Source organism: Bacteroides sp. D1 (genome assembly GCF_000157095.2).
GTDB classification, from domain to species: Bacteria; Bacteroidota; Bacteroidia; order Bacteroidales; family Bacteroidaceae; genus Bacteroides; species Bacteroides xylanisolvens.
The window spans coordinates 649-58,319 of sequence record NZ_JH114344.1; the positions used below are offsets into that span (position 1 = coordinate 649).

General features: G+C 42.6%; 49 protein-coding genes, 1 tRNA gene and 1 pseudogene (1 of these 51 running past the window's edge). 16 read left to right on the forward strand and 35 right to left on the reverse strand.

Features of this window, described 5'->3' with window-relative positions; all coding sequences use genetic code 11:
• From BSAG_RS08460 to BSAG_RS08440, 5 genes are all read left to right on the forward strand, one after another.
• A partial coding sequence (locus BSAG_RS08460) for an MAC/perforin domain-containing protein (RefSeq protein ID WP_008997617.1) occupies nucleotides 1-1,085 on the forward strand: 1,085 nt, incomplete at its 5' end.
• Between the two features lie 94 nt (nucleotides 1,086-1,179).
• Nucleotides 1,180-2,289: a hypothetical protein gene (locus tag BSAG_RS08455; protein WP_004309496.1), complete on the forward strand. Its 1,110-nt coding sequence runs from the start codon at nucleotides 1,180-1,182 to the stop codon at nucleotides 2,287-2,289.
• Between the two features lie 54 nt (nucleotides 2,290-2,343).
• Nucleotides 2,344-2,931: a hypothetical protein gene (locus BSAG_RS08450; RefSeq protein WP_004315400.1), complete on the forward strand. Its 588-nt coding sequence runs from the start codon at nucleotides 2,344-2,346 to the stop codon at nucleotides 2,929-2,931.
• Between the two features lie 27 nt (nucleotides 2,932-2,958).
• Nucleotides 2,959-3,684 (forward strand): DUF5036 family protein, encoded by a 726-nt coding sequence (locus BSAG_RS08445; protein WP_004315401.1) that lies wholly within the window; start codon nucleotides 2,959-2,961, stop codon nucleotides 3,682-3,684.
• An 80-nt stretch (nucleotides 3,685-3,764) separates the two neighbouring features.
• On the forward strand, nucleotides 3,765-4,514 hold the full coding sequence (locus BSAG_RS08440) for a hypothetical protein (protein ID WP_004315402.1): 750 nt from the start codon (nucleotides 3,765-3,767) through the stop codon (nucleotides 4,512-4,514).
• A gap of 44 nt (nucleotides 4,515-4,558) precedes the next feature.
• On the opposite strand, the gene BSAG_RS08435 is transcribed toward BSAG_RS08440, so the two are convergent.
• The 3 genes from BSAG_RS08435 to recO all read right to left on the reverse strand — a co-directional run bounded on the left by BSAG_RS08435 (nucleotide 4,559) and on the right by recO (nucleotide 7,670).
• On the reverse strand, nucleotides 4,559-5,785 hold the full coding sequence (locus BSAG_RS08435) for an acyloxyacyl hydrolase (RefSeq protein ID WP_008770427.1): 1,227 nt from the start codon (nucleotides 5,783-5,785) through the stop codon (nucleotides 4,559-4,561).
• Between the two features lie 22 nt (nucleotides 5,786-5,807).
• A complete protein-coding gene (locus BSAG_RS08430) occupies nucleotides 5,808-6,755 on the reverse strand; it encodes a hypothetical protein (protein ID WP_008018834.1) in 948 nt (315 codons plus the stop codon).
• 186 nt (nucleotides 6,756-6,941) lie between these two features.
• The gene (recO, locus tag BSAG_RS08425) at nucleotides 6,942-7,670 is read right to left on the reverse strand and encodes a DNA repair protein RecO (RefSeq protein ID WP_008770428.1); all 729 of its coding nucleotides are present in this window, start codon (nucleotides 7,668-7,670) and stop codon (nucleotides 6,942-6,944) included.
• Nucleotides 7,671-8,190: 520 nt separating this feature from the next.
• Between recO and BSAG_RS08420 the strand changes: the two genes are divergently transcribed.
• From BSAG_RS08420 to BSAG_RS25310, 4 genes are all read left to right on the forward strand, one after another.
• Nucleotides 8,191-8,262 (forward strand) — tRNA-Glu (locus BSAG_RS08420).
• Nucleotides 8,263-8,304: 42 nt separating this feature from the next.
• A complete protein-coding gene (gene rpsT / locus BSAG_RS08415; RefSeq protein WP_004309474.1) occupies nucleotides 8,305-8,559 on the forward strand; it encodes a 30S ribosomal protein S20 in 255 nt (84 codons plus the stop codon).
• A gap of 198 nt (nucleotides 8,560-8,757) precedes the next feature.
• Entirely contained in the window at nucleotides 8,758-10,716 is a 1,959-nt protein-coding gene (gene gyrB, locus BSAG_RS08410) for a DNA topoisomerase (ATP-hydrolyzing) subunit B (protein WP_004315406.1), read from the forward strand.
• A 212-nt stretch (nucleotides 10,717-10,928) separates the two neighbouring features.
• A complete protein-coding gene (locus tag BSAG_RS25310) occupies nucleotides 10,929-11,138 on the forward strand; it encodes a hypothetical protein (protein WP_008770429.1) in 210 nt (69 codons plus the stop codon).
• On the opposite strand, the gene BSAG_RS08400 is transcribed toward BSAG_RS25310, so the two are convergent.
• Both BSAG_RS08400 and gpmI read right to left on the reverse strand, forming a co-directional pair.
• The gene (locus BSAG_RS08400; protein WP_004315408.1) at nucleotides 11,135-11,716 is read right to left on the reverse strand and encodes a DUF3109 family protein; all 582 of its coding nucleotides are present in this window, start codon (nucleotides 11,714-11,716) and stop codon (nucleotides 11,135-11,137) included. The two genes, BSAG_RS25310 and BSAG_RS08400, sit on opposite strands and share 4 nt — an antisense overlap.
• Nucleotides 11,717-11,782: 66 nt before the next feature.
• Nucleotides 11,783-13,297, reverse strand: a complete 1,515-nt coding sequence (gene gpmI / locus BSAG_RS08395) for a 2,3-bisphosphoglycerate-independent phosphoglycerate mutase (protein WP_004309469.1) — start codon at nucleotides 13,295-13,297, stop codon at nucleotides 11,783-11,785.
• Nucleotides 13,298-13,644: 347 nt separating this feature from the next.
• On the opposite strand from gpmI, the gene BSAG_RS08390 reads away from it, so the two are divergent.
• On the forward strand, nucleotides 13,645-14,574 hold the full coding sequence (locus tag BSAG_RS08390; protein ID WP_008770430.1) for a magnesium transporter CorA family protein: 930 nt from the start codon (nucleotides 13,645-13,647) through the stop codon (nucleotides 14,572-14,574).
• A gap of 136 nt (nucleotides 14,575-14,710) precedes the next feature.
• On the opposite strand, the gene BSAG_RS08385 is transcribed toward BSAG_RS08390, so the two are convergent.
• The 4 genes from BSAG_RS08385 to BSAG_RS0223290 all read right to left on the reverse strand — a co-directional run bounded on the left by BSAG_RS08385 (nucleotide 14,711) and on the right by BSAG_RS0223290 (nucleotide 20,147).
• Nucleotides 14,711-16,252 carry a DUF5723 family protein gene (locus BSAG_RS08385; protein ID WP_008770431.1) on the reverse strand — a complete coding sequence of 514 codons (1,542 nt, stop codon included), beginning with the start codon at nucleotides 16,250-16,252 and terminating at the stop codon, nucleotides 14,711-14,713.
• Between the two features lie 180 nt (nucleotides 16,253-16,432).
• Entirely contained in the window at nucleotides 16,433-17,035 is a 603-nt protein-coding gene (locus BSAG_RS08380; RefSeq protein WP_004315409.1) for a ribonuclease HII, read from the reverse strand.
• Between the two features lie 90 nt (nucleotides 17,036-17,125).
• Nucleotides 17,126-19,330, reverse strand: a complete 2,205-nt coding sequence (locus tag BSAG_RS08375) for a sodium-translocating pyrophosphatase (RefSeq protein WP_004315410.1) — start codon at nucleotides 19,328-19,330, stop codon at nucleotides 17,126-17,128.
• 616 nt (nucleotides 19,331-19,946) lie between these two features.
• Nucleotides 19,947-20,147, reverse strand: a complete 201-nt coding sequence (locus BSAG_RS0223290) for a helix-turn-helix domain-containing protein (protein ID WP_004309462.1) — start codon at nucleotides 20,145-20,147, stop codon at nucleotides 19,947-19,949.
• Between BSAG_RS0223290 and BSAG_RS25705 the strand changes: the two are divergent.
• Nucleotides 20,134-20,511 (forward strand): annotated as a pseudogene (locus BSAG_RS25705) (TonB-dependent receptor); the annotation flags it as partial. The gene BSAG_RS0223290 and the pseudogene BSAG_RS25705 overlap by 14 nt on opposite strands.
• 82 nt (nucleotides 20,512-20,593) lie before the next feature.
• Complete coding sequence (locus BSAG_RS08370; protein ID WP_004315411.1) at nucleotides 20,594-22,783, forward strand: alpha-galactosidase; 2,190 nt, start codon at nucleotides 20,594-20,596, stop codon at nucleotides 22,781-22,783.
• Between the two features lie 108 nt (nucleotides 22,784-22,891).
• Here BSAG_RS08370 and BSAG_RS08365 read toward each other — a convergent pair whose 3' ends face one another.
• The 9 genes from BSAG_RS08365 to rimP form a co-directional block, all read right to left on the reverse strand.
• Nucleotides 22,892-23,218 carry a heavy metal-binding domain-containing protein gene (locus tag BSAG_RS08365; protein WP_004315412.1) on the reverse strand — a complete coding sequence of 109 codons (327 nt, stop codon included), beginning with the start codon at nucleotides 23,216-23,218 and terminating at the stop codon, nucleotides 22,892-22,894.
• Nucleotides 23,219-23,508: 290 nt separating this feature from the next.
• Nucleotides 23,509-24,720 carry an aminotransferase class V-fold PLP-dependent enzyme gene (locus BSAG_RS08360; protein WP_004309460.1) on the reverse strand — a complete coding sequence of 404 codons (1,212 nt, stop codon included), beginning with the start codon at nucleotides 24,718-24,720 and terminating at the stop codon, nucleotides 23,509-23,511.
• A 19-nt stretch (nucleotides 24,721-24,739) separates the two neighbouring features.
• Entirely contained in the window at nucleotides 24,740-26,083 is a 1,344-nt protein-coding gene (gene sufD, locus BSAG_RS08355; protein WP_004309459.1) for a Fe-S cluster assembly protein SufD, read from the reverse strand.
• A 13-nt stretch (nucleotides 26,084-26,096) separates the two neighbouring features.
• A complete protein-coding gene (gene sufC, locus BSAG_RS08350) occupies nucleotides 26,097-26,849 on the reverse strand; it encodes a Fe-S cluster assembly ATPase SufC (protein ID WP_004307398.1) in 753 nt (250 codons plus the stop codon).
• Between the two features lie 115 nt (nucleotides 26,850-26,964).
• Entirely contained in the window at nucleotides 26,965-28,467 is a 1,503-nt protein-coding gene (sufB, locus tag BSAG_RS08345; RefSeq protein WP_004309458.1) for a Fe-S cluster assembly protein SufB, read from the reverse strand.
• Nucleotides 28,445-28,975 (reverse strand): CvpA family protein, encoded by a 531-nt coding sequence (locus tag BSAG_RS08340; protein WP_004315413.1) that lies wholly within the window; start codon nucleotides 28,973-28,975, stop codon nucleotides 28,445-28,447. Before BSAG_RS08340 ends, sufB begins: the two co-directional genes overlap by 23 nt.
• 203 nt (nucleotides 28,976-29,178) lie before the next feature.
• The gene (infB, locus tag BSAG_RS08335; RefSeq protein WP_008770434.1) at nucleotides 29,179-32,268 is read right to left on the reverse strand and encodes a translation initiation factor IF-2; all 3,090 of its coding nucleotides are present in this window, start codon (nucleotides 32,266-32,268) and stop codon (nucleotides 29,179-29,181) included.
• 105 nt (nucleotides 32,269-32,373) lie between these two features.
• Nucleotides 32,374-33,648, reverse strand: a complete 1,275-nt coding sequence (gene nusA / locus BSAG_RS08330; RefSeq protein WP_004309455.1) for a transcription termination factor NusA — start codon at nucleotides 33,646-33,648, stop codon at nucleotides 32,374-32,376.
• A gap of 2 nt (nucleotides 33,649-33,650) precedes the next feature.
• Nucleotides 33,651-34,118 carry a ribosome assembly cofactor RimP gene (gene rimP, locus BSAG_RS08325; RefSeq protein WP_004315414.1) on the reverse strand — a complete coding sequence of 156 codons (468 nt, stop codon included), beginning with the start codon at nucleotides 34,116-34,118 and terminating at the stop codon, nucleotides 33,651-33,653.
• Between the two features lie 172 nt (nucleotides 34,119-34,290).
• On the opposite strand from rimP, the gene BSAG_RS08320 reads away from it, so the two are divergent.
• On the forward strand, nucleotides 34,291-34,686 hold the full coding sequence (locus BSAG_RS08320) for a hypothetical protein (RefSeq protein WP_008024082.1): 396 nt from the start codon (nucleotides 34,291-34,293) through the stop codon (nucleotides 34,684-34,686).
• Between the two features lie 157 nt (nucleotides 34,687-34,843).
• On the opposite strand, the gene BSAG_RS08315 is transcribed toward BSAG_RS08320, so the two are convergent.
• The gene (locus tag BSAG_RS08315) at nucleotides 34,844-35,542 is read right to left on the reverse strand and encodes a SprT family zinc-dependent metalloprotease (protein WP_004315416.1); all 699 of its coding nucleotides are present in this window, start codon (nucleotides 35,540-35,542) and stop codon (nucleotides 34,844-34,846) included.
• A gap of 129 nt (nucleotides 35,543-35,671) precedes the next feature.
• On the opposite strand from BSAG_RS08315, the gene BSAG_RS08310 reads away from it, so the two are divergent.
• Complete coding sequence (locus tag BSAG_RS08310; RefSeq protein ID WP_007756445.1) at nucleotides 35,672-36,454, forward strand: head GIN domain-containing protein; 783 nt, start codon at nucleotides 35,672-35,674, stop codon at nucleotides 36,452-36,454.
• 182 nt (nucleotides 36,455-36,636) lie between these two features.
• On the opposite strand, the gene BSAG_RS08305 is transcribed toward BSAG_RS08310, so the two are convergent.
• From BSAG_RS08305 to BSAG_RS08265, 9 genes are all read right to left on the reverse strand, one after another.
• Nucleotides 36,637-37,116, reverse strand: a complete 480-nt coding sequence (locus BSAG_RS08305; RefSeq protein ID WP_004315419.1) for a hypothetical protein — start codon at nucleotides 37,114-37,116, stop codon at nucleotides 36,637-36,639.
• Complete coding sequence (locus BSAG_RS08300; RefSeq protein WP_004315420.1) at nucleotides 37,106-37,615, reverse strand: RNA polymerase sigma factor; 510 nt, start codon at nucleotides 37,613-37,615, stop codon at nucleotides 37,106-37,108. The genes BSAG_RS08305 and BSAG_RS08300 overlap by 11 nt, the downstream gene beginning before the upstream one ends.
• A 61-nt stretch (nucleotides 37,616-37,676) precedes the next feature.
• Nucleotides 37,677-38,450 (reverse strand): acetylglutamate kinase, encoded by a 774-nt coding sequence (argB, locus tag BSAG_RS08295; RefSeq protein ID WP_008770435.1) that lies wholly within the window; start codon nucleotides 38,448-38,450, stop codon nucleotides 37,677-37,679.
• 56 nt (nucleotides 38,451-38,506) lie between these two features.
• Nucleotides 38,507-40,399: a biosynthetic arginine decarboxylase gene (speA, locus tag BSAG_RS08290; protein ID WP_008019353.1), complete on the reverse strand. Its 1,893-nt coding sequence runs from the start codon at nucleotides 40,397-40,399 to the stop codon at nucleotides 38,507-38,509.
• A 69-nt stretch (nucleotides 40,400-40,468) separates the two neighbouring features.
• Nucleotides 40,469-41,539: a hypothetical protein gene (locus BSAG_RS08285; protein WP_004314503.1), complete on the reverse strand. Its 1,071-nt coding sequence runs from the start codon at nucleotides 41,537-41,539 to the stop codon at nucleotides 40,469-40,471.
• 9 nt (nucleotides 41,540-41,548) lie between these two features.
• Nucleotides 41,549-43,315 carry an HSP90 family protein gene (locus BSAG_RS08280; protein ID WP_004314500.1) on the reverse strand — a complete coding sequence of 589 codons (1,767 nt, stop codon included), beginning with the start codon at nucleotides 43,313-43,315 and terminating at the stop codon, nucleotides 41,549-41,551.
• 9 nt (nucleotides 43,316-43,324) lie between these two features.
• Nucleotides 43,325-45,823, reverse strand: coding sequence for a tetratricopeptide repeat protein (locus BSAG_RS08275; protein ID WP_004314495.1), 2,499 nt, complete (start codon nucleotides 45,821-45,823; stop codon nucleotides 43,325-43,327).
• A 136-nt stretch (nucleotides 45,824-45,959) separates the two neighbouring features.
• On the reverse strand, nucleotides 45,960-46,487 hold the full coding sequence (locus BSAG_RS08270; RefSeq protein ID WP_004314493.1) for a shikimate kinase: 528 nt from the start codon (nucleotides 46,485-46,487) through the stop codon (nucleotides 45,960-45,962).
• 115 nt (nucleotides 46,488-46,602) lie between these two features.
• The gene (locus tag BSAG_RS08265) at nucleotides 46,603-47,205 is read right to left on the reverse strand and encodes a nitroreductase family protein (RefSeq protein WP_008770436.1); all 603 of its coding nucleotides are present in this window, start codon (nucleotides 47,203-47,205) and stop codon (nucleotides 46,603-46,605) included.
• A 138-nt stretch (nucleotides 47,206-47,343) separates the two neighbouring features.
• On the opposite strand from BSAG_RS08265, the gene BSAG_RS08260 reads away from it, so the two are divergent.
• Both BSAG_RS08260 and BSAG_RS08255 read left to right on the forward strand, forming a co-directional pair.
• On the forward strand, nucleotides 47,344-47,979 hold the full coding sequence (locus BSAG_RS08260; RefSeq protein ID WP_004314488.1) for a viroplasmin family protein: 636 nt from the start codon (nucleotides 47,344-47,346) through the stop codon (nucleotides 47,977-47,979).
• 29 nt (nucleotides 47,980-48,008) lie between these two features.
• Entirely contained in the window at nucleotides 48,009-49,781 is a 1,773-nt protein-coding gene (locus BSAG_RS08255; RefSeq protein WP_004314487.1) for an ArnT family glycosyltransferase, read from the forward strand.
• Here BSAG_RS08255 and BSAG_RS08250 read toward each other — a convergent pair.
• From BSAG_RS08250 to BSAG_RS08220, 7 genes are all read right to left on the reverse strand, one after another.
• Complete coding sequence (locus tag BSAG_RS08250; RefSeq protein ID WP_004314485.1) at nucleotides 49,768-51,747, reverse strand: LTA synthase family protein; 1,980 nt, start codon at nucleotides 51,745-51,747, stop codon at nucleotides 49,768-49,770. The genes BSAG_RS08255 and BSAG_RS08250 overlap by 14 nt on opposite strands.
• Nucleotides 51,748-51,793: 46 nt before the next feature.
• On the reverse strand, nucleotides 51,794-52,213 hold the full coding sequence (locus BSAG_RS08245) for a GtrA family protein (protein WP_004314482.1): 420 nt from the start codon (nucleotides 52,211-52,213) through the stop codon (nucleotides 51,794-51,796).
• The gene (locus BSAG_RS08240; RefSeq protein ID WP_004314479.1) at nucleotides 52,197-53,153 is read right to left on the reverse strand and encodes a glycosyltransferase family 2 protein; all 957 of its coding nucleotides are present in this window, start codon (nucleotides 53,151-53,153) and stop codon (nucleotides 52,197-52,199) included. Before BSAG_RS08240 ends, BSAG_RS08245 begins: the two co-directional genes overlap by 17 nt.
• On the reverse strand, nucleotides 53,150-53,953 hold the full coding sequence (locus BSAG_RS08235) for a polysaccharide deacetylase family protein (RefSeq protein ID WP_004314478.1): 804 nt from the start codon (nucleotides 53,951-53,953) through the stop codon (nucleotides 53,150-53,152). The genes BSAG_RS08240 and BSAG_RS08235 overlap by 4 nt, the downstream gene beginning before the upstream one ends.
• Before the next feature lie 29 nt (nucleotides 53,954-53,982).
• Nucleotides 53,983-55,818 carry an ABC transporter ATP-binding protein gene (locus BSAG_RS08230; protein ID WP_008770437.1) on the reverse strand — a complete coding sequence of 612 codons (1,836 nt, stop codon included), beginning with the start codon at nucleotides 55,816-55,818 and terminating at the stop codon, nucleotides 53,983-53,985.
• A 120-nt stretch (nucleotides 55,819-55,938) separates the two neighbouring features.
• A complete protein-coding gene (locus BSAG_RS08225) occupies nucleotides 55,939-57,063 on the reverse strand; it encodes an AAA family ATPase (protein WP_008770438.1) in 1,125 nt (374 codons plus the stop codon).
• Between the two features lie 81 nt (nucleotides 57,064-57,144).
• A protein-coding gene (locus BSAG_RS08220; protein ID WP_004314475.1) for a BT4734/BF3469 family protein crosses the window boundary here: on the reverse strand, nucleotides 57,145-57,671 show its 3' portion. The gene runs 1,558 nt beyond the window's last position; 527 of the gene's 2,085 nt are visible here — the last part of the coding sequence; the start codon falls outside the window, past its right edge; its stop codon occupies nucleotides 57,145-57,147.

A 57,671-nucleotide genomic window follows, 5' to 3' on the forward strand; every position in this document is an offset into this window, starting at 1 on the left:
TATCCTTACAAACAGCACCTAGTGCATTGAGAAGAATTTCGGCAGATTATTTGGACGAATTATTTGTAGATGCCCTTTATAATTCATCCATGGTAGAATTAATTCAAAGTTACGGAGAATTTGTCTTAACAAGCTATTATACAGGTGGGCGGGCATCGGCTTTATACTATGGTCTTGACACACAAAGTACAGATTTCAATAGTAAAGAGCGCGACATGGATAAATCAATAAACGCAACTTATTCATGGAACAAGGACTCTGTTTCAGGAGATTTTTCTGTTGGAACAAAAGATGGCAATTCTTCTACAGAGACTAAATCTTTTTCCGAATTACATGTATCTATCAAAACATTGGGCGGCGCTTATGGTTATAATGTTGCAACACCTCCTTATGACGTTAAAAGTACATCCATTAATTTAACGAGTTGGCTTCAATCATTAAATGATTCAAGAACACATACAATGATTGACATTCAAGATGGTGGGCTCTATCCAATATCGGATTTTATTTTGGAAGAAAACTTTAAGCAAAGATATAACGACACCCACATGGATTTTCAGCACCAAGAACAACTTGAAGAACCGTATATAGAAATAATGAAAGTATACGTCCGCAAAAGTAGCTCGGGAGAGAAATTATATGATATTGTACCTGTGCTAAATACAAGACAAGGAGATAAGCTCATTTTCTCAAATTCAAGTGCAGCAAGTCAATCCGATGCAGAATTAAAAGCGAACAGTGTTGCCACAACCTTTACCGAAAAAAGTAATGCTATAAAAGATGAAAAGAGCAAATATTATAAACTAGCTATCAAAGCTAATCCGAATAAAGTAATAAATCCTATCCTACAAACCACATTATCATTTTCAATAAACGATGTAGATGAGGCTGGAATGTACAAGTTTAAAAATACAAACACCAATATTTGGTATATCTACAATCCGACATCGTTATATTGTTTTGCATACTACGACGATGACTATATTCTTGATGCATACGGAATCTTAGATTGGGTAAACAGCATACCTGTAAAATCTGTTTCAATGACGACTTTATATCAACGATATAGAATATTCGGTTTGTAATGAAGAGCATTAATAGATATTCACCAATAAAAAAGACAATCCTTTTAAGGAAGAGGTAAAATACGTATCATTTATTAATTCAAATTATCCGCTTATGAAAAAATTATTGTTACCTTTGACCATTCTGCTGTTTTTCGGATTAGTCGTATCATCATGTTCTTCAGACGATGTACTTCAAAGAGAAAACAACGAACAGCCAAACATTGTAAAAAGAAACAATGAAAAAGCTCGTGAGGCTGGTATAAGATTATTAGAATCATTTGGAATGACAAAAACTCGTTCATTAAGTACTAGTGACTATCCGGACTATTATGGGGGAAGTTATATTAACGGGAATGGTAAACTTGTTGTTTTTCTTAAAGGAGAAATAGAAAGTACCAAAGCCACTCTTATAAGGTTAATAGGTGAGAATGATGTCATATATACACAAGGCAATTATTCTTATACGGAGCTGAATAATGTTCTAACCAAAATAACTTCATTTATTAGCAGTAATAAAGATTCTCAAATTGCCAAGAATATAAGATACTATTATCTGAATGATTTTGAGAACTGTGTCGTGGTAGAACTTGACAAATCTAATGAAATGGAAATAAAAGAGTTTAAATCAGAAGTAGTGAACTTTTCAGGAATTGTATTTAAACAATGCACAAGAGAATTTCAAAACCACTCATTATCGCCAGGAAGTTCTATAGGCACACCTAAAGGCACTGCGTCAATGGGATATAGAGCTACTAGATTTAACACTGACGGTTTTGTTACTGCAGGACATGCTTATAACACGGGTGACCCGGCATATTATAATAACACACTAATCGGTAGTTGTGACTTTTCAATCCAAGGTGGTTCCGTTGATGCAGCATTCATTAGTATAACTAATTTCTCCATCGTTCCCAATAATGGAAATCTTACTGGAGAAGAATATAATATTTGGGCAGGAGATAATGTAACCAAGTTAGGAGAGACTATAGCTCAATCTGAAGGTTATATTACGAGTACCAATGCAAATGTAAATGCCGATGGAATATACTATACAGATATGGGTGAAGCTACATATTTAAGTGCGTTCGGAGATAGCGGGGGACCAGTATATCTTACAGATAGTAAAAAAGTAATAGGTATACATAAAGGAAGCACAGCTTTCACATCTATATTTGTTAAGGTTGATAATATAGCATCAAAACTAAATGCTCATTTCAACTAATAATTACCAATGGATTGGATAAGTAACTTATCCAATCCATTTCATACTTAACTTATGCTCAAATTAATATCGATTTTGCTAACCAATGGAATTGTTTTATTCATGCTAATCAGTTGTCATAATAAAACAGGCAATTCTAAAAGCACTGTAAACCTTGAATATGAAAATAGTATCGACTCTCTTAATTCATATAAAATGGATATATCACATTTCATTAATTCCATCGAGCCAGGAGAAACGATTGTAGAAGAAAAACAAATGCAGGGGGAAGAATTTATTACAAGAGAAAATGAGAATATAAAAGTACGCTTTTTATTAAAAGACTCCTGCTCAAAAGACGGATTCTTGAAAACAGAAATTATTAATAATACAAACGATACAATTATCTATATTAGCAATACTTTCTTACACTATAGAGAAAGTAATAATTCATGGATTCCTTTAGTTTATTCAGATAATTATGTAAAAAATGATCTTGGATATTTAATACCTTCTCATGAAAGCGTCAAAATAAGGTTCTTTTTACCTTCTCAAGAAAAATATCCTAAAGGGAAATACAAGCTTCAACTATTATTCCGCAATACTTCCAAGAGTATTGACTATTATATCGATAAAATATTTCTAAGCAACAAGTCAAACTAAGTTCCTGATAAATTAAAAATTAAAAAAATGAATACAAAGAAAATAGTTGGGATTTTCTTATTATCCCTTTGTACTATGTGTTTCGTTAATTGTAGTGATGATGACACACCAGATGATCCGGCAGACACCATCACACTCAATATGCTTAATGAGCACAATGGAAAAACCTATTTAGGTGAATCAAATGTTTACATCAATGAAGCCAATAATTTTATCACATCTAAAAATTTCATTTCTGACGTAGGAAATGGCGCAGGAGTTGGAGCAAATATTCTACCCTCGTTAACCAACCTCACACACGAAGTGGCGGTTACACCCGGGCATATTTATCAGATTTTTGATAAAAATACACTGATAAATTTTCCGTCAGGCAATTACGCTATTCAAGTAGAAACAAGTTATTATCAAGCCTATGTTGTATCTAAAATAGTAAATAGTGACATGAATATCGGTGCAATTGTAAAATATATATCTGTTTTCCCTAACAATAATGGACTGCCTGCATATAGGTATAATATTGGAAGCCTTTACCGCATAGGTGAAACGGTTGAATTAGCATTACCCCAAGATATTGAGTTTTTCTTGAAAGAACATAGCGCAGGTATAAAAGGATTAAATGTAACATATGCCAATAACAAATTAAGAATAACCCTAACTAAAGCACCTGACATTGTCAACGGACCTTATGGAACATTTGACCTTTATATCCGTTCAAACAATGTCTTTACGATCGTAGAAGTCCACGTGGAATAAGCAATAAAGACTTTATTAGCCAGTAAAACAAAGGGATTATCACCCATATTAGCATATATTTGCAACAAACATTTAAAAGTATGAGAATTGATAGATTTTTACTATTCGTATTATTACTGGCATCTTCGTATGGTTGCTCTGAAGAACAACCATACGAAGTTGAAAAGGAATCAGTTTCTATATGGGAAGGAGACACAAGGCATGTCATCATAGAAACAGACTTAACAGAGCACAACTATAAGTTAGAATCAGAAAATCAAGAAATTGCAACTGCAACTCTTGACGAAATGGGCGTATGCATCGCTACATACAAAAGTGGGAGCACCATGATACGACTTATCGATACTGATAATAATAAAATAGCATGTGAAATCTACGTATATGTAATATACTTCAACAGCTCGGAAATTATCAATTGGGGAATTCCGCTCGAAGGTCATCCTGGTTCTCCGGGAATAATAATAAAAGCAATAGATCTAAGAATCCCTCCAGAGATAGAAATTGAGTTACGAGAAAAAGAAAAGCCATTCATCGGTGCCACTTATACATTCAATCAAGAAACCAAAAAGTTCACAATGAAAACTGATTCGGGGATATTCAAAGAAGGTACATACGAATGGAACATTACCTCTTTAACCCTAATGTATGACGATAAAACAGAGAAATTCGGCTTCAAATTTGCTACAGGAATGTCACACGGATATATTCTACAGAGTGACAAAACATCAGAATATCAGCAACGATATCCTGATGCCGGTATCACAGAAGTAAAAGTTAATTATGTCTGGAAGGATAATGAAATAATTCAATTAGGAGGGCTTACATTTTAATTAAATTGAAAAAAGGAAGTTATTAACAAGCGAAGATTACTCTTTCATCGCTTATCATGAAATCTATATCCAAGCCCCAACATCAGATTGTTGGGGTCTTTAAATTTGCTCAACTGATACCCCACGTGTAGAAACAAATGACGGGTGACATAAGTCTTGAGAGCCAGAACTTGATAGAACCCTTTTGTATCATCACCGCTGTATATCAGGTTCCGACCGACGCCGACATTGATAGAGAAAACAGGCATCACCAGCTCTGCCCGAAGAGATAAACCTACGGAAAACTGCTCGCGGAAAGGAGGACGATGAAACTTCAAATCGCCCGAGTAATACTCGCCCACTCTATACTCCTTAAGATTGGCACTCTCATCATATTGCGCATCCGCAGAAAGCCCTGCCCGAAAATAGTTATTGAAATTATACATCGGGGCGAAATTGATGCCCGCCACACCAAACGAACCGGGAATCATACTCGACACATCGTCTCCAATCAGTCCTCTTTTGCGGGTGGCTCCGTAGATCACCAGGTCATAGCTGACGTGAGGTTTTATAAAAAGCCGTCCGGGAGTGATGGGACCGAGTCCCTCATCCACGCCCAAAGTACGTACGATGCCGATTCTTCCTCCAATAACATTAAGGCCGCCATTAGGATAATGCGTGTTTCCATTGGAAAAATGGGTGAGATCTACACCTGCCGCCAGTTTCCAGTACTTGTGAACTTGCCAGTTCAGCAAAAAGCCGAGATTGATGTACGCATTGATCTTGGAGCCAATCAGCACGTTTTGCGGATTGGATAGTTCATCATATTTCTTCCAGCCAAAAGAAGCACCGAAGTTCCATTCGTAATCGAACGACAGACGGGGGGACAGTTGCGCGATACGTGACCCTTGAAAAGCGTATACCGACACGGGATTTCCCAATTCAGCGGGACTAAAGAAAGTATGGTAGGAAATGCCAATACCCTGATAGGTATGGGGAAAGAGCCTGCCGAGGTTGGATTCTTTGCTGAATCTGAAAGCGTACTTGAAATGGAAGGAAAGCGATTGGTCGATTTTCTTTTGCTGCGCATTGTCTCCTTGCAGAAAACTATGGGTGGAGACGATATATCCCGGACGGACGTCGAAGCCAAGCTGATGGCGGATCAGGGGATGGCTGACGCTGTCGTTCCGTTGCCCGATGATTGTCCGGGCTTCCAGATTTGCGTTGATTGCCGGATGTACCAGAAGGCAAAGGAGGCACAGCAACTGTATGGCGTTCCTATTTCTAATCATTGATATATTAGTTGTTGATAGGTTAGTTTTTGAGAGAGACATCCCTGTGTGTTATGTGATATTTTACAGGCATTTCGCTATGCAACGTACCGCTTACGGTTCGTTGCTTCTTGGTTTTGGGGTGAGAAACATAGAGGGTATACCGCGTTTCCAACCAATCATACACCATCCATAAGGTATAGGTTCGAGCAGTCCGGGGAGGAATTATGTCTTCTTCCTGCTCCGTATTAGAGCAAGACAACATTTGTTGTGCAGAAATGAGCGGTGCCCGTTTGCCGTTCATAGTTAAATATCCGTCTTTCATGCTTGGTATTTCCACTGTCAGACCGGCTTCGCCCAGTAGTTGAAAAGCTTCGGGCACATCGCTTTTAAATCTCATAAAATGGTAAAAAGACTCGAAAGGGGAAAACGTGTATGTAGAAAAAACATCTGTAAAGTTATGAAAGGAGACGCCTTCTTTTCTCTCTGTCCTGTTTTCCGGATCGTAAGAGTATGCATTCAAAGAATAAGTGATGCTATCCATCACATATCTGTCTGTCGGAGAAATCTCGACGCGTATCTCCTGCCACTCATACTCGTTGCTCGCCCTGAGCTGGAATTGAAAAGGAGCGGAAAGGGCATTCTCGCCCACCGTTATCTTCACTTCTTTGGGATGAACGCGTTCGATGGTGAAATCAATCATCTCTCCGGTGCACACAATCTTTCCCAACCCGTTCAGCGATGGACCTTGGTCGGTTGTTATCAGGCGATTGTCCGCATCATATATTTTATATTGAATGGGAAAACCGAAGGCTATATACATCCAATCCCAATTGGATGCTGCAAATTGAATAGTGGCGACATCCCCGTTCCCATCCAACGTCAGTTCGGAATCGGAAGGACGGAAGTCGTCGACAAATACGTCTCCGTTACAACCATAAAACTCTCCCAGGATGAGAAGACAGACCGTCAGATATAGGAATCTTTTCATATTGTTTTTTCGCTTGTTCATTCTCTTTTGTTCTCTACGGACAAAAGTAACATATATTTTCAGGAACAGCATACAAAACCGCATTAAGAAGTGTTATCATCACCTGATTAATTGTCGTTTTACAGTGGCGGACGCTAAAATGCAGCTAAAACAATATATGGCAAGCAAATGAAGAGAAGTTACTAATTAATCAAACAGTTCTTTCAACACCTCCAATGATTTCAATGCCGGGAAGTCCGGCAGATGCAAGCGGTAATAATCATTCATAATCGTCAGGCAACGGGTACGCTCCGCACGGCTCATGCCAAAGAGATGCATTGTCTCATAGTTCATGCGCATCAGTTGACGGAGACGGGCAGCCTCTTCGGGATTGATATAAGAGGAATGTAGTTGGGGACGAATAGAAGTGAAACAGGCATTCAATAAATCAAAGTAATCGCCGGTATGATAATCCTCCAGATTCGGATAAAGTCCCAGGAAACGGGAAAGACGCATCAAGAACACCAGATGAAAATTGGCAAAGCCGTCTCCACACTCATCCAGCCAAATGATGGAATGTTGCAGATAAGCAAATAACGGACGGTTCTCCGCCTCCTCCCGGATAGCCCTGTAAAGAAACTCCGACAGAAAAAGTGCCATCGAAGACTTATACGGATCGTATGGAATGGAAGAAAAAGGATAAAAAGATTTCGCTTCCTTCACACGATAGAGAGTTGCGTTGGGGCGATAGTCGGCTTCGAGCTCAATAAAAGACAACGGCTGGAAAAGTACGGATTTCACAGCCGCTTTCCGCGAACGGGGCACTGTTACAAGAAAAGAAGCCCTGCCGGACAACTCTGTATACATATCCACAATGATAGATGTATCATTGTATTTCAATGTATGAAGAACTATTCCTTTCGTTTTTTGCAGCATAACCGAATTTATCTCGTTTCCAATCCGAAGCAAAGCTACAAAAAAACACAAAATAATCGGAGACATACGGCGTTAAATATCGCTTCCACTTCCTTATCTTGCGCGTACATGAAACAAACCTTATAAATGATACGCTTATTTTGTAGCAGTATGCCTATAAATTCTTTGTTATCATTCATCGTCTCCGGTATTTGTTCCGTTAGTCGCCTAAAGAATCATTTAGTTACAAAAGAAGTAACCAATAAGCAGCTTTTTTTATTTCTCTATATATAATAAGGTGGTAAGAAAACATGCTTCCTACTGTTTTTCACAGGAGAGATTTTTTTATATAAAAATCACAACCATATATTTCACTGAATATCAGCCAAAAAGAAAGACACCTGTAAAAAAAAACACATATTCATTGAAAATTTTTCTATGAATCATTTGCCAGTTTCAAAAAAGTTCCTACCTTTGCATCCGCAATCGAGAAACAAACACAGATTCGAGAAAGCAAAAAGCAGAAATGCTACAACAGGATGGCCCGTTCGTCTATCGGTTAGGACGCAAGATTTTCATTCTTGAAAGGGGGGTTCGATTCCCCCACGGGCTACAAGTTAAAAGAATAAAGAACTAAAAAAATAGATTAGTCGAGATGGCAAATCATAAATCATCACTGAAAAGAATCAGACAAGAAGAGACAAGAAGACTTCACAACAGATATTATGGCAAGACCATGAGAAATGCTGTTAGAAAGCTTCGTGCAACTACTGATAAAGCAGAAGCAGTTGCAATGTACCCAGGCATTACAAAGATGTTGGATAAGTTGGCTAAAGTGAACATCATTCACAAAAACAAAGCTAACAATCTGAAATCTAAGTTGGCTCTTTACATCAACAAGCTCGCTTAATAACAAGAATTTAACAATTCTATATAGCATCTAGGCTGAACTTTTAAGTTCGGCCTTTCTTGTTTATAACCCACTGAATATCAAACCTATTAACAATACAGAGAAACCGCCCGCATTCTTTATTTTTCACTGATTATTCTTCGTCAAGTCGACAATTTTCACTATATTTGCTCTGTTATTAAAGTTAGAAAGGCAATTATGAGCGAAGAACAAATCACTCCCAATAACGGGTCTTATTCTGCGGATAGTATCCAAGTATTGGAAGGTCTTGAAGCAGTAAGAAAACGCCCTGCGATGTACATTGGTGACATCAGCGTCAAGGGACTTCACCACTTGGTATACGAAATCGTTGACAACTCTATCGACGAAGCATTGGCCGGCTATTGCGACCATATCGAAGTAACAATCAACGAAGACAATTCAATCACAGTACAGGACAACGGACGCGGTATTCCGGTTGACTATCACGAGAAAGAAAAGAAGTCGGCACTGGAAGTAGCCATGACCGTATTGCATGCCGGAGGTAAATTCGACAAGGGTTCTTACAAAGTATCCGGAGGTTTGCACGGTGTAGGTATGTCCTGCGTAAACGCGCTGTCTACCCACATGACTACACAAGTATTCCGTAATGGCAAAATCTATCAGCAGGAATACGAGATCGGTAAACCGCTTTATTCTGTAAAGGAAGTCGGTACAGCCGACATTACGGGAACCCGCCAACAATTCTGGCCGGATGGTACCATCTTTACTGAAACGGTATACGACTACAAGATTCTGGCTTCACGTCTGCGCGAATTGGCTTATCTGAACGCCGGTCTTCGCATCTCTCTGACTGACCGTCGGGTAGTGAACGAAGACGGAAGTTTCAAGAGCGAGCAATTCTATTCAGAAGAAGGTTTGAGAGAGTTCGTGCGTTTTATCGAGTCTTCACGCGAGCACTTGATTAACGATGTGATCTATCTGAACTCCGAAAAACAGGGAATTCCTATTGAAGTGGCTATCATGTACAATACCGGATTCTCCGAAAACGTTCACTCATACGTCAACAATATCAACACCATTGAAGGTGGTACGCACTTGGCAGGTTTCCGCCGTGCGCTGACTCGTACGTTGAAAAAATACGCCGAAGACAGCAAGATGCTGGAAAAGGTGAAAGTTGAAATCTCGGGAGACGACTTCCGTGAAGGTTTGACTGCCGTTATTTCTGTAAAAGTAGCTGAACCACAGTTTGAAGGACAGACTAAAACAAAGTTGGGTAACAACGAAGTGATGGGTGCTGTTGACCAGGCAGTGGGCGAAGTATTAGCATATTATCTGGAAGAACATCCGAAGGAAGCCAAAACAATTGTCGACAAAGTGATTCTTGCCGCTACTGCACGTCACGCTGCAAGAAAAGCCCGTGAAATGGTACAACGCAAGTCGCCGATGTCGGGTGGCGGTCTGCCGGGTAAATTGGCTGACTGTTCGGATAAGGATCCTTCTAAATGTGAATTGTTCCTCGTCGAGGGAGACTCGGCAGGTGGTACTGCCAAGCAGGGACGTAACCGTATGTTCCAGGCGATCCTCCCATTACGCGGTAAGATTCTGAACGTAGAAAAAGCCATGTATCACAAGGCTTTGGAAAGTGATGAAATCCGCAATATCTACACAGCTCTCGGTGTGACTATCGGAACTGACGAAGACAGCAAGGAAGCAAACATACAGAAGCTGCGCTATCACAAGATTATCATCATGACCGATGCCGACGTCGATGGTTCTCACATCGACACACTGATCATGACGTTCTTCTTCCGTTATATGCCGCAGGTTATCCAGAACGGCTATCTGTACATCGCCACTCCCCCGCTCTACCTCTGCAAAAAGGGTAAAGTAGAAGAGTATTGCTGGACAGATGCACAACGCCAAAAGTTTATTGACACTTACGGTGGTGGTTCAGAAAATGCAATTCATACACAACGCTACAAAGGTTTGGGTGAGATGAACGCCCAGCAGTTGTGGGAAACAACTATGGACCCTGAAAACCGTATGTTGAAACAAGTAAATATTGACAATGCCGCAGAAGCTGATTATATCTTCTCTATGTTGATGGGTGAAGATGTAGGGCCACGCCGCGAGTTTATTGAAGAGAATGCAACGTATGCAAATATCGATGCATAATTTAAATAATACGTTTTTATAAACCAACCTCACATCTTACAACGAGGAAACGCCGATGGCGAAGGAACATCCTTCGATCGGCGTTTTTCTTTTATCTGAAGGGGCTTTCATGTTCGAATCGTTCAACCGCCCATCTCTTAATAAAACCTAACAGCAGAAACGTTTTCCATACAAAATCACTATCTTGCATAAAAAGCAAAGAAAACATAACTATGAAAATGAAAACTACTGCCCCCAATCCGTTATTTGCAAAGATCAGGTTGTTTCTTATTGTACTGACTTCCTGCGTGATCGCGACTTGTATCTTCTTGATTATTATCCATCCGGAAGCATGGATTATGCCGGCATGCGGAATCATAATCGCATTGTGCATTTTGCTTTATCAGCTATATTGCATACGCAAGAACCGGAAGAGAATTTAAATATATTGTTGCTTTTTCAGCTCTTCAGCAACAGTAACCAGCTCTTTGTACCATTCTTCACCGAACTTACGGATTAAAGGCTCTTTCAAAAACTGATATACGGGAAGATTCTCTTTTTTCCCCAGCAAAACTGCTGCTTTGCATACATCCCAACGATTATAATTCACCGCTTTATAGGGCCCGTAATCGCCGATCCGGATAGGATAAAGATGACAGGACACCGGTTTATAGAAGTCTGTTTTCCCCTCCCGATAAGCCTTCTCAATAGCACAGTAGCAACAGCCTTTTTCATCGTAGCAGGTAAACACACAGTCTTTATTATTAACAATAGAAGTCACCAGATCACCTTCCTCATCCGTATATACTACTCCTTGCTTTTCAATCACCGCACGTGCTTCCGGAGCCAGTTCATCCCAAATAACCGGCAAAACCTCTTCCAACTCCATCACCTCGTCCAGCTCTACCGGAGCACCGGCATCACCTTCAATGCAACAGGCCCCCTTACAAGCGCCCAAATCGCAAAGGAACTTCTCCTGAAATACATCAAGAGACACTACTACATCACCTATTTGTATCATTTTAAACCTTATGTGAGACAAAAAGGGCGGAGTTCTACTCCGCCCTCCCAATTATAGAAATCTAAATTACTTAATCAAAACGTTTCCGTCCATTTCTGCCGGAACTTCCAGTCCCATAATCTTTAAAATAGTCGGAGCAACATCTGCCAAACGACCATCTTCTACTTTCGCAGCCTTATTCTCTGTCACGTAAACACAAGGAACAGGATTCAAAGAGTGAGCAGTGTTCGGAGTACCGTCTTCGTTCAAAGCATGGTCAGCATTACCATGATCGGCAATGATAATTGCTTCGTAATCTTGTGCTTTAGCGGCTTCGATTACATCTTTCACACAAGCATCTACAGCAACAACCGCTTTCTCGATTGCTTCGTAAATACCGGTATGACCAACCATGTCACCATTAGCGAAGTTCACTACGATGAAATCATATTTGTTCTCGTTGATGGCAGCTACCAGTTTATCTTTTACTTCAAAAGCGCTCATTTCCGGCTTCAAGTCATAAGTAGCAACTTTTGGAGAAGGAACAAGGATACGTTCTTCTTTATCGAATGGAGTTTCACGTCCACCGTTGAAGAAGAATGTTACGTGAGCATACTTTTCTGTTTCAGCGATATGAAGTTGGCTCAAGCCTTTGGAAGCAAGATATTCGCCCAATGTGTTGGACACGTTTTCTTTGTCGAACAAGATATGAACGCCCTTGAAAGATGCATCATACGGAGTCATACAGTAATATTGCAGCCCCGGGATAGTATGCATGCCAACTTCCGGCATATCTTGTTGAGTCAGTACGACAGTCAACTCTTTGGCACGGTCGTTACGGTAGTTGAAGAAGATCACTACATCACCCTCTTTGATTGTTCCGTCGCAGTTAGCGTTTACAATCGGTTTGATGAATTCGTCTGTCACGCCTTCGTCGTAAGATTCCTGCATTGCCTGAACCATATCAGTAGCTTTCTTGCCTACACCGTTTACGAGCAGGTCGTATGCTTCTTTTACACGTTCCCAACGCTTGTCACGGTCCATTGCATAATAACGGCCGATGATAGAAGCAATCTTTCCTGCTGATTTCTCGCAGTGTGCAGAAAGTTCTTCGATAAAGCCTTTACCACTCTTCGGGTCAGTATCACGGCCATCCATGAAGCAGTGGATAAATGCATTGTTGATGTTGTATTCTTTTGCGATATCGCAAAGTTTGAAGAGATGAACGAGTGAGCTGTGTACACCACCGTTAGAAGTCAGCCCCATAAAGTGAATATTCTTTCCATTTTCTTTTGCATAAGAGAAAGCAGAAACAATTTCAGGATTTTTCATGATGCTATTGTCCGCACATGCACGATTGATTTTCACCAAGTCCTGATAAACCACGCGTCCGGCACCGATATTCAAGTGACCTACTTCCGAGTTACCCATCTGTCCGTCGGGCAAACCCACGTTTTCACCGCTTGCCTGAAGTTGAGAGTGAGGATAAGTACTCATCAGATAATCCCAATAAGGAGTGGGAGTGTTGAAGATTACGTCGTCTTTCTTTTGGTCGCCTAATCCCCAACCATCGAGGATCATTAAAAGGGCTTTCTTACTCATAATATTTTAATATTTAAATTATCACACTGATTTTCGGGTGCAAAGGTACAAAAAAGATGGTTACGTAAACGTTTAATCTATGTTAAGTTACAGGGCAGAAGTGTATCAGGCTATGGGTCTTTTTCTTACTTTGTAAAACAACTTTCAACATGTTTATCGAAAAACAGGATACAAAAGGCGGAACTTACTTCATTTTTCCGTACCTTTGCCTCGCTTTTAAATTAAAATCATAGAAATATGGACGATTCAAACCCGCGAACGTGCACAACTAGTATTAATTAAAGCGAACAGAGCCATTGAAGACTGATGCCTCTGCTCGTGTCAAACAAACGAAAGGAGGCAATAAGATGAGAACGTATCTTTATTGTGAGGCTGGCTTTGTGGAAAAAGCACAATGGCTTCCCAACAGCTGGGTAAATGTAGTATGCCCAAACAATGATGACTTTGAATTTCTAACTCAAACTCTCAACGTACCCGAATCATTTCTGAACGATATAGCCGACACGGACGAACGTCCGCGTACGGATACGGAAGGCAACTGGTTGTTGACGATTCTTCGTATCCCGGTAGTGAACAAACAGAATGGCAGTCTGCCTTTCGACACCGTACCGATTGGAATTATCACTAATAACGAGATTATTGTGTCCGTCTGTTATCACAACACAGATTTGTTACCGGATTTCATAGAGCATACCCGTCGAAAAGGGATCGTTGTACGCAACAAGCTGGATCTGATTTTCCGGTTAATCTATTCTTCTGCCGTGTGGTTCCTGAAATATCTAAAGCAGATAAACATAGACATCAGTGCCGCAGAAAAGGAATTGGAACGGAGTATCCGTAACGAGGATTTGCTTCGCTTGATGAGACTGCAAAAAACACTTGTCTACTTCAATACTTCCATCCGTGGAAATGAAGTGATGATCGGTAAGTTAAGGACTATTTTTCAGGATACGGATTATCTGGACACTGAATTAGTGGAAGATGTAATTATCGAGCTGAAACAGGCGCTCAATACGGTGAATATTTACAGTGATATCCTCACAGGGACAATGGATGCTTTTGCCTCTATTATCTCCAATAATGTGAATACGATCATGAAACGTATGACAAGCCTCTCCATCGTCCTGATGCTTCCGACATTGATTGCCAGTTTCTATGGCATGAATGTGGATATTCACCTGGAAGAAGTGCCCTTTGCTTTCTCTTTGATTGTGCTCTTTTCCATCGGATTGTCAACGCTTGCGTTTGTAATATTCCGGAAGATTAAGTGGTTCTAAAAGGAGGAACATAAAAAAACAGCTTACCATCTATAACCCTTTATAAGGATTCTTTATGACGGTAAGCTGTAATTATACGTTTTTTATTCTATAGAGAATTAATTAAAAGAGAATGTTTAGAGAGAAATTAAAATATTTATCCTTCTTTATTTGCTTTTCTTCCACCTAACGGAATAGATACCCCAACGAATCCATTAACAGAGTTAGAGTTCTTTCCTAAGAACATATAGTCAGTTCCGACAAACAGAGGACCTAACTTCAGACCCAAACCGAAAGATTTACCGGCTGACTGGATAACTGAATAACTAAGTGCTACATTGAACCAACTTTTCGGACGGTAGTTTGCAGAGAATGTTAATTCAGTAAGTGCATCGGGTTGCACAAAACGAGTTGTAGACAATGCGCCAACAGCCAGTTTGTTATTGAAAAATCCGTATTCTGCACCTATTACTAATGTAGAAGCCAGACGAGACTTGCGAGACTTGCTTGCTTCTTCCGTTCTAAGTTGCAACATTTCATAGTCAAGTACGTCACCGCCACTAACACGTTCCATATATCCATTGGCATCCGTCTGCAAATTCTTTATGTTATTTTCAATAGCAGTAATACTTCTAGGAATATCACTAGGATCAATACCTGATGTATAGTCACTTCCCTTCATATCAATACCTGATGCTTTAGCATTAGCTATTTGAGTGCTACTTTTCGACCATGATATAAATCCCAAGTCCAAAATAGAAGCAGATACAGTCAGATTATCCATAATCTTATAAGATGCTCCCAAGTCAATACCAAAACCGTAACCTGCGATTCCCATATCTTTACTCTCAAATTCGAAATCACTAATATAGTCTTGTCCATCTTCCTTTTTCAAATTCAACCCCTTGAAAGAACTTTCCAAATGAGCATCTACTGCCAGATTAGCATGGTAGCTCTCAATTTCACTTCTTAACTTCGTTATATCGTCAACACCCAAACCTGATAAATATGCAGGATCCTGTAATTGACTAATACGAGCATCACTAGGCAAACTAGCGTTCATTGCCACATTATTAAGTTTCAAATCCATATTACCAATACCCAGCAAAGCTTTCACTCTAGCACCCACCGTCAAACGACTATTGATTTGACGTGAAAGTCCTAAGCCAACTTCAGCGTAAGCATTTATATTCAGTTGTTGATTGCTAATATCATAGTTACTATTTCTCCAATTATCTTCTATTCCATCCATCTCATTCAAGAAGGTAAACATAGATTTTGTCAAGTTAGCACCGATATCTGTACGCAGACCGATATTGAATGACCAGAAGTTTTTACCTTTATACCATCCTGCAGAAAGAATTTCCGTACTGAAATTCACATTCAGCTTATTATTATCTTTCAGACGATTCATAAAATCTGGTTTAGTATAGAAATCGTCACCATCATCAATGATATCAATGATATCTTGATAACCTAATGAAGTAGAACCAACAGTTGCATTAACTGCACCAATTACCGGAAGGTTGAAATAACCTTTCGTCGGTGTTAAAGCCGGATTTAGTTGTTGACGATAATGAGTACCTTCCATGAAATAAGAAGTACGTAAAAACTGTGCATTTGCAGAAAGAGTGCAAACCAACATCATAAAAAATACCCCAATAATTTTAGAAGACCACAATAGTTTGTTCGTTGCCATGATTTTAAACTTTTTAATTCTTATTATTGTTTGCAAAGATATAGCATTTCAATAACAAATAAAAGCACTAGGCAACACTTTTTTAGCCTAAACAGAACAATCTTAGGGTTATCCGTAACAAAATCGTGCTTATTCTGCAAAAAAATGTAGAAAATATGTGCAAAATGAAACAAAGTGACTTTAGAAGTTCAAAGTTAGCTGTCCATCTCCTAATAGATTGAACGTCATTCGATGGTAAGGAGTGGTTCCACGTTCGGCAATGGCGGCGCGATGTTTTTTAGTTGGGTAGCCTTTATTGTGATCCCAGTCATAATAAGGAAACTCTTCGTGGAGACGGTTCATATAATCATCTCTGTATGTCTTGGCTAAAATAGAAGCCGCAGCTATTGAAAGATATTTCCCGTCGCCTTTCACTACCGTGGTATGGGGGATGCCGGGATATTTAGTGAAACGGTTTCCGTCGATTAGTAAATGCTGTGGGCGGGTAGTCAGTTGATCCACTGCACGATGCATAGCTAGAAAAGAAGCCCGCAGGATATTTATTTCATCAATTTCTTCCGGTAACACGACGCCAACTGCCCAGGCTATCGCTTCCTTCTCTATTACCTCACGCAGTGCATAACGTTGCTTTTCCGACAGTTGCTTGGAATCATTCAACAGTTCATTCTTAAAACCTTTCGGAAGAATAACCGCAGCAGCGTATACTGCTCCCGCCAAACATCCACGACCGGCCTCATCACATCCGGCTTCAATCAGATTCTCGTTCAAATAAGGTAATAACATATTTATCGCTTCTATTTTGACACAAAGGTAATTCAAATTAAAAAAGGAGACTTGTTTTGCCTCCTTTTTCTTACTTCTTTCCTGCTTTTTTTAGAATAAACTCCAGGCAACAGTAAGTCCTGCCATTACAATGGCTACCATGCTCATTAGCTTTATTAAGATATTCAAGCTCGGCCCGGATGTATCTTTAAACGGATCGCCCACAGTATCTCCTACTACGGTTGCTTTATGAACTTCACCGCCTTTTCCTCCAAAGTTTCCTTCTTCTACATATTTCTTTGCATTATCCCATGCACCGCCGGCATTAGCCATGAAGATAGCCAGTACGAAACCACTACTCAAGCCACCAATCAGCAAACCGAGCACACCGGGAACACCGAAAATAAGACCTGTAAGGATAGGGGCAATAATAGCGATTAAGGAAGGCACAACCATTTCACGTTGCGCACCTTTTGTTGATATTGCAACACAACGTTCGTAATCCGGCTCCGCTTCTCCTGTCAAAATACCCTTTATTTCACGGAATTGGCGACGTACTTCATCTACCATGTGCCCTGCTGCACGTCCTACGGCATTCATTGTCAATCCACAGAACAGGAAAGCCATCATGGAACCGAGGAACATACCCGAAAGAACTTTCGGATTCATCAGATGTACTTCATAATAATCCATGAAGTCGATAAAAGTAGCATTCGCCACACTGATGGAACTACCATCCGCAAAGGTCAAATCTACATTACCAAGCCGTGTAAGGCCGATTCGGATTTCTTCAATATAAGAGGCCAGCAAAGCCAAGCCTGTCAATGCAGCGGAACCGATTGCAAAACCTTTTCCGGTGGCAGCAGTCGTATTCCCCAATGAATCGAGCGCATCGGTACGTTTGCGGACTTCGGCACCCAAGCCAGACATTTCTGCGTTACCTCCTGCATTATCCGCAATCGGTCCGTAAGCATCCGTTGCCAGAGTGATACCTAAAGTAGAAAGCATGCCGACAGCCGCAATACCGATTCCATACAGTCCCATACCGACATTGGCAAAATCGCCGGCGGAAGCCAACAGATAGGAAGCAATGATACCAATTACGACTGCAATTACCGGAATAGCCGTAGAAAGCATACCTAAACCGATACCGGAGATAATTACGGTGGCAGGTCCGGTCTTACCGCTTTCACTTAGTTTCTGGGTAGGGCGATAGGATTGGGAAGTATAATATTCCGTAGAACGTCCGATGATAATACCTACCAATAGTCCGACTACTACGGCACAAGAAATCCAAATCCAGTTATCAAGTTGCAGAAGCCACAGAATAAGGAATGTAGCAGCAACAATTAATACGGAACTAAGATTCGTGCCGAAAGCCAACGAACCGAGCAGGTCCTTCATTGTCGCATTCTCCTTGGTACGGACAGCGAATATACCTATAATAGAAAGGATAATACCAACAGCCGCAATCAGCATCGGGGCGATCACTGCCTTGAATTGCATCACTGTATCTGCCGAATGGATAAAAGCAGCAGCACCCAGTGCGGCTGTTGCCAGAATCGAGCCACAGTAAGATTCGTATAAATCGGCTCCCATACCGGCCACGTCGCCTACATTATCGCCCACATTATCGGCAATAGTGGCAGGATTACGAGGGTCATCTTCCGGGATTCCGGCTTCTACTTTGCCTACCAAGTCGGCTCCGACATCGGCTGCCTTTGTATAGATACCACCGCCTACACGGGCAAAGAGCGCCTGGGTAGAAGCTCCCATACCAAATGTCAGCATGGTGGTAGTGATTACACAGAGTTTATGAGTAGGTGTCAGTGCATCAGCAGGAATCACTGCATTCAGCAACAGATACCAAAAAGAAATATCGAGCAGCCCCAGGCCAACGACCACCAGTCCCATCACGGCACCACTTCGGAAAGCAATTCTTAATCCTGCATTCAGAGAAGTACGGGCAGCATTAGCGGTACGAGCGGACGCGTATGTTGCCGTCTTCATCCCCAAAAATCCGGAAAGCCCGGAGAAGAATCCACCTGTAAGGAAAGCAATGGGAACCCAGGCATTCTGTACATGAAAGCCGTATGCCATAATTGAAAACAAAATAACCAGCCCCAAGAATACCCAACCTACTATTTTGTATTGTTGCTTTAGATAAGACATAGCTCCTTTGCGCACAGCAGCAGCTATTTTTATCATTTGGGGTGTACCTTCACCCTCTTTCATCATTTGCTTATGAAAGTAATAAGCAAAGCAGAGGGCTAACACGGAAGCGACTGGAACGAGCCAGAAAAGAATGTTGTCCATAGGGTCAATTTTTAAAGGATTACGGAGGCTAAAAGTATGGAAATCAATCGAAATAAGCAAGTAAAAAAGAAAGAATTTACAGAGTTGAATCATTCTATTTTTTATACGTCTCTTTGGACAAATGAGCAGATGGTAGTTCTTTTTAGACATAAGAACAAAAGAACATAAAAGCTGCGCTTTGAAAATTATTTCTGTTGCTTATTGAACTGCTATTTTATTTTTTTGTTCTTATGTTCTTCTGTCTGAATTAAATTCCCATTTAACCAGAAATTGCCTAGTTTGGGATCAATTGCCACTAATGATTTTATTAGTTATTTTTAAGCAAGCGTTTACCTATTAATAGTTATTTCATTGCCTAACAAATTTTCGTTTGACTATAGTCAAGCGATAGTTCAACATATGTCAAGCGTTCGTTCAACTATAGTCAAACGAAAACTCCTTAGGCAATTGAAAAAATAATATAAGCAAGAGAAAGAAATAAAAGCTGCATACTGACGAGTTATTGCCAGCAATAGTATTGGGAGTTATTTCCGTATAGAAATGAACTAATTTCAGTTCAAATTCAAACAAAGAGATAACGAACAATAGTCAATAACAACTAACTATATGCCATTCTCTACTTATTCTGCTGGGCAAACTCCGTAGAAGTAACTTTAAACTGTTTCTGAAATACTTTGGCGAAGTAAGAAGGTGACTGAAATTCTACCCTGTCACAAATTTCATTGGTGCGCAGTTCTCCCTCCTGCAACAATTCCGCAGCATGTTTTAGCCGGATGATACGGATAAAATCGAGTGAGGAAAGGTCGGTCAATGCCAACGGAATGATCGTAAAAGAGATCCCGCAGATACTTGTCGAACTCGACCCAAGCTACAACATCACGAAAGACTTACGCCTCTAGCTTAGTTTCCGCTATTTCGGCAAGACGTACGCCAATCTTCAGGAAGCGCTCTACTTCAACGGGCGCTGGGAAACGTTCGGAGGAATCAACTGAAACGTAAACAAGCACCTGTCTCTGGGGGCAACAGTCATCAACTTCCTGAATCAGAAAGGAGCCAGCGGAACCATCAACGGTTCGGAACTGATTACGAAAGAAGAAGCTGTCCAATACGCCGGAAATTATATGAGTGGAAATTATTTACGCCCATTCACCGTAGAATTTAGCGCAAGCATCAAATTCTAGTTCATACCAAACGAATTATAACTATCTTTGTGGCATTATATGCCCACAAACTAACTAATACCTAATTAATTATTAAAAAACCATGAAGAAACTTTTCGTATTACTTACGGCATTGTTTACCCTGGCACAAGTGAATGCCCAGGAAAAGAACGTTATCCGCATCGCAACGGACAACACAGACTTAATTCTCCAAGTAGCTCCCAACGGACGACTTTATCAGGCTTATCTGGGCGATAAGTTACTGAACGAGAAAGACATCAACAACTTTTCTCCATACGTGAAAGGAGGCAGTGACGGCAGCGTATCCACCCGTGGATGGGAAGTATATCCGGGCTCCGGCGCCGAGGATTATTTTGAACCGGCTGTAGCAATCACGCACAATGATGGAAACCCGAGCACGATTCTCCGTTATGTATCTTCCGAACAAAAAGCAGTGGCAGGCGGCACGGAAACGACTATCCAACTGAAAGACGATCAGTACCCGGTGGAAGTCACGCTGCATTACATCGCTTATCCGAAAGAAAACGTCATCAAGACGTGGAGTGAAATCAAACATGCTGAAAAGAAACCTGTCACCATCTGGCGTTATGCTTCGACGATGCTTTATTTCTCCGGAAACGAGTATTATCTGACTGAATTCAGCAGCGACTGGGCTAAAGAAGCACAAATGAGCACACAACCTCTATTGTTCGGCAAAAAGGTGATCGACACCAAACTGGGAAGCCGTGCCGCCATGCATACCCACCCGTTCTTCGAACTTGGTTTTGAACAACCGGCACAGGAAACACAAGGACGTGCCATGCTAGGGACGATCGGATGGACAGGTAACTTCCAGTTTACCTTTGAAGTGGACAACGTAGGCAACCTCCGTGTCATCCCCGCCATCAACCCGTATGCATCTGATTATGAACTAAAACCGAACGAAGTATTTACGACTCCCGAATTCATCTTTACTTTCAGCAACAACGGTACGGGCGAAGCCAGCCGCAACCTCCACGCATGGGCACGCAACCACCAACTGAAAGACGGACAAGGCGACCGCATGACTTTATTGAATAACTGGGAAAATACGTACTTCAAATTCGATGAGAAACTGCTTGCCGAACTGATGAAAGAAGCCAAACATCTCGGTGTAGACATGTTCTTGTTGGATGATGGCTGGTTCGGCAACAAGCATCCTCGCAACAGCGACAATGCCGGACTGGGTGACTGGGAAGTGATGAAATCCAAACTCCCGGGCGGTATTCCCGCACTCGTGAAATCGGCCAAAGAAGCCGGAGTGAAATTCGGTATCTGGATCGAACCGGAGATGATAAACCCCAAAAGTGAATTGTTCGAGAAGCATCCTGACTGGGCTATCACACTGCCCAATCGCGAAACATACTATTATCGTAACCAACTGGTGCTCGATCTTAGCAATCCGAAAGTACAGGATTTTGTGTTTGGCGTAGTGGATAACATCCTGACAGCGAACCCGGAAGTGGCTTTCTTTAAATGGGACTGCAACTCTCCCATCACAAATATTTATTCTCCCTATTTGAAGAATAAACAAGGACAACTTTATATCGACCATGTACGTGGTATATATAATGTATTGGAACGTATCAAAGACAAATATCCGAACGTACCGATGATGCTTTGCTCCGGCGGTGGCGCCCGTTGCGACTACGAAGCATTGAAATACTTTACAGAATTCTGGTGCAGTGACAATACAGACCCGATAGAGCGCCTGTTTATCCAATGGGGATTCTCACAAATCTTCCCTGCAAAAGCAATGGATGCACACGTAACCAGCTGGAACAAGAAGACAAGCGTGAAATTCCGTACCGATGTAGCAAGTATGTGTAAACTGGGCTTCGATCTCGGACTGAAAGAGCTGAATGCGGACGAACAGACTTTTTGCCAAAATGCAGTTGCCAACTGGACGCGTCTGAAGAAAGTGATTCTGGATGGTGACCAGTACAGACTGGTTTCTCCATACGATGGTAATCACATGTCTGTCATGTACGCCGCACCGGATAAGAACAAAGCAGTGCTTTATACCTACGATATCCACCCACGTTTCGGTGAGAAGCTGCTCCCGGTTAAACTTCAGGGATTGGATGCGAAGAAAATGTATAAGGTGAAAGAAATCAACCTGATGCCGAATTCTAAATCGAATCTTGCTGCCAATGAGAAGACTTATTCAGGAGATTATCTGATGAAAGTAGGAATCAATGCTTTCACTACCAATCAGGCTTTCAGCCGTGTGATTGAACTGACTGCCGAATAATATTCACCACAGAAGTACGGAGGACACAGCGTTTTATACCATTGATACTAAACAAAGTATATGCGCTGCGTCTTCCGTGTTCTCTGTAGTAAAAAAAACAATAATCAATTAATCCTCTTCAATCTTTACGGCTGTGCCGTTAGCAGTCACCATCAGCATACTGCCACTACCTCCAACTGTCTCATAATCCAAATCAACACCTATCACGGCATTAGCTCCCATTTGAGCTGCTTGTGCCTCCATTTCCTTCAATGCTGTATCTTTTGCCATACGCAGCACTTCTTCATAAGAACCGGAACGACCACCCACAATATCCCGAATACTTGCAAACAAGTCGCGGAATACATTGGCACCTATGATTGTCTCTCCGGAAACTATTCCATAATATTTCACTATTCGTTTTCCCTCAATGATGGGAGTGGTTGTCATCAGCATAGTTTTTTCTTTATTAGTTATCTGTAAGTTATACGTATTTAGTTAGACGCAAGTCCCCCTAAAAAAGTTGCAGCTACACCGTAATTTCTTACGATATAGCTGCGATTAATGTTAAAGAGAGAGAATTTATATAATATGAGCATGGTCTCACGACCCTCCTAATATTCAATGAACATTTTGTTTCTTTACTATTAGACGCACAAAAGCTCAAATCACTGCACTTGAAGGCATCTTTTTTTAGTTAAAGAATAAAAAAAGCCGCCATCCCACAGGAATAGCGGCTTATATTGTTAGAACATCTTGCTGACGCGTTCAATTCCCGCCACCAATGTATCTATTTCCGATTTCGTATTGTACATGGCAAACGAAGCCCGTACAGTTCCTTCTATACCAAGACGTTGCATGAGAGGTTGTGCACAATGATGTCCCGTCCTCACGGCAATACCCAAACGATCCAACAACGTTCCGAGGTCGAAATGATGAATATCTCCTACCAGGAAGGAGATGACTGCTCCCCGTTCGGCTGCTTCACCGAATATACGCATCTGGGGAATCTCTTTCAGCCGTTGCAAAGCGTAAGTTGTCAGTTCATGCTCATGGGCGGCTATCTGCTCAAGTCCATGTCCATTCACGTAATCAAGAGCTTTTGCCAGTCCGGTAGTTCCGATATAGTCGGGCGTACCGGCTTCAAACTTGAAAGGAAGTTCGTTGAAAGTGGTCTTCTCAAAAGAGACATGCTGAATCATCTCTCCTCCTCCCTGATAAGGCGGAAGGCGATCCAACCACTCTTCTTTTCCATAAAGCACTCCGACACCTGTCGGACCGTATATTTTATGGGCAGAGAACACCAGAAAATCAGCATCCAACTCCTGTACGTCCACTTTCATGTGAGGGATAGACTGTGCAGCGTCTATCAGGCAAGGTACGCCGTGCGCATGAGCCGTTGCAATCATTTCTTTCACCGGATTCACCGTACCCAGCACATTCGAAACATGAACCACGCTGACTATTTTCGTTCGTTCGGAAAATAGTTTTTCGTATTCATCCAGCAAGAGTTCGCCTTTGTCATTCATTGGAATCACTTTGATGGCAATTCCCTTTCGGGCAGCCAACAGTTGCCAGGGAACGATGTTACTGTGATGTTCCATTACGGAAAGAATCACTTCATCCCCCTCTTCCATAAATTCGTCGCCAAAACTGGAAACAAGCAGGTTGATGCTTTCCGTCGTTCCGCGGGTGAAGACAACTTCGTTCGTGCTACGGGCGTTGATAAACTGACGCACCGTTTCACGGGAAGCCTCATGCAATTCCGTAGCTTGTTGCGAAAGATAATGCACACCGCGATGCACATTGGCATTAACGGAATAATATTCATCCACCAACGCATCAACCACCAGACGGGGTTTCTGCGTTGTCGCACCGTTGTCGAAATAAACCAAAGGTTTACCGTAAACCGTACGGCTCAATATCGGAAAATCCTCACGTATCTTTTGAATATCCACGTTTATTAATTATTAGTGGTTACTTACAAATGGCACAGCCCTGACATCTATTCAGCTCGCCACGGAAACGTTTCTCTACCAATAGATGCAGGCGATCTTTCAGTGCCTCCAAACGAATGGTATCAATCACTTCATTGACAAATGCGAACATCAATAACAAACGGGCTTCTTTCTCTGCAATACCTCGTGAACGCATATAGAATAATGCACCCTCATCCAACTGGCCTACCGTTGCTCCATGCGAACATTTCACATCATCCGCGTAAATCTCCAATTGAGGTTGTGTGTACATTCTCGCATCACGCGTAGCACAAAGATTCCGGTTAGTCTGCTGGGAGTTCGTATGTTGCGCATCGGGACGCACCAGTACCAGTCCGGCAAACGCGCCTACCGACTGATCGTCGAGTACGTACTTGAACAGCTCATTGCTGGTGCAGTTCGGTACGGCATGGTCAATGCTTGTATGATTGTCTACGTGCTGGTTCTTATCGGCAATTGCCATGCCACAGAGGTTTATCTCGGCTCCTTCTCCTGCCAACAATACTTCAGTGGTGTTGCGGGTAGTACCATTATGCAAGGTCATTCCATTCAACAATACATTGCTGTTTGCCTCCTGCTTTACATACAGGTTACTGATACGAACGGTGCTTGTATGTGTTTCTTCCAGTTCATACATATCGAATACCGTGTTCTCACCTGCAAATACTTCAATCACTTGTGTTGCCAAGAAGTTCACGTTATCCATTGCATGGTCACAAATCAGCAGACGGGCTTGCGCGCCATCCTCCAGGATGATTAGTACGCGGCGGTTCACCATGAAGTTGACATCTGCACGCAGGATATTTACCAGCTGGATCGGTTTTTCTACTACTACATTCTTCGGCACATAAAATACAACACCATCTTGTGCAAAAGCTGTATTGAAAGCAGTCACCCCATCTTTGGAAGTATCTGCCAACTGACCGTAATACTTCTTCACCAATTCCGGATGCTGTCCGGCCACTTCTTTCAAGCTGCCGAAAATCACACCTTCCGGCAGATTGACTTTAGGAAGTGCTCTATTATAAAATGCGTCATTTACCACAAAATACAGGGCGGTACTCATATTCGGCACATCGCACTTAAACACTTCATACGGATTGACCGGAATAGCCAGACGATTCAAGTTTAAACCATAATCCGGTTCAAAATACTTGCTCACATCCGTATATTTGTACTTCTCCATCTTACGAGTCGGAAATCCGAGGCGTTCAAAATCGGCAAATGCAGCTGCACGAGGCGCATTCAGCACTTCGGCGCTATGCTTGCAGATCATTGCTTCCGTCTGTGAGAAGAGGTCTATATATTGTTGTTCAACTATCATAACTTATTATTTGTTATTCTCCTACTTCTTTCTTGATCCAATCATATCCTTTTTCTTCCAGTTCCAGTGCAAGTTCCGGTCCGGCAGTTTTTACGATACGACCTTTATAAAGGACATGTACAATATCAGGTTTGATATAATCAAGCAAACGTTGGTAGTGGGTAATAACGATCGTGCTTGTTTCAGGAGTTTTCAGTTTGTTCACTCCTTCCGCAACAATACGGAGCGCATCAATATCCAAACCGGAGTCCGTTTCATCAAGGATACTCAACCGCGGTTCCAACATGGCCATCTGGAAAATCTCATTCCGTTTCTTTTCACCACCCGAAAAACCTTCATTCACCGAGCGGTTAGCCAACTTATTATCCAACTCTACTACCGCACGTTTCTCACGCATCAGTTTCAGAAACTCACTGGCTGTCAGCGCAGGCAGACCTTTATATTTGCGTTGCTCATTCACAGCAGCACGCATAAAGTTGACCATGCTCACACCCGGAATCTCTACCGGATACTGGAAACTAAGAAAGATTCCTTCATGGCTACGATCTTCAGGACTCAACTCCAACAGGTTCTTTCCATAAAACGTGACCGAACCTTTTGTTACCTCAAAAGCCGGATTTCCCACCAATACGGAAGAAAGCGTACTTTTACCGGAACCATTCGGCCCCATAATAGCGTGCACCTCACCGGGATTCACCGTCAGGTTAATACCCTTCAATATCTCTTTGCCATTAATGCTGGCATGCAGGTCTTTTATTTCTAACATGATTATATGTACTATTTTTCCATTTACTATTTACTATTAAAAACCCATACTACCGACAATTTACCTCCTACAAGCGCGCAGCCAAATAGTAAATCGTAAATTGCCAACTAGTAAATCACCCCACACTTCCTTCCAACGAGATAGTAAGCAACTTCTGTGCTTCTACCGCAAATTCCATCGGAAGTTTATTCAATACTTCTTTTGCATATCCGTTCACAATAAGCCCGATAGCGTCTTCTGTCGGAATACCGCGCTGGTTGCAATAGAATATTTGGTCTTCACTGATCTTGCTCGTTGTGGCTTCATGTTCCACCACTGCCGTTTCATTGTGAATATCCATATAAGGGAAAGTATGCGCACCGCATTTATCTCCCAGCAACAGAGAGTCACACTGGCTATAATTACGGGCATTATCCGCTTTCTCGGCCACACGTACCAACCCACGATAGGAGTTCTCACTATGTCCGGCGGAGATACCTTTACTTACAATCGTACTGCGGGTGTTCTTGCCCAGATGAATCATTTTCGTTCCGGTATCAGCCTGCTGATAGTTGTTCGTTACAGCTACGGAATAGAATTCAGCGGTCGAGTTATCGCCCGTCAGAATACAGGAAGGGTATTTCCAAGTGATGGCCGAACCGGTTTCCACTTGTGTCCAGGATAATTTACTATCCACTCCCTTGCAGTTACCGCGTTTAGTCACAAAGTTGTATACACCGCCCTTGCCTTCTGCATCGCCCGGATACCAGTTCTGAACAGTGCTGTATTTTACCTCTGCGCGGTCGTGCACAATTATCTCAACGATAGCCGCATGCAACTGATTTTCATCCCGCATCGGCGCTGTACATCCTTCCAGATAAGAAACGTATGAATCGTCGTCCGCCACAATCAGCGTACGTTCAAACTGCCCCGTGTTACGGGCATTGATACGGAAATAGGTGGAAAGTTCCATCGGACAACGTACCCCTTTCGGAATATACACAAAAGAGCCGTCAGAAAAGACAGCGGAGTTCAACGCCGCAAAGAAATTATCCCGGTAACCTACCACCGAGCCCATATATTTCTTCACCAAATCAGGATGTTCCCGCACGGCTTCACTGAACGAGCAGAAGATAATTCCTTTCTCCATCAGCGTTTCCTTGAAGGTAGTCTTTACGGAAACGGAGTCCATAACGGCATCCACCGCCATTCCGCTAAGAGCCATCTGTTCCTCCAAAGGGATACCCAGTTTATTAAACGTCTTTATCAATTCAGGATCGACTTCCTCCATGCTCTTCGGTCCTTCTTTCTTCTTCGTCGGATCGGCATAATAAGAAATCGCCTGATAGTCAATTTCAGGGATACGGAGATGTGCCCAAGTCGGCATCTCCAGCGTCAGCCAGTGGCGGTACGCTTTCAGGCGAAACTCCAGCAACCACTCCGGTTCGTCTTTTTTCGATGAAATCAGACGAATGACATCTTCATTAAGTCCACGCTCAATGATGTCTGTATGCACCTCTGTGGTGAAGCCGTATTTATATTTCTCCTCCGCAAATTTCCGGACAAACTCATTATCAGTCTTCTTTTCGAGTTCGTCTTTCTGATTGGGTTTCATTTTATTGGGTTCTTCTTGTTGCATCTTTATTCTCTAATATATATTGTTGCGTCATATTCTTCGCAGCAGGGAAAAAGATCCCCGCAAACGTTTCCATCGGATAATATAACAAAGATTCTTCCTTTTTTGTTGCACTAATTAACTTATTATCGCTGTCCACAAACTCTATCGCACCGATCACTACACTCGTTAACAACAGAAACTTAAGTGCTCCCAGCCCACTCCCTAACCAGCGGTTCAGCCAGTTCAGCGAAATTGCCTGCATTGCTTTTGTCAATAACGAAGCTATCAGTACAAAAATCAACGGCACGGCAATCCAAATCATGATAAAAGCCAACACCTGCGCAACTGTCATCGAATCCGTCACTGTCGGGCAAAGTTTCTCCGCCAAAGAGGCATATAAAGTTTTCGCCGCCAACAGCCCGACTATTAACCCCAAAATAGAAGCCAACTGGCGGATAAAGCCTTTTACAAAGCCTACCACCGCTCCGGCGCCTATTACAATAAGGATAATGATATCAATCGTTGCCACGTTGTGATTTATGATTTGTGATTTATGATTTATGTTTCTATGATTATGATCTGTGATTTATATTTCTGTCAGGTGATAAAACAATAAAGTGGTAAGGTGGTGTCCCATATAAAATAGTACCACATTACCACCCATCTATTGTTGCAACCATTACTTCGCGAATGGCCTTATACCCTTATAATTCATAAATCATAACTCATAAATCATAAAGTCTGTTTCACTTCTATTTCTTCGAATGTCTCGATCATATCGCCTACCTTCATGTCGTTGCAGTTCACCAGACTGATACCACACTCGAAGTTTGTACCTACTTCCTTCACATCGTCCTTGAAGCGCTTCAACGCGTTGATGTTTCCGGTAAAGATGACGATACCATCGCGGATCAAACGAGCCTTGTCGCTTCGTTTCACCTTTCCGGTCTTCACCATTGCACCGGCTACCAAACCCACCTTCGTAATGTTGAATACTTCGCGGATTTCGATAGTTGCCGTGATTTGTTCCTTCAGTTCCGGAGCCAACATACCTTCCATAGCAGCCTTCACCTCTTCGATTGCATCGTAGATGACAGAGTACTTACGGATGTCGACACCTTCCTGTTCAGCCATCTTAGCGGCAGCACCCGAAGGACGTACCTGGAATCCGACGATAATCGCATCCGAAGCGGCAGCCAGAGAAACATCCGACTCGGAAATTGCTCCCACACCCTTATGGATGACATTTACCTGGATTTGTTCCGTAGACAACTTGATTAATGAGTCGCTCAATGCCTCAACAGAACCGTCCACGTCACCCTTAACGATGATGTTCAATTCCTGGAAGTTACCCAAAGCAATACGACGGCCCAACTCATCCAACGTAAGGATCTTCTGCGTACGCAAGCCCTGTTCACGAGCCAACTGTTCACGTTTGTTGGTGATTTCACGAGCTTCCTGATCGCTTTCAACAACATGGAATGTATCACCTGCGGCAGGTGCACCGTTCAATCCCAATACCAAAGCCGGTTCGGAAGGTCCTGCTTCTTTGATGCGTTGGTTACGTTCGTTGAACATAGCCTTCACACGTCCGTAGCTGGTTCCTGCCAGTACGATGTCTCCCACTTTCAGAGTACCGTTAGATACCAATACAGTAGCTACATATCCACGTCCCTTATCCAGTGAAGATTCGATGATGGAACCCGTAGCATTACGGTCCGGATTTGCTTTCAGGTCGAGCATTTCTGCTTCGAGCAATACTTTTTCCAGCAAATCTTCCACACCCATACCTTTCTTGGCAGAGATATCTTGTGACTGATACTTACCACCCCATTCTTCAACAAGGTAATTCATTGCAGCCAGTTCTTCTTTAATTTTATCCGGATTCGCAGTCGGTTTATCTACCTTATTAATTGCAAATACAATAGGTACACCGGCAGCCATCGCGTGATTGATTGCTTCCTTTGTCTGCGGCATCACGTTATCATCGGCAGCCACAATAATGATAGCAATATCCGTTACTTTCGCACCACGTGCACGCATAGCGGTAAACGCTTCGTGACCCGGAGTATCGAGGAACGTGATACGGCGACCGTCTTCCAGTTGCACGTTATATGCACCGATATGTTGTGTAATACCTCCGGCTTCACCGGCAATTACGTTCGCCTTACGGATATAGTCGAGCAAAGAGGTCTTACCATGGTCAACGTGTCCCATCACTGTAACAATCGGAGCACGTGGTTGCAAATCTTCCGGAGCATCTTCTTCTTCAACGATAGCTTGTGCCACTTCCGCACTTACATATTCTGTCTTGAATCCGAACTCTTCTGCCACCAAATTGATTGTTTCCGCATCCAGACGTTGGTTGATGGAAACCATGATACCAATACTCATACAAGTAGCGATAACCTGATTGACAGATACATCCATCATCGTTGCCAGTTCGTTAGCCGTAACGAACTCGGTCAACTTCAATACCTTGCTGTCTGCCATTTCCTGATCTTCCAGTTCCTGCATACGGTTGGAAGCCATTTCACGTTTTTCTTTACGGTATTTGGACGTCTTGTTCTTACCTTTGGTTGTCAGACGTGCAAGAGTTTCTTTTACCTGTTTTGCTACGTCTTCCTCGCTCACTTCCTGTTTGATAACCGGCTTCTTGAAGCGATCCTTATTATTGTTGTTATTTCTTCTGTTATTATTTCCTTGTCCGCCCTGACCGTTGTTATTACCATTGCCGCCTTTACCTTGTATATTAGGTCTCGGTGCAGCAAAGTTGGAAGTCGCAACGTTATTAACGTCTACCTTTTCTTTATTGATACGGTTACGTTTTTTCTTAGCAGCATCCGCGCTTTCTTTCGGACCGTTCTTCACCACTTTAGAATCATCCTTACGGATTTCTTTGATGATGGCTTCCTTCATCAGTTTCTTCTGATCCTGACGGATTTTCTCTTTCTCTTCACGTTCGCGACGCTTCTCCTCCTTCGATTTCTTCTTCGGACGAGTAGACTGGTTCAATGCAGCCAAGTCGATCTGACCGATCACATTGATCTTCGCGCCTAATTCCGGTTGACGGATTTTGAAAACACCATCATCCTCCGGAGCTTTTTCTGCTACCGGGGTTACTTCAGCCTGTGCAGTTTCCACCTTTTTTTCTTCTTTATGTTCTTCCGCCTTCACAGGTGCAGTTTCTACTACCTTCGGCTCTTCTTTTTTCACTTCTTCTACTACTTTTTCAACTTCTACCGGCTTCGTCTCCACTACAGGTTCCGGCACTACTACGGGCTCAACTACCACTGGAGTAGGCTCTACTACAGAAACAGGAGGTATCACCACCTCTTCTTTCTTCACCTCGGGTTCTCTCTTCTCGGGCTCCTTTTTCACTTCGGGTTTAACGACGGGCCGTTCTACAACAGGTACTTCTTGTTTCTGTTCCGGCTCTTTCTCCACCTTTTCAGGTTTACGACCATTCAGTTTATCCAAATCAATTTTTCCGACAGGTTTAAACTTCGGACGTGCATCCTCAGGTACGACTGTCTTAATCACATCTTCCGACTTCTGTTTCTCCGGCTGCTTTTCGAAGCCTTCAATCGAAACAGACGCCTTATTACGTTCCTTATTCTGACGTTCCTGTATGAAACGCTCCGATTCAAGTCTAAGGTTCTTATCTGTACTAAACTCTTTTACGAGTATAGCGTATTGCTCCTCGCTAATTTTGGTATTAGGATTAGCCTCTACGGTATGCCCTTTCTTTTGCAGGAACTCAACTACCGTCGCGATTCCTACGTTCAAATCTCTTGTAACTTTGTTTAACCTTATCGTCATATTTTAAAATTAATGAATAAATGGAGCTTTAAGAAGTTGAGAGTGGAGAATTGAGAGTTGAGAGTGGAATGAGTATGGATTTCTTTCACTCCCAACTCTCAATTCTCAATTCTCAATTTCTTCACCTTCTTCAAACTCCGATTTCAAAATGCGTATTACCTCGTCCACTGTCTCTTCTTCCAAGTCCGTCTTTTCAATCAACATCTCACGAGGAGCATTCAACACAGCCTTCGCTGTATCAATGCCGATAGCCTTGATGGCGTCGATCACCCATCCGTCGATTTCGTCTCTGAATTCGTCGAGATAGATATCTTCATCCGCTACACTCTCATCCAACTCACGGAACACGTCGATAGTGTACTCAGTTAACATACTGGCCAGTTTGATGTTCAAACCGCCTTTACCGATAGCCAGCGAAACTTCTTCCGGTTTGAGGAAAACCTCCGCTTTCTTCTCTTCCTCATTCAGACGGATAGAAGAAATCTTAGCCGGGCTTAAAGCGCGCTGTATAAACAATGAGATGTTCGATGTGTAATTAATTACGTCGATGTTCTCATTGCGAAGTTCACGAACAATGCCATGAATACGACTTCCCTTTACACCTACACAGGCTCCTACAGGGTCGATTCTGTCATCGTAAGATTCTACCGCGATCTTGGCACGTTCGCCAGGGATACGGGCAATCTTCTTGATGGTAATCAAACCATCATTAATTTCGGGTACTTCCATCTCAAACAAACGTTGCAGGAAAACGGGAGAAGTACGTGACAAGATAATCTTAGGATTATTATTCTTGTTATCCACGCGGGCAACTACTGCACGGGCCGTTTCACCTTTGCGATAGAAATCGCTCGGGATTTGTTCGGTCTTAGGCAACAGCAACTCGTTTCCTTCATCATCTAAGAGCAACATTTCTTTCTTCCAGATCTGATACACTTCTGCATTGATGATCGTACCTACCTTATCTATATATTTATTATAAATACTGTCTTTCTCAAGTTCCAGAATCTTGGAAGCCAATGTCTGGCGGAGATTCAGGATAGCACGACGTCCGAATTTGGCAAAGATCACTTCGTCAGTCACCTCTTCACCTTCTTCGTAGGAAGCATCGATCTTCTGTGCTTCGCTCAACGAAATCTGCATATTCGGGTTAGTCAAATCTTCATCGGCCACAACTTCACGGTTACGCCAGATCTCGAAGTCACCCTTATCCGGGTTCACGATCACGTCGTAATTCTCATCGGTGCCAAACATTTTCGCGATTACGCTACGGAACGACTCTTCGAGTACGCTAACCATCGTCGTTCTATCGATATTCTTCAGTTCCTTAAATTCCGAAAATGTATCAATCAAGCTGATTGTTTCTTCTTTTTTGGCCATAACTATTTAAAGCTAATTAAGTATTTAGTATATTTTATTTGCTCATAAGTAAAGGTTTCGTCCTCTTCTTGCAATTTCGGACGTTTTGATCCTTCTAGTTTTACTTTCTTTTGTACGGCTACCGTAAACTTCTCTTCATCGGCATCTTTCAGTATGCCGGCCAGTTTACGTCCGTCTTTAGTCAATACCTCCACTTCCTGTCCGATGTGGATATAATACTGTTGCAGTACTTTAAAGGGCTGTCCGATACCGGCCGACCCTACTTCCAGTTCATAATCTTCCTCTTCACGGTTCAGTTTTGACTCTATGTAGCGGCTAAGCTCCACACAATCTTCGATCCAAACACCTTCTGCATGGTCAATTTCGACCACAATTTTGTCATCCGGGCTCACAGTTACTTCTACTAAAAAGTAGTCTTTTCCTTCCAGCCACTCATCTACAATCTGACAAACAGTTTTCTTTTCTATCATTTATTAACTATATAAGAACAAAAAAAGGAGCTTAATTGCCCCTCCACCTTTCATCCGTTTCCGGTTGCAAAGATATAAATAATCTATTCGACTACAAAAGATTAAAGAAAAAAAGTATGAATTAACAGTGCTATATTCGTATCTTTACGCCACAATTCAAAAAATAACGACTATGGCACATCGTCTCAACACAAATAAACAGTTTATGGTAGGTAACGGAATTCTTGCTTTTGCCGTCATTTTTGTCGTGGTTATTTTCGTATACATGAGTATGCGGCTACAACGGGAAAAGCAGGAAGAACGTCATTTCATCGAAAGCTACACGATCAGTCTGGTAAAAGGTTTTGCCGGAGATTCTATCTCTTTGTTTGTCAACGACAGCCTCATTTCGAATAAAACCATATCGGAAGAGCCTTACACGGTAGAAGTAGGACGTTTTGCAGAACAAAGCGCTTTATTGATCGTAGATAATAACACAGAATTAGTCTCTACATTTGATCTTAGCGAAAAAGGAGGGGCTTATCAGTTTGAAAAAGAATCGGACGGGATTAAACAATTAGCCAAATAATAAAGACATATCCCCCTATTACGTATCATAACGAACCATTATCAGGAATGTATAAGATTTAGAAGACAGCCAGAAATAGGAGCTTACAAGGCTTTACCAAGATAGAATAAATTAAGTTCGTGACAATGCGAGAATATTATCTTGGCTGTAAAGCATTTTATATTTCCGTACGGTACTTTCTCAATTCTCCCCGCAAGATCAATGCTTTTCCTTCTGTAAATTGATTAAGTAACGCCCAGAATCGTTCGCTATGATTCATCTCGCGGGTATGACATAATTCGTGCAACAACACGTAGTCTATCAAATGAGAAGGCAGCAAAACCAGGTAATAGGATAAATTAATAGCTTTTCGAGCCGAACAACTCCCCCATCTGCCCTGACTGGAGTTTATTTTCACACTCGAATAGGGCAATCCGCATTGCTTGGACAAGAAGGCTAAACGTGAAGGCAGAATACTTTTGGCATTTCGTCTCAATGATTCTTCAATAACCTTATGCAACCAGCTTTGCAGTTTTTCATCTGTAAAATCGGCATGAGGCGGACAAACGATCTCCATTACACCCAACCGGGAATTAGCCAGAAACTGATCTTTCTCGCCCGACACCAAGGATAGTTTAAAATGCTCCGCATCAATCTTATAATTCAAATCAATCAACGGACGAGCGATTTTTTGCCGGGAGGCCAGAAGTTTTCCACGCAAATTCTCGATGGCCTGTTTCACTTCTTTCAGGGTGGTACCGGGAGGAACTGAAACATAAACAGCATCACTCTTGGTACGAAACACAAGACTTCTCGCACGTGAATTGACGCGTATCACCAAGCGCCCTAACTCATCATCTTCTATAATCTTATCCATTATAATCCTCCTATCAACAGCCACAAAAGTAATAAAAAAGAAGATGCTAACGAAAAACTTTATGGAAGATGCAACTTTAGATCAAGTTCTTCCGTCTAACCATTATATCAATCATAGAAAAACGTAATTATGAAAACAAGTTTATTGCTCGTATTAGTCACGGGAATGTTTCTAGTACTTACTGCCGGCTCTTGCTTGCAGGGAAAACACATCGTAGGCAGCAAGAATTACATCTCCAAAGAAGTGAAAGCCGACCACTTCAATGAAATCAAACTAGTGGGAAGTGCCAACATCAGTTATTGGCAAGACACATGCAGCCATGTCGAAATTCATGGTTCCGACAACATCATACCACTTATTGAAACGTATGTGGAGGGTAGTACATTCATTATAAAGTTCAAGAAGAATGTCACTATCTGGAAAGGAAAACTGGAAATAAAAGTTTTTGCTCCGGAACTGAATAAGCTGTCGGTCAACGGTTCAGGAAATATAAGATTAATCAATGGGATACAAACCTCTAAAGATATTGAATTCCACATCAACGGTTCGGGCAACATTCAGGGAGAAGGATTCAATTGCCAAAAAATGGCCGTTTCAATTAATGGCTCGGGAGATGTAAGACTACAACAAATAGAGAGTCAGGAATGTCAGGCAAGTATTTCCGGTTCGGGCAATATCAATCTGAACGGCAAAGCCATTCAAGCGAGCTATTCTATTGCCGGATCAGGAAATATTCAGGCCGCCGATTTGCAAGCAGAAAACACAGATGCAAGCATTAGCGGCTCCGGCAACATCAGTTGCTATGCCAGCCAGAAGCTGGTTGCCCGCGTCAAAGGAAGCGGTGATATTGCCTATAAAGGAGATCCTCAAGAAGTGGATGCTCCAAGAAAAAATATACGGCAGATCAAATAAAGACAGTTTAAATAAAGACAGTTTAAAAACATAAAAGGGCTACTGCATCGCGCGGTAGCCCATTTATTTAGTTAGTTTCATTATAAAAATTTGAGAGAATTGAAAACTTCACAGTTTCGCCTTCGTTGTTGTTTTAATTAAGCACACTAACTATATTATATGTTTAAAGCAAATGAAAATGTCTATTCGTTTATAACTTGCACCTTATGGTTGATCTTCGCCAGGCTATCCGCCAAAACCTGTTCCGCTTTCACATCATTTGAGATAGCGACCGACGGTGCAGTTACTTGTTTACCAATGGTATCCGTAGCCAATACACTTCCATCATCTCCGGAGAAAGAATGTTGTGCCACATTCCCCAAAGAAAGGATGATTGCAATTACGGCAGCAGCCTTGAACAGAGGAATAAAACGACCGGTCAGTGTCAAACGTTTCGCTTTTACTACCGTAGGCTCCACCTCTGCCAGAATACGTGCATCAAAGTCTTCGCCCAGTCCTACTTCCTGCTGAACCTGCTGATAAACAAACAGATTCTTATAGCGAAGCAAATGAGCCGGAACTTCTTCCTTTGCGAAGAAGTCGCGCAATGTTGCTTCCTCCTCAACGGAAGTTTCGCATTGCCAGTATCGCTCGAGGAGCTGTTCTATATCCTTATAATCCATATTCGTCAATTTCTAAATACCTTTGTTTTACTTTTTGTCTGGCTCTGAAGAGATTCACTTTGACTTGTTCCTCTGTCAGATTCAGCAAGGTTGCAATTTTTTTATAGCTTTCACCTTCAATGTCCCTCAGTTGCATGATAAGCCGCTGTTTTTCGGGAAGTTCGTTTACCAGTCTATTAATGATATTCATTCTTTCATCATGAATCATCTGGTCGTACGGACTGTTTGCATCAGGTTCTTCCTCCATTTCGGGGGTGAGTTCCACATTTTGAGCTTCTTTCTTTTGACTCCGGTCTATCGCCAGGTTCTTTGCCACTGTCAGGCAATAGGCTTCGACCGATTCAAATTGAGACCACTCATCACGCTTGTTCCACACTCTTATCATGGTATCCTGAACGACATCCTCGGCTTCGGCCCTATCCAGGGTGATTCTGAGAGCCAATCGAAAGAGTTTATCCTTCAACGGCAAAATATCGTTTCGGAAGCTGATTTCTTGCATCTCTATAATAATGACGGGCTAGGATATGAAAAGTTACAGTCGCCCACTACTTTTTTTTGAATTATTTTTTTATTCTCGTTCCTCCAGAGTCGTTAATCGCTGACGCTAAAGTAATTACCACTTCAGAAACTCCTGCATTTATTGCTTCAAAAGAATTTTCCAACTTAGGAATCATACCTCCTTGAATAACGCCATCGGCTACATATTGTCCAAATTCGGCACGGGTGATTTGAGGAATCACACTGTCGTCATCATTCTCATCACGCAACACACCTTTCTTCTCGAAACAATACACCAATGTCACATCAAACAGAGCCGACAACGCTTTCGCTGTCTCCCCGGCAATGGTATCTGCATTCGTATTCAACATATTGCCGTGACCGTCGTGTGTCAATGGAGCCATCACGGGAACAACGCCTTTATGTATCAAATCCGACAATAAAGTGGCATCCACCTGTTCCACATCTCCCACAAACCCGTAGTCTACGTCTTTCACCGGACGTTTCACCGAACGGATTACATTCATATCCGCTCCGGTCAATCCGAGTGCATTGACTCCGCGTGCTTGCAGACCTGCCACAATGTTTTTATTCACCAATCCGCCGTACACCATCGTTACGACTTTCAACGTTTCGGCATCGGTAATCCGACGACCATTTACCATTTTGCTTTCAATACCCAGTTGCGCGGCAATCTTTGTTGCCGAACGACCGCCACCATGAACCAACACTTTATGTCCGTCAATAGCGGCAAAGTCATTTAACAACTGACGAAGGGTGGCTTCCTCTTCTACGATTTTGCCACCCACCTTAATAACTGTTAGTTTTTCTCTCATTTCTTGATTTCTAATAAGTTCACCGAATGGAGAATCCGGCTCCGGCACTTTGCCGATTATTCCAAATAAGTATATCCGTAAAGCCCCGAACGATAGTTGGAAAGGAATTCTTTTCCTTCTTCCAAGGAGATTTTTCCTTCTTTCACTGATTTCGTCACCCAAGTTTCGAGCGTACGTACCAGCTTCTTCGGATTGTACTGCACATAGTCCAATACCTCCGCTACCGTTTCTCCGTCGATAATCTGTTCGATATTATATCCTTTCTCGTTCACCGAAACATGCACGGCATTCGTATCACCGAACAAATTATGCATATCTCCCAAAATCTCCTGATAAGCTCCCACCAGGAACACAGCCACATAATAAGGTTCTGTTTTCTTCAGTGCATGTACAGGCAGATAATGAGCCACGTTACGGGTAGAGATAAAGTTGGCAATTTTACCGTCCGAGTCGCAGGTAATATCTTGTAAGGTAGCCGAACGCTCCGGTTTTTCATCCAATCGCTGAATAGGCATGATCGGGAATATCTGGTCAATTGCCCAAGAGTCAGGAAGTGACTGAAACAGCGAGAAGTTACAGAAATATTTATCGGCAAGCAGTTTGGACAATCCACGGAATTCATCGGGCGCATGCTTCAAACCGGCTGCAATCTGATTAATCTCACGTGTAATAGACCAATACAGACGCTCGATTTGTGCACGGGTTTTCAGATCCACGATTCCATGACTGAACAAGTCCAGCGCTTCCTCCCTGATCTGCTGCGCATCGTGCCATGCTTCCAACATCTTGTTCTGGTTCAGCGAATCCCAGATTCCATATAACTCCTGCACCAATTCGTGTGCATCCGGAGCAATTTCCTCCTCGTCATCCCATTCGGGTAAAGTAGCGGTTTCAAGAACTTCAAAGATGAGAACAGAATGGTGTGCCGTCAATGCACGCCCACTTTCCGTTATGATATTCGGGTGCGGGATACCATTCTTATCGCTCACGTCTACCAGCGTAGAGATAGAGTCGTTTACATATTCCTGAATGGAATAGTTTACGCTACCTTCACTATTGGACGAACGGGTTCCGTCATAATCCACTCCCAGTCCACCGCCAATATCAACAAACTCCACATTGAAACCCATTGAATGGAGCTGCACGTAGAATTGTGAAGCCTCACGCAAAGCCGTTTTGATACGACGGATCTTCGTCACCTGACTGCCGATATGGAAATGAATCAGTTTCAGACAATCTTTCAAACCTTTGCTCTCCAGAAAATCGAGCGCTTCGAGAAGTTCGCTGGAAGTCAAGCCGAACTTGCTGGCATCTCCTCCCGACTCTTCCCACTTTCCGCTTCCGGAAGAAGCGAGTTTGATACGTATACCAATGTTAGGCTGCACATTCAGCTGCTTTGCCATTTTTGCTATCAGCTTCAGTTCGTTCATCTTCTCCACAACGAGATAGATACGTTTACCCATCTTTTGGGCAAGCAGAGCCAGTTCAATATAACTTTCGTCTTTATATCCGTTGCAAACAATCAATGAGTCGGAGTCCGTATTGACCGCAATCACCGCATGGAGTTCCGGTTTAGAGCCGGCTTCCAGTCCGAGATTGAACTTCTTTCCGTGGCTGATAATTTCTTCCACCACAGGGCGCATCTGGTTGACCTTAATCGGATAAATAATAAAGTTCTGGGCTTTATAACCATACTCCTCGGCTGCCTGTTTAAAGCAGGATGACATCTTTTCAATACGGTTGTCCAAAATATCCGGGAAACGCACCAGCATGGGAGATGCCACATCACGCAATTGTAGCTCATCGACCAGTTCTTTCAAATCAACGGATACTCCATCTTTACGAGGTGTAACAACGACATGACCTTTGTCATTAATACCAAAGTACGAGGTACCCCAACCTGTGATGTTGTAGAGTTCCTCAGAATCTTCAATACGCCACTTTCTCATTTTCTGTTATTCAGTGTTTTTAGTAAATAATTGGACGGCAAAAATACGGATTAATCTACATGTTGGCAATTAATTGGACATTAATTGTTTCAAACGGTCCATATAACCACTATTTTCGTTGCGGGCGTCATAGCGAAGTGCCAGCTCTTCCGCCTGCTGATAGAAATAATTGCGAAGCTCGCTGACCTGATAAATTCCATCCGGACGATAAAGAGGGAATTCCTCCGGCAACGACAAAGAGACTTCCGGACGGGTCTCATACTTCAAGGCCTCTACCATATCGCAAGAGAAGCGATATTTCTTCAACGTATTCGTACGCAAACTCCAACCGATGCACCGCTCGGCATACTCCCAGCCTCTTTCCGGCTTCGTCATTATATTATAAGCAATAAACAATCCCAAGTAGAGCAAAAGATATTCATCCTTTTCTCTTCCCTGCAATGCTTCTTCGGCACGTGCACACATATCAGCGGCCACCTCCGGTTTGCCAGCTTTCTGTGCATAATAAGAGAGCTTCAAGTAAGCCCGCAAATTGGCTTCATAACAGGTGACCTGCTTATTAATCAATGGCTGCGCCCGGCTGTAAGCCTCATCAAACTGCCCTGTTTCCAAATAATAATCCAGCATAAAATTCAGTTCGCAAGCCTCACACGACTGACCGTCTATCTTTTCATTCAGCATCTTGTCAATGTATTCTTTTGCCTTGTCATACTGTCGCATCCAAACACATTCCACAGACCAGCGGTGATAATAACTCCGCAAAGAATATCCATTCCGGAGAATACGGGTTTTATAATCCTCACCGATCGCTTTCACCTGTTCCATCGGAATTTCCGGCAGATCGAACGTACAAGCCCAGATCCATTTATATTTCCACAACAAGTCATCTTCTTTGATTACATCCTTGTGATTCTCGTAATCATCCAGGATTTTAGAGAACACGGTAATCTCTTCCGCATCTGCCGAAAGAAGATTCAGTTCATAGATAAGATCCAGTCTCAACTCCGTAGCCCATTCCACATCTTCGTTCTCATCAGCGATGCGGATAGCTTCTTTCAATAGATTAGCTTTTTCACGGGGATGCAGGCTGTCATTCTGTGTCTGCAACAGCAGTTTTTGTATTTCAAGTGTGTATCTCATATTCTTTTTTTAATTCAGGAAATTTATAAAATCATTCATTTTCGAAGTCATCAGTTCGCTAAGCGAACGGTTGAAAAGCTCCATTTCTTCACTGTTCACCGGATATTTACCTTGCAAAAGCGACTGTACATACAATATATGCACCACATGCTGAAACAGTTTATTGTCTCCCTGTATTTGCAATAAAGTCTGCACCATTTCGTTATCCGCATTGAAAGTGAGTGTCGGTGGAATCTGCTTGGCAGTATTCACAGCCCCCAATACAGCCGCCAACGGATTATTGGCACTTTTAGCTACATTCTCCTTTTCCTCCGCCACAAAGATTACCGGAATATCCACCGGAGTAAAATGTTTCAGACGGCAGACACAGCCAAACCGCTTCAACAGCTCGTTTGCTTTCATTTCAAAAGCCTGAAACTCTTTATTCGCCTCCACTTCGCCAAACTGTTCCAGCAACCGTGAAGGAGATATTTCATCCAACGTAAGTTCCGGATTCAGACGGACATACTTTTTCAACAAAGTTTCATCAAAAGTGTAAGCAGCATTCACCACCAACCATCCTTGCGCTCCGGCTATACGGCGCACCTGACGGAAATCTTCCAAATTCTTGGTATAGCATATCACATTGCTTGCCGAACGAATACTTCCAAAACCACGCAGCCCCTTATTTGTTTCAAAAGGAAGATAATCCATAAACAAACGGAGCAATTCATTGTCTTCCGAAGCAATCGCCTTGATATGGAAGTGATGAACATCCAAGATCCGGTTGAACATGGCTCGGTCATTCTGCACCAATCCCCGCAGATAATCCTTGATAGCTACCCCGATCTCTTTCCGTGCATCCTTCAACTGGTCATTGCTCACCAAAGACTCGCGGGAAGCAGTAGACAGCAATCCGTCCGCATTCACCAGACAACGGATAAAGAAAGCCCACGGCGGCAGCAGGTTACAATCGTCCTCACTCAACAGCATACGTTTAAGGTAGACCTTATGAGAATTGCGTACTGAAAATTGTGTTCGGAAAGGCAAAACATAAAGCACCCCTTCTACCTTACCACTTTCAGTATAAATCCGGAAAGCATCAAGAGCAGACGACTGGAATACTTTTGCCCCATAATCCAGCAACTCCTTGCGAGTCGCCTTCGGGTCAAGCCATACAGGCGAAGGCGTATTTACCAACTCCTCTTCCCCCTGATAATGCAGATAGATAGGATATGGCAACACTTCCCCATAACTGACCAGTATCTTCTTAAACGTTTCATATTCAAAAAGATGCATCCAGTCTCCTTTCGGATGCAACACCACCTGCGACCCGATAGGCCGTTCTTCGTCCGATAAAGTCAGCTGATACGTCCCATCTACTTTGCCACACCAGCAAACAGGCTGTCCGCCCATTGCCGAACGACTCTCCACGGTGATTTCATTAGTCACCACAAAACAAGATAACAATCCGATACCGAACCTTCCGATAAAATCGTCCGCATCGGGAGTATCCCGTTTTGAACTCTCTCCGATAACCGTCAGAAAACGATAAACTTCCTCTTCTTTCAGTCCGACTCCATTATCCCTGAACACCACCGTTTTGTCTTCATTCAGAAAGACATCGATACGTCCTTTATAATTCTCGTCGATATTGCGTAGTGCCGTGATGGCATCTACGCAATTCTGCAACAGTTCGCGAACAAAAGTATTCGGGTTACTATAAATGTGCTCTGATAACAGGGCAATCATACCTTTAAGATTGACCTGAAACAGATTATTCCCTTCTTTTTCCATGTTCCTCTTTTACTTTCTCCTCCTTCCGGTAATTTTAAGAGCTTTCTCATTGCCATTCTCTGCGGCCTTTTCGAACCATTCCATTGCAATTTCATCGTTTTCTTCCACGCCTTTGCCCGTCAGATAGGCATTTCCAAGTTCAAATTGCGCTTTGTCGCTATTTTTTTCAGCAGCTTTCAGCAGCCATTGCACCGCAGCTTCCGGATCAGGAGTACAACCTTCGCCATACATCATCATCTTACCGAGATAATAAGTCGCAGCAATATTTTCATTCCCTGCCGCATCCGTAAACCAGCGGTAAGCTTCGGCATAGTTCTGTTTCACACCTACTCCGTTGTAATAGCAAAGTCCGGTACGATACATACTCATCGTATTTCCATTATCCGCAGCCAGCGTATAATATTTAAAAGCTTCCGTTTCATTATCTTCCACTCCGATACCCATTTCATAACAGATACCCAATCCTTCGCTATACCACTCGTATTCGGCAGCTTTCTTGAAATAGGCAAAAGCCTTTTCCGATTCGTTCAGACTGTCATAATCATACAGGTAATACTCACCCATACGCAACATTGCCATTGGAATTTCGTTGGCCACAGCCTTCTCATACCATTCCATAGCCTTTTTATTGTCTTCCAGACAGGGACCGCAACCAAAGAAATAATAGTCTCCCATCTTAAACTGGGCATAACCATAGTCCTGTTCAGCAGCTTTCATCATATATTCCACAGCCTTTTGCGGATTTTCTTCCACGCCATTGCCATTTTCATAAGCCAGGCCCAGCTCTGTCAGACAACGGGACTCTTCCTTCTCCGCTCCTTTGCCGAACCATTCGAGTGCCTTATCCCAGTCTTCTGCCGTTCCGATTCCTTCTTTATAACAGCGTCCCAGAGCAAAGATCGCATCATTATCATCCGCTTCTGCCGCCTTTGTATACCAAGCGAACGCCTCTTCCGGTTTTGCTTCACCAAGAACACCTTTTTCCATATAAAGACCAGAACGGAACATCGCATAAGGATAACCCTGTCCGGCAGCCCTACTAATCAGTTCAAATGCCTTTTCATAGTTCTTCTCCACCCCATCGCCATTCTCATACAAGAACGCCAGTTCTACAAGAGCAAAGCAGGAACCCAGTTCGGCTGCTTTTTCATAACATTCTCTCGACTTATCGGCATCTTTTACACCGCTGTATCCATTAGCCAGGTAAAGCGCCATCCGACAATATCCGTCGGCATTGTTCAGCGAAGCTGCCTTTTCATAATACTCTAACGCCTTCACATAATCCGGTTGTTCAGACAAGAAGCCACGCTCATACATCCAGCCTAGACGATAAGCTGCATTTCCCGAACCCAGTTCAATAGCCTTCTCCAACAATTCTTTCGCACGATTCATGTCCTCTTCCACCAATTCACCGTTGAAATAGATATTAGCCAGTCCTTCTATACCTTGTATATAGTTATCTTCCACGCAACGGTTCAGACACATCAGTCCGCGTTCCACGTTCTTATATTCATCATTATACAGGTAGATCAGCGCCAGTTCATACGCACTGTAAGATTCACAATAAAGCATCCCCTTTTCCAGCCATTCAATAGCTTTCGGCATATCCAGCCATTCTTCTTCCTGATAATTATATCCCAGGAAGTTAGCGGCAGACCACACACCTGCATGCCAGGCTTTTTCCCAAAGTTCAAAGCCCAGTTCTTTCGGTTTATTCAGTTCCGGATAACGGAAATAAAGGGTAGCCAGATTTTTAAGACTATAAAGATTGGGAACTATCTCCAGAGACTTTTCGTAGTAAGCAGCTTCCTCTGCCACACTGCCTTCCGCCCTGTCGAGCGCGTCTCCCAGTGCTGCATATACATGAGCACGCAAACGTTCTCCTTCAGGCAGTTCGGCAAGCAGGTCATTCCGTATCTGCAACGCCTTCGCTTTATCTCCTGTAAATTCTTCGACAAAAGCACGATAATGTTTTCCCCATAAAATAGCTTCGGGAGAAGTGAGAGCGGCAAAACGTCGTTCGCCCTCTTCTTTATTTTGCTCGCAATAGAATCCCATGTATCGCCAATAGGCAACAGTTGCTTCCGCTTCAGCCCAACCCATATCGGCAGCCTTTTCGTAATACGGAAACAAATAACTCATATCCCGCTTTCCATAACGGGCTTCAGAATATTGCGCACCCTTCTGTGCCCATCCCGCACCGCTAAACACAGCTACACGGTCGCATACCTGCATTACCTTCTCCCACCAGAATTCATATTCTTCTGCGTTGAGATCGACCTCTACGTTACAGTCAAAAGCACTGAATATCAGTTCAAAAAAATCTTCTATCAGTTTCTCGTCTTCTTTTGTGTCCAAAGCATATTCACATACAGCCAATGCTTCCCACCAGTTTTCCGCATTTAATAATGAGGCCGGTGTATACTGTGGAAACCATACCCTTGCAGGCTGTCCGGACGCTTTTATTCTAGCGGATAACTCTCCAAATTTCTCTTTTAAAGTTTTCATGATATAGACTTTACCTTAATTTTGTGTTATTAGTCAATAAAAAAAATCTCATAACGAGTGCAAGGTACTAATATTGACTGAATGAACAATAAAGAGTATCAAAAAAATAAAGTCTGATATACAATTTAGGCACAGATTATAATCCAAGAAGTTGTTGCAAACGTTGCACTGATGTTTCAATCTGCCAACGGTCTTCCAGTTCGTCTGCATTAAAGATATATTGTGCCTGGTGATAAAAAGGCGCGCGTTTCTCAAGTGCCTGAACAATGAACGCTTTCAGTTCGTCATCCTCTTTCCCCTGAAGAATAGGGCGTTGTTGTTTAGCCACACGCAAGCGTCTGAACAGCACATCCGGATGCACATCGAGAAAAACCGTCTTTCCGGTCCGGTTCATAAAGTCCATATTATCAAAAAAACAAGGCGCTCCACCTCCCGTCGAGATAACCACATTCTCAAACTCGGCTACTTCATGAAGCATATTCCGCTCCAGTTCCCTGAATCCTGTTTCGCCTCGTTCAGTGAATAATTCTCCAACGGTTTTGTGAAAACGCTCTTCGATATACCAGTCCAGATCAACGAACGGTATATCCATCTGCCGGGCAAATGCTTTACCCAGCGTCGTTTTTCCGGCACCCATATAGCCGGTAAGGAAGATACGAACCATAAATGACTAATTTTGCTCACAAAATTAATCATTTAATGAAGAATGAAGAATGAAGAATGAAGAATTTTAGCCATTATGCCATCCAATTCTTCATTATTCATTCTTCATTCCCGATTTATTTAAAGATTCTCACCCGTTCTTCAAGCGGCTGAAATTCTTTTTCACCCGGTTTGCCAATAGGAAGTCCGAACGGCATTTCCGCAATCAGATGCCAATGTTCCGGCAAGTTCCATGCACGGCGCACTTCTTCATCAATCAGCGGGTTATAGTGTTGCAGCGACGCTCCGAAACCTACATCCTCAAGCATCACCCAGATAGCCAGCTGGTGCATGGCAGAAGTCTGCAATGACCATCCCGGGAAGTTCTCCTGATAAGACGGGAAAGCCTCCTGAAGTCCTTTCACTACCTTTTGATCCTCAAAGAACAGTACAGTTCCGTAGCCACAGGCAAAGGAATGATCTATCTTCTCTTCTGTCTTTGCAAAAGCTTCAGCCGGCACAATCTTCTTCAATGCATCTTTCACGATCTGCCACAATTTCTTATGAGATTCTCCCAACAGGAGCACCACACGTGTAGTCTGTGAATTGAATGCTGACGGTACGTGACGCACGGTCATATTAACGATACATTCGATCTCCTGATCGGATATAGGTGACTGATTAGTAATTGAATAGTAAGTCCGACGTTGTTTCAAAGCTTCACTAAAAGATCTTTCCATCATAGTTCCTTTCTTATTTTATATTCTTAAACTCTCTTTTTTTTATAACAAGTAGCTCCCCTAACTTGTTCAGTTAGAGAATATATTTGTACCTTCGCAGCGTCAATTCATTGACTATCTAAATTTATCGTCAGAAAAATGGCAAAACAAAAATTTTATGTTGTATGGGAAGGCGTCACACCCGGGATTTACACTTCCTGGACAGACTGCCAGCTTCAAATCAAAGGATACGAAGCTGCCAAATACAAATCATTCGATACGCGCGAAGAAGCGGAACGCGCGCTGACAATGTCTCCATACGCTTATATCGGCAAAAATGCAAAGTCTAAATCAGGAGGTTCCAAACCTTCATCAGATACTTTACCCTCTTGCGTGATCGACAACAGCCTGGCAGTCGACGCAGCCTGTAGCGGTAATCCGGGACCGATGGAGTATCGTGGAGTACACATTGCCAGCCGGCAGGAAATTTTTCATTTCGGCCCGATGAAAGGCACGAATAATATCGGCGAGTTTCTAGCCATCGTACACGGGTTGGCGTTGTTGAAGAACAAAGGTTTCGACATGCCTATTTACAGTGATAGTGCCAATGCGATCAGCTGGGTACGACAGAAGAAGTGCAAAACCAAGCTCCCCCGCACTCCGGAAACGGAAGAACTGTTTTTATTGATCGAACGGGCAGAAAAATGGTTGCAGGGAAATACGTATACCACTCGCATCCTGAAATGGGAAACGAAAGAATGGGGAGAAATTCCGGCCGACTTCGGCAGAAAATAAAAGAACATAAATTTCAATCATAAGAAAAGATGAAAACATTGACTTCAAACAAAGCTTTCTGGCTGTTATTAGTCATTTGCGTAGTTACTATCCTGCCTTTCCTCGGCTTGTCGGAATACCACACGAAAGGTGAGCCTCGCGAAGCTATTGTTTCCTATTCCATGCTGGATAGCGGAAACTGGATCTTACCCAGAAACAACGGAGGAGAAATGGCTTACAAACCGCCTTTCTTCCATTGGAGCATCGCTGCTGTATCAGCAGTAGTGAACGGAGGGCAAGTCACAGAAATGACCTCCCGCCTGCCGTCCGCCATCGCCTTGATTGCCATGACTCTCTGCGGCTTTCTGTTCTTTGCCAAAAGAAAAGGAGTGCAACTGGCGTTATTGGCTGCCTTTATTACCCTGACTAATTTCGAATTACACCGGGCCGGAGCCAACTGCCGGGTGGACATGGTATTGACAGCGCTCACCGTTGGCGCTCTATATTGTCTCTACAGATGGTATGAGAAGGGGCTCAAAGGTATTCCCTGGCTGGCCATTCTCCTGATGAGTTGCGGAACACTGACTAAAGGACCGGTAGGTACTATCATTCCATGCTTAGTTGTAGGCATATTCTTGTTGCTCCGAGGTGTCAACTTCTTCAAGGCATTCCTGCTGCTTTCCGCCTGGGCTATCCTTTCTCTCATCCTGCCTATTTGCTGGTATGTAGCTGCTTACCAACAAGGTGGAGAAGAATTCCTCGCATTAGTGATGGAAGAAAACCTCGGCCGTATGACGAATACCATGAGTTATGATTCATGCGTGAATCCCTGGCACTACAATTTCGTGACCTTGTTTGCCGGATATGTTCCCTGGACACTGTTAGCCGTACTTTCTCTGTTCAGCCTGACTTACCGTAAGTTCAATATCCAGCCAGCCGCCTGGTGGAAACGTTTCACTGCTTGGATAAAGAATATGGATCCGGTAGATTTATTCTCTTTCACCAGTATTGTCATAATCTTCGTCTTCTACTGCATCCCGCAGAGCAAACGCAGTGTTTATCTGATGCCTATCTATCCTTTCATTGCTTATTTCCTTGCCAAATATCTATTTTATCTGGTCAAGAAGCAATCCAAAGTCATCAAAGTATATGGAAGTATTCTTGCGGCAATCAGCCTGTTGCTGTTCACTTGCTTCATTGTGTTAAAATGTGGGCTCATCCCTGAAACAATCTTCCACGGCCGTCACGCACAGGACAACATTAATTTCATGCGCGCCATACAGAATATTAGCGGAGCAGGAGCCTTGTTGCTGGTTGCCGTTCCTACCATCCTCGGTATCTACTGGTGGTTCTATCAACGGAAACATGCATTGAGCAACCGCTTCCTGTATGCCCTCGTCGTGCTTACCATGGGATTATACCTTGCATTGGACGGTGCTTATCAGCCGGCAGCATTAAATTCAAAATCCGTCAAATTCGTCGCTGCAGAGATCGAAAAGATTGCGCCGGAAAGCGAAGGGACTATGTACGAATTCATTGAAGAAAGTCTGCATGCAGCAGGTGACCCTGTACATTACTTCGAGATTAATTTCTACCTGAATAACCGTCTCGACAACTTCTACCAAAAACGTCCTGCCAAAGGTTTCTTGTTGATCGGCACCAATGACGCAGAGAAATATCTTCCTGAATTTGAGAAAGAGGGGTATCAGTTCGAACAGGTTTACGAATCTCCTAAACGAGTGCTCCGGCAAATAGCCAAAGTATACAAGTTCATTAAAAACGAACAGCCTGAAAAAACCGAAACTACTCCTATTGTTGAGTAAAAGGGACAGAATTTACCGTTTTTCCATGCTTCACAAGGAACTCTGCCGATTGGAGCATGGAAAAACTATATTCTTTTAAAGGCAAAAAGCGATCATCCATCGGAACGGCTTTCAATTTGCCATTGTCTATATGATAAGTAAATTCCTGCTGCGTCTCGTAATTATAAAGATACAATAACGTATCATTGCGTCCCACAATCATATTGTCGGCAGTATAAAACATACAGGGACGTTCTTCTTTCAGCAAATCCACTCCAAAATTATTCTGTAGATAATCAATATTCAACAGCCCCAATATCGTAGGCTGTATATCTACCTGACCTCCAAAAGTGTTTTTCTCTTCCGGATGAATACGGCTGGAGTAAATCATCAGCGGGATATGGTTATAAGATTCCGGCAGCTCACATTCGGCGTCTCCCACCAATTTGCCATGATCTCCTTCCAATACGAATATCGTATTATCAAACCAGGGTTGTTTACGCGCCTCTTCAAAGAACTGACGCAAAGCCCAATCCGCATACTCAACGATCTGCATCTCCGGTTCACTTGTTTTCGGATGGAAGAAAGGAGGTATCACATACGGCGGATGATTACTGATGGACAGTAAAGTAGCAAAAAACGGTTGTCCGGTGGCAGCCCGCTGATTCAATACCGGAATTGCATAGTCATACAAGAAATCATCCTGCACTCCAAAGCTATTCACAACCTTATCAGCCGGATAGTCTTCTTGTGAAAACACTTCATCATAGCCGTTCGTCCGGAAGAAAGCGTTCATATTATCATACTGCCCTTCATGCGTCATAAAGAAAAGGTTGTAATAGCCGTTTTCTTTCAGTACGGTAGGCAGTCCCGAATAGCGGGGAATGACAGAGCCTTTCATCAGGTTCCGTTTCATCATAGCCGGAAAAGAATACAAGGTGGCATACAAACCATGATTCGTATGGATTCCTGCCGAATAGAAATTACGGAAGCTAATAGAACGGGTATACAGACTATCCAGGAAAGGAGTCAGCGTTTCTGATTGCCCGAAATGCTTCATCAGTTTACTGGACATGGATTCCATCATAATCAAGACGACATTAGGACGGCGTTGTTGCACGCTATCCGCTTTTGCAGCATGCCTGTAGACAGCCAACGGGGAAACATTCGCATCTCCCTGACGGTTGAGCAGAGCTTGCGCCTTAGTTATGGCTTCCTGCTCATCCATCAGATGCAAGTATTTATTTTCAGGACGCATATCATCCATCACACTCGTCAACAGATTAAAAGTCGGACTTACTCCCAATTGATTCAGAAAAGCATCCTGACAGAAATATGCCGCACTCACTTTGATCGGATTATAACCTGTACGCCCCCGAATTCCAAAGATGCAGAGGCCGATCAGACAAGCTCCGACCAGAACCACAACTCCTCTCTTCCAAAATGGGAACGAAGCGGAAATAGTAAGGCTACGACGATGGAAATAACGCGACAGACAGACAAGCCATACTATGAACCCGGCCAAGAAGAGCAGGAATAATCCGATGGACAAGTAATAGGCACTTTCTCCCAATATCATTCCGGCGGTAGTTCCTGCATAACCGAACCATTCGAATATAGAAGAATTGATATGCTTAAAGAAATAGGCAAAGTAGGGTATGTCCGACGCACTGATTAAATAGACCAGCCCATAAAACACACTGAAAAAGATTGTGAAGAAACGGAACAATGCTTTCCCATAATAGTTGCAGACTCCACACACCACCGCAATTGTCAGCGGCAACAAAAGTATGTAACAACCGATCACATTATCAAACCAGACACCATGCACAAAAGCAAGCATTGAAAGGCTCTTATCCGACAAGGCTTCAGAAGTCAATTGATGATAGGATGAGATAAAAAGTACCAGGCGAAACAGTCCTGCGATCAGCAAAGCCGAAATATGTATCGTAAGTATATATACAATAAGATTTAGAAAACGTTTCATAATAGCCTTTTCTTTTTATGAATTAAATGAAAGAGATTTAATAAAATTATTTTCTCCCTTTGTAGATATAAACGAAATGAAGAATTAGGAAATTGATAGGTACTACAATTATCATCACCAGTATCGGCGCCAGAAGTTCGCCTGCCCCTATCCAAAGGAAGAGATTCAATAAACCAATCTCAAGCAGATAATTAATCAGATGACTAAAGCCAAACCCAACCGCATTGCGAGACGAGGGCTTGGAACGAAAAGTAAAAAAGGTAGTCAGGAAATAATTGCAAATAAATCCGACGGCATAACCTGCCGTAAAAGAGATATTGGCGTTTGCAACCAGTAAAACCAGACAATACACTCCGTAATGAATAGCCGAGGATACAGTGCCGACAACTCCGAAACGAACGAATTGCCAGAACTTATCCCGCCAGTCCGGATGCCTGTCAAATATAGCTTTACTTATCTTGGTCATCGTATAGTACTTCTTCCACATTATAGAGCGGACGACGTTTTACTTCTTTATAGATTTTCCCAATATACAACCCGACAGCTCCTATTGACATTAGAACAATTCCACCGACAAACCAGACAGACAACATCAAAGATGCCCAGCCATGCTCTGCCGTACCCGAAATTAAAGAATACAATACATAAATTCCTATCAGTATACTGATAAAAACAAATATAATTCCCAGATAAACAATACCGTAAATAGGCTTCACCGAGAAAGAGGTTATTCCGTCCAAGGCCAGGCTGAACATCTTTCTTACTGTATATTTGGAGGTTCCGGCTGTCCGTTCCCGGATTACGTCATCTACCGTAGTAGAAGGAAAACCCAGCAATGGGATAATACCACGCAAATAGACATTACGTTCTTGATAATGAGACAGCTGTTCCAGTACTCTCCTACTCAAAAAACGGAAATCCGCATGATTGTAGATTGTCTCTACTCCCATCCGGTGCTGTAATTTATAAAAAGCGGTTGCGGAAAGACGTTTCAGCATCGGATCTGCCTGGCGGGATACTTTCACCCCGTATACGACATCATATCCTTGTGTATAAGCATCGATCATCTCCTCAATCGCATTCAGGTCATCCTGCAAATCGGCATCAATGGTAATAACGGCATCACTCCAGTCTTTAGCGGTCATCATACCGGCCATGATGGCATACTGATGTCCTACGTTGCGAGCCAGGTTCATTCCTTTTATATATGGATTCGTCCGGTGCAATTGTTTAATAATGCTCCATGTACGATCTTTACTGCCATCATTCACAAAGAGCACAAAACTGTCGGCGCTGATCTTTTTTTTCGCCACCAAGTCATCAAACAAAGCTGTCAAACGGGTGGTTGACTCTTCCAACACTTCCTCCTCATTATAACAGGGGGATACAATAGCCAATTTAATCATTTTTCGTCCGGTTTATTTAGTTCAGCCAGTTTTATCTGCGCAAACTCCGAGTAAGTCATAAAAGGATAGCCTTTTTCTTTCAGGTTGCGGATAAGCATATCCAAACGTTCCTCCATTCCTTTGCCGGAATGGTTGCGGATGATAAAAGGCATTTTAAATTCAGGGTGTTCACCCAACGGATAGAACTCCCACGGGTGGAAATAGGTCACAAAATATCCGTCATGTTTCAACACCCGGTTTACCAGGCTTTGATAAAGCCACATCGGCAGATTATGACAAGACAACCAAAATAGTGGGAAACGAATCCATGGAGTTACAGAAGCCGGGATCTGAAGTAGTTTACCTGTCATAAAGCAGGTACGCGGCTCTGATAAATGCATATATCTTCCGGGGATAAATGCGGGATTCAGTGAGGAGTTGTACACATACCCCATTCGTTCAAGTTCTGTATCTGATACGGGAAACATACGCGGTTGGCGATAGCCTTCTATCGTTCTGCCGGTAAGACGTTCCAAGATTTCTTTTGAACGGCTGACATCGGAAGCCTGCGGCTGCCAATGGTCACATCCATGCGCAGCCACTTCATGTCCTTCGTCCATAATGCGCCGCATCACCTCCGGCGCATTTTCTGCAAAATTGCTTGTACAGAAGAAGGTAGCTTTCACCCCGTTTTTTTTCAGGCAGTCCAGTATCCGGTTCGTACCATAGACTGATACTTTCATCGCTTCATCCAGCGGAAAGTCTACGCCATGTTCACGAGGTACATCAAATTCTTCTGTATCAAAACTTAATAATATCATTGCATTATCAAAAAATTACAATTGCTGCATTACAGTTGTTGCATATCATGCAGGCGTTTGTAATAGCCGTTTAATTCTATAAGTTCCTCATGCTTACCACGTTCTACAATTTCTCCTTCATATAACACGCAGATTTCATCTGCATTCTTAATAGTAGAAAGACGGTGGGCAATAGCAATCGTTGTACGTGTTTTCATCAAACGTTCCAACGCTTCCTGCACGAGACGTTCTGATTCGGTATCCAATGCAGAAGTAGCCTCATCGAGAATCAGAATCGGAGGGTTCTTCAGGATGGCACGGGCGATACTGATACGCTGGCGCTGACCACCGGACAATTTACCACCACGGTCACCGATATTCATGTTATATCCTTCCGGTTTCTCCATGATGAAATCATGTGCATTGGCAATCTTTGCTGCCTCTACCACTTGTTCCATTGTCGCATTCTCCACACCAAAAGCAATGTTATTGAAGAATGTATCATTAAACAAAATAGCTTCCTGGTTTACATTACCAATCAGACTACGCAAATCAGCAATACGCACGTCGCGGATGCTCGTTCCGTCAATGGTAATATCACCTTCCTGTACATCATGGTAACGTGGCAACAAATCGACTAAGGTAGATTTACCGGAACCAGACTGTCCAACCAGTGCAATCGTTTTTCCTTTGGGAACTGTCAAATTTACATGTTTCAGTACCTCTCTTTTACCATCATAGCTGAAAGAAATATCTTTAAATTCAATCTTGTCATTCAAACCTTTCAACGGTTTCGGATTCGGAATCTCTTTAATCTTATTCTCTGCTTTCAGGATTTTATCAACACGTTCCATAGAAGCCAAACCTTTCGGAATGTTGTATCCTGCTTTAGCAAAGTCTTTCAACGGATTGATTACACTATACAAGATAACCATATAGAAGATAAATGTAGGAGCATCAATCGTGGCATTCTTGCCTAAAATCAATGTACCACCAAACCACAGTACGGCTACAATCAGAATGGTTCCCAAAAACTCACTCATCGGATGTGCCATAGCCTGACGTATAGCAACCTTGTTTGTTGCATCCCGAAGTTCGTTACTACATTTGGTGAAGCGGTTAATCATTTTATCTTCCGCAATAAAAGCCTTGATGATGCGCAAACCTCCCAGTGTTTCTTCCAATTGCGACATCGTATCACTCCACTTTGCCTGTGCTTCCAGTGACTGGCGTTTCAGTTTTCTTCCGACCACTCCCATCAACCAGCCCATTCCCGGCAATACAATAATAGTAAAAAGAGTCAACTGCCAACTAACAGCAACCAATGTCACGAAATATATAATAATCAGGATTGGACTCTTCATCAACATATCCAACGAACTAGTAATGGAGTTTTCCACCTCTCCCACGTCACCACTCATACGGGCTATGATATCCCCCTTTCTTTCTTCAGAGAAAAAAGACATTGGCAGACGCATAACCTTAGCATATACCATAATACGAATATCACGTACCACTCCTGTACGCAATGGAATCATCACAGCTGAAGAAGCAAAGTAACAACCGGTTTTAAACAATGTCATCACCATCAGGAACAATCCCAAGAAAATAAGAGCCACAGTGGGACCATTATCCACTATCATTTGAGATATGTAATAATAGAAGTTATTCTTGGCAACATCTGCTAAATCACCACTACCCCATTCCATAAAATGGTATACTTTATCCGCTCCTTCTGTTTTAAACAGAATACTCAAAATAGGAATCAAAAAAGTAAATGAGAACACGTTGAATACAGCAGACAAAATATTCAGCAAAATAGCCCAGCCGATATACTTCTTATAAGGCGACACGAAACGTCGCATTAGTTGTAGAAATTCCTTCATTATTTACCATTAAAAAAGTTAAGACCGCAAAGATACAATAAAACTGATTAACAGGCAGTAGTTTCAGCTAATTATTAACGCGATTTATCGAAAAGCACGTTTCAACAAACAAAAAACGACTCAATAATTCTCTTTCAACCAAATACCCAAGAAACGATCATATATTTGATACACTCCCTTTTCCTGGGTCACAAAATCCTTTTCTAATAATCCTTTCAATGCTGCCTGCACAGAACTGGCTGAAGCCAGTCTGTATTTCTTTATGAAAGCACCGGAAGTGATAGCTTTCGCTTTTCCCTCTTTAGTGATAGCAATCAGTAACTCCTTTTGCTTTTCCGGCAAACGAAAAAGGATTTCCGAATAAGTATATCTGAATGAATCAATAATCTGCCGAATAGCCTCTGACACCATTTCCACTTTACAGACTCCGTGCTCCGGGGTCATATCATAAAGTGTATTCAATACTTTTTGTATATACCATGTGACTCCTTCAAACTGTTGATAAACTGTGGTAACAGCACTTTCTTCCATTTCTTTGCCTGCACGTTTGAAATGCATACATGCAAAACGAATGTATTCTTCTAAAGGAATACTTTCCAAATGCATCATTGACACACTTTGATAAAAAGGTCTGGAAGGCGTCAAAAACATATTCCCCATCACATGCCGCTGGCTCCCGGCAAAAATGAAACGCGCATTATTACAATGCTGCACATAAGTCCGGAGAGTAGCCTCTACATTTTTCTCTGCATATCCGGTAATCTGCTGAAATTCATCAATGGCAATCAAACAAGGCTTATCCGCTTGCTCTAAATACCGGAAGATTTCATCGAGCGTAGTAGCCGGAGCTTGTATATCTCCTAATCCCAAATTCAAAGAAGGCATACCATTCACATCAAAAGAGATACTGGCCTGCAAAGATTTCACACATTCCCAAAAACCATGCAAAGCTTTCTTCCCTATAGGTTTCAGTACTTCCAAAATCTCTTTACTAAGTGCAAATACCAAGTCGCGCAATGACCGGCTGTCATATATATCAATGAAGAAGGTGTAATAGTCCTGCTTAATTTCAGGAAACTGAAAGCAATGACGGATCAGGCCCGTCTTTCCCATTCGTCGGGTAGAGACAAGAGCCAGGTTATTCCCATTCATCACTTCGCGTACCAACTGTTCGCTTTCCTGCTGACGGTCACAAAAATAATCAGCAGACACATATCCACTTGTTATAAAAGGATTTCTTATCATAGTCTTCGTATATCTCACGTTATTACGCAAAGATAATTATTATAAAATAATAAAATGCACATCTCGTGCATTATTTCATCATCACCCTTGCCCAACAGCCACCACATGATAATAAACTCCGCGTGTTTTCCTGAATGACTTTACTCCCAGCTTCTGCAAAATACGCCCGAAATAATTAACCTGCCCGGAAGAAATCTTCATTTTACTTGCCTTTTGTATCCGCTGAAGTATATCTGCAGCAAGTAACCATTCTCCCTCTTCTTCCTCTTCCGCTACCCGGTAATACACCTGGAACAACTGCTCGATTGCCGGCGACTGCTCAAACTCCCGGTTCGCCTCCGTCATAATAGCCTCTTCCTTCTCATCAAACCAGTAGCGTTCATTACTACGCAGCAGTGCCATTGCCTGCGCATACAATTGCTCATAATCAATAGGACGGACCACATCAATCACTCCTGTCACCTCAACACCGATAAAACGGCGACTACCGGAAGTATCCGTCAGCAAATCTTTATGGTTGCTCGTTCCTATAAAAGAGGCATACCGACGAAGTTCCTCCACAGCCGAAGCATTCGGTCGTCGTGTGTTGACAACGGGCTTTTGCAGAA

Coding starts and splice junctions, on each gene's coding strand:
- speA (WP_008019353.1), bottom strand. CDS start 40,399: ATGAGAAAGTGGCGTATTGAAGATTCTGAGGAACTCTACAACATCACA.
- BSAG_RS08365 (WP_004315412.1), bottom strand. CDS start 23,218: ATGCTGATGACAACCACTCCCATCATTGAGGGAAAACGAATAGTGAAA.
- BSAG_RS08250 (WP_004314485.1), bottom strand. CDS start 51,747: ATGAAACGTTTTCTAAATCTTATTGTATATATACTTACGATACATATT.
- BSAG_RS08400 (WP_004315408.1), bottom strand. CDS start 11,716: ATGATACAAATAGGTGATGTAGTAGTGTCTCTTGATGTATTTCAGGAG.
- BSAG_RS08265 (WP_008770436.1), bottom strand. CDS start 47,205: ATGGAAAGATCTTTTAGTGAAGCTTTGAAACAACGTCGGACTTACTAT.
- BSAG_RS08370 (WP_004315411.1), top strand. CDS start 20,594: ATGAAGAAACTTTTCGTATTACTTACGGCATTGTTTACCCTGGCACAA.
- rimP (WP_004315414.1), bottom strand. CDS start 34,118: ATGATAGAAAAGAAAACTGTTTGTCAGATTGTAGATGAGTGGCTGGAA.
- BSAG_RS08305 (WP_004315419.1), bottom strand. CDS start 37,116: ATGGATTATAAGGATATAGAACAGCTCCTCGAGCGATACTGGCAATGC.
- BSAG_RS08225 (WP_008770438.1), bottom strand. CDS start 57,063: ATGATAAGAAATCCTTTTATAACAAGTGGATATGTGTCTGCTGATTAT.
- BSAG_RS08260 (WP_004314488.1), top strand. CDS start 47,344: ATGGCAAAACAAAAATTTTATGTTGTATGGGAAGGCGTCACACCCGGG.
- BSAG_RS08280 (WP_004314500.1), bottom strand. CDS start 43,315: ATGGAAAAAGAAGGGAATAATCTGTTTCAGGTCAATCTTAAAGGTATG.
- BSAG_RS08450 (WP_004315400.1), top strand. CDS start 2,344: ATGCTCAAATTAATATCGATTTTGCTAACCAATGGAATTGTTTTATTC.
- BSAG_RS08445 (WP_004315401.1), top strand. CDS start 2,959: ATGAATACAAAGAAAATAGTTGGGATTTTCTTATTATCCCTTTGTACT.
- BSAG_RS08235 (WP_004314478.1), bottom strand. CDS start 53,953: ATGATATTATTAAGTTTTGATACAGAAGAATTTGATGTACCTCGTGAA.
- BSAG_RS08320 (WP_008024082.1), top strand. CDS start 34,291: ATGGCACATCGTCTCAACACAAATAAACAGTTTATGGTAGGTAACGGA.
- BSAG_RS08270 (WP_004314493.1), bottom strand. CDS start 46,487: ATGGTTCGTATCTTCCTTACCGGCTATATGGGTGCCGGAAAAACGACG.
- BSAG_RS08435 (WP_008770427.1), bottom strand. CDS start 5,785: ATGATTAGAAATAGGAACGCCATACAGTTGCTGTGCCTCCTTTGCCTT.
- BSAG_RS08380 (WP_004315409.1), bottom strand. CDS start 17,035: ATGTTATTACCTTATTTGAACGAGAATCTGATTGAAGCCGGATGTGAT.
- BSAG_RS08275 (WP_004314495.1), bottom strand. CDS start 45,823: ATGAAAACTTTAAAAGAGAAATTTGGAGAGTTATCCGCTAGAATAAAA.
- BSAG_RS08310 (WP_007756445.1), top strand. CDS start 35,672: ATGAAAACAAGTTTATTGCTCGTATTAGTCACGGGAATGTTTCTAGTA.
- BSAG_RS08430 (WP_008018834.1), bottom strand. CDS start 6,755: ATGAAAAGATTCCTATATCTGACGGTCTGTCTTCTCATCCTGGGAGAG.
- argB (WP_008770435.1), bottom strand. CDS start 38,450: ATGAGAGAAAAACTAACAGTTATTAAGGTGGGTGGCAAAATCGTAGAA.
- sufD (WP_004309459.1), bottom strand. CDS start 26,083: ATGATAGTTGAACAACAATATATAGACCTCTTCTCACAGACGGAAGCA.
- BSAG_RS25310 (WP_008770429.1), top strand. CDS start 10,929: ATGAAAATGAAAACTACTGCCCCCAATCCGTTATTTGCAAAGATCAGG.
- sufC (WP_004307398.1), bottom strand. CDS start 26,849: ATGTTAGAAATAAAAGACCTGCATGCCAGCATTAATGGCAAAGAGATA.
- rpsT (WP_004309474.1), top strand. CDS start 8,305: ATGGCAAATCATAAATCATCACTGAAAAGAATCAGACAAGAAGAGACA.
- BSAG_RS08230 (WP_008770437.1), bottom strand. CDS start 55,818: ATGAAGGAATTTCTACAACTAATGCGACGTTTCGTGTCGCCTTATAAG.
- BSAG_RS08300 (WP_004315420.1), bottom strand. CDS start 37,615: ATGCAAGAAATCAGCTTCCGAAACGATATTTTGCCGTTGAAGGATAAA.
- sufB (WP_004309458.1), bottom strand. CDS start 28,467: ATGCAACAAGAAGAACCCAATAAAATGAAACCCAATCAGAAAGACGAA.
- BSAG_RS08240 (WP_004314479.1), bottom strand. CDS start 53,153: ATGATTAAATTGGCTATTGTATCCCCCTGTTATAATGAGGAGGAAGTG.
- BSAG_RS08285 (WP_004314503.1), bottom strand. CDS start 41,539: ATGAGATACACACTTGAAATACAAAAACTGCTGTTGCAGACACAGAAT.
- BSAG_RS08385 (WP_008770431.1), bottom strand. CDS start 16,252: ATGGCAACGAACAAACTATTGTGGTCTTCTAAAATTATTGGGGTATTT.
- BSAG_RS08375 (WP_004315410.1), bottom strand. CDS start 19,330: ATGGACAACATTCTTTTCTGGCTCGTTCCAGTCGCTTCCGTGTTAGCC.
- gpmI (WP_004309469.1), bottom strand. CDS start 13,297: ATGAGTAAGAAAGCCCTTTTAATGATCCTCGATGGTTGGGGATTAGGC.
- BSAG_RS08245 (WP_004314482.1), bottom strand. CDS start 52,213: ATGACCAAGATAAGTAAAGCTATATTTGACAGGCATCCGGACTGGCGG.
- BSAG_RS08390 (WP_008770430.1), top strand. CDS start 13,645: ATGAGAACGTATCTTTATTGTGAGGCTGGCTTTGTGGAAAAAGCACAA.
- gyrB (WP_004315406.1), top strand. CDS start 8,758: ATGAGCGAAGAACAAATCACTCCCAATAACGGGTCTTATTCTGCGGAT.
- BSAG_RS08440 (WP_004315402.1), top strand. CDS start 3,765: ATGAGAATTGATAGATTTTTACTATTCGTATTATTACTGGCATCTTCG.
- BSAG_RS08255 (WP_004314487.1), top strand. CDS start 48,009: ATGAAAACATTGACTTCAAACAAAGCTTTCTGGCTGTTATTAGTCATT.
- recO (WP_008770428.1), bottom strand. CDS start 7,670: ATGCTGCAAAAAACGAAAGGAATAGTTCTTCATACATTGAAATACAAT.
- BSAG_RS08315 (WP_004315416.1), bottom strand. CDS start 35,542: ATGGATAAGATTATAGAAGATGATGAGTTAGGGCGCTTGGTGATACGC.
- infB (WP_008770434.1), bottom strand. CDS start 32,268: ATGACGATAAGGTTAAACAAAGTTACAAGAGATTTGAACGTAGGAATC.
- BSAG_RS08455 (WP_004309496.1), top strand. CDS start 1,180: ATGAAAAAATTATTGTTACCTTTGACCATTCTGCTGTTTTTCGGATTA.
- nusA (WP_004309455.1), bottom strand. CDS start 33,648: ATGGCCAAAAAAGAAGAAACAATCAGCTTGATTGATACATTTTCGGAA.